This window comes from Chromobacterium sp. FG89 (assembly GCF_057808735.1).
Window position 1 is genome coordinate 1 of record NZ_JBMDIQ010000025.1, and the last position, 55,816, is coordinate 55,816.

Below are 55,816 nucleotides of genomic sequence, written 5' to 3' on the forward strand. Positions count from 1 at the left end.
CTGCGTTTCGTTTCCGTCGCTGCGTTGTCTGCTGAGGAGGCGAACTATACGTCAGCCCCCTAAACCCGTCAACACCTTTCGTGAAAGATTTTTGACAAAAGAGGCCTCTCGCAAGCTATCCCCATGATTTATATTGAATCATCCATATGAAGAATTTCAGCGTAGCCGCCATGCACTGGTAGGGACTGTCGTTTCCGGATTGAAAAAACGATAATTCCCCTCCTCGTCCGCCCTTCTAGAAGCACAATCATGCGCAACAAAACCTGGATTTTCGACCTGGACGACACGCTGCACCACGCCAGCGGCGGCATCTTCGCCCATATCAGCCACGCGATGTCCGCTTATATGATGAAACATCTGCAAGTGGACGCAGTGGAAGCCCGCTTGCTGCGCGAGCGCTATTGGGCGCAATACGGCGCCACCATGCATGGGCTGGTCACCCACCACGGCATCGACCCTCATGACTTCCTATTGGAAACCCATAAGCTGGAAGAACTGGAGCAATGGCTGTTCGCCGAGCACAATCTGGCGGAATCGCTGAGCGCGCTGCCGGGCCGCAAGCTGATCTTCTCCAATGGCCCGCACCATTATGTGCAAGGCATTTTGCAGCGCCTGGCGATAGAGCGGCACTTCCACTCTATATATGGCGTCGAGCAAGTGGACTACGTGCCCAAGCCGCATGTCGGCGCCTTTCGTAAAGTGCTGGCGCAAGAGCGGCTGGATCCGCGACACTGCATCATGGTGGAGGACTCGCTGCCCAATCTGCTGACGGCGAAGAAGCTGGGCATGAAAACGGTCTGGGTCAGCAAGCAGGTGCGGCGGCCTGCGCATGTGGACATCCGCATCGCCTCCATCGGCGAGCTGGCGCGCCGTCGCTGGGACTGAAATAAAAAAAGGCCGGAATCCCGGCCTTTTCCTATATAGAGTATCCCGCTTACTTCAGCTTGATCTCGGACCACACCTTGTTCAGCTCGCGACGGTCCTTGGCGTTCAAGTCCTTCAGCTGTTGCAGGCGCGGCAGTTCGCCGGCGGTCGGGAAGATCGCATGCACCTTGGTCAGTTCCGGTTTGACGAACTTGCCGGCGGCGGCGTTGGGGTTGCCCGAGCCCATCTCGTTGGTCAGACCGGAGGCGTTCTTGCCGTCCAGCATGAAGTTGATGAATTTGTAAGCCAGGTCCTTGCGCGGCGCGTCCTTCAACACCACGAAGTTGTCCAGCGACAGGGTGTTGCCTTCTTTCTGCAAGCCGAAATTGACGCTGAACTTGCGGCCGGCCTTCTTGGCGTCCTGCTGCGCCTGGTACATATCGTTGGAATAGCCCAGCGCGACATAGATGTTGCCTACGGTCAGTTCCTTGATATAGCTCTGGTTGTTGAAGGCGGCCCAGTAGGGCTTGGCCTTCAGGATCACGTCGCGCGCCGCCTTCCAGTCCGCCGGATTGGTGGAGTTGGCCGGCTTGCCCAGATACATCAAGGCGGCGGACACCAGCTCGCGCTGAGAGTCCAGCACGGTGATCTTGCCCTTGAGCTTGGCCAATACGGCCGGATCGAAGATCAGCGCCCAGCTATTGGCCTTGTCCAGCAAGCCCAGTTCTTTCAGCTTGGTTTCGTTGTAGCCCAGCAACGTGGTGGTGAAGGCATAGGGGACCGAGTACTGGTTGCCCTTGTCGAAGAAGCTGTTCAGATAGCCTGCGTTCAGGTTCTTGAAGTTGGGCAGCTGTTTTTTGTCCAGCGGCTGCGCCTTGCCCTGCTTGATTAGCGCTTCCACCGCGAAGCCGGTCGGCACCACGATGTCGTAACCCTTGGCACCGGCGGCCAGCTTGGCCAGCATTTCTTCGTTGTCGCCGTAGAAGTCTTGCACCAGCTTGCACTTGCAATAAGCCTCGAAGCTCTTGGCGGTGCTTTCCGACAGGTAGTTGTTCCAGTTGTAGAGGTGCAATTCTTCCGCTGCGTACGCTTGTGCAGATACGGCCAGGGCAAGCGTCACCAGGACTTTTTTCATTGCGTTTTTCCTTCTATTCGCACGAGTGCGTTGCGACTACATGAAAAACCGGCCGGCTCCCTTGTTGCCCGGCCGGGGCCCTACTACTTAAACAGGCTCTCAGCCATTGGCCCGCAGCGCGCTGGGCGACACGCGCGAAGCAATGACGATCAGCACCAGGGTCAACAGCATCAGCAAGCTGGAAACGGCGTTCACTTCCGGCGTCACCGCGATCTTGATCATCGAGTAAATCTCCAGCGGCAGCATGCTGGCGCCTGCGCCGGCGGTGAAGAAGGTGATCACGAAGTCGTCGATGGACAAGGTAAAGGCCATCAGGGCGCCGGCGATGATGCCCGGCTTGATCACCGGCAGGGTGATCAGGCGGAAGGCCTGGAACGGCGTCGCCCCCAGATCGCGCGCCGCTTCCACCAGGCTGTCGTCCATGCCCTGCATCCGCGCCCGCACCACGATGGCGACGAAGCCGATGCAGAAGGCGACATGGGACAGCAGGATGGTGATCATGCCCAGTTCCAGAATGCCGATCAGCTGGTTGACGATGACGAAGAAGATCACCAGCGACACCCCCATCAGCAATTCCGGGATGGCGATGGGCGTCAGCACCAGGAAGGGCAGCAAGCGCAGCTTGTAGCGATGCATGGCGATGCCGGCCAAGGTGCCCAGCACGGTGGCGCAGGCGCTGGCGATGATGCCTATGATCAGCGAGTTGGCCGCCGCGCTCAGCATCTTCTCGTTGTGGAACAGTTTGTCGTACCACTTGAGGGTGAAGCCCACCCATTCCGCGTTGAGTCTGGAATCGTTGAACGAGTACAGCACCACGATCACCAGCGGCAGATAGAGGAAGAGATAGGTCAGCAGCGCCGACGCCCACAACCAGCGGGATTGTTTCTTAGCCACGTTTCTTGCCTCCTCTGCCCACCATCGCGCCCAGGGCCGCGATCAACAACACTCCGCCGGTCAGCATGATGGACAGCACCGAACCGAACGGCCAGTCGCGGGTGTCCAGTATCTGCTGCTTGATCAGGTTGCCGATCATGATGGAATCGGTGCCGCCCAGGATGTCCGGAATGGCGAACATGCCCAGCGCCGGGATGAACACCAGCGCGGAGCCGGCGAACACGCCGGGCAGGCTCAGCGGCCAGGTCACGCGCCAGAAGCGTTGCCAGGCGTTGGCGCCAAGATCCTGCGCCGCGTCCAGCAAGGCCATGTCGTGTTTTTCCAGATTGGCGTACAAAGGCAACACCATGAAGGGCAAGTGCACATAGACCAGGCCGACGATGACGGCGAACGGGGTGAACAGCAGACGCACCGGTTCAAAACCCAGCGAGGTCACCACCACGTTCAGCATCTTGGTGAACGCCGATTGCGGCCCCAGGATGATCATCCAGGCGTAGATGCGGATCAGGAAGTTGGACCAGAACGGCAGGATCACCAGCAGCAGCATCAGGTCGCGGTGTTTCTTGCCGGAGCGGGCGATCAGCCAGGCCAGCGGATAGGCCATCAACAGGCAAACCACGGTGGTGATCCCCGCGTAGCCGGCGGACTTGATGAACAGCTCGATGTAGAGCGGCTCTTCCACCAAGCGGCGGAAGTTGTCCAGCGTCAGGTCCCAGACCAGCTTGCCTTCCTCGAGGTAGTACATCGGCGCGAGGCCGCCGTAATCGCCCGGATTGCGGAAAGCCGCCACCACCATGATCAGCGACGGCACCAGGAAAAACAGGATCAGGTAGACCAGCGGCGGCCACGACAGCGCCCACTTGCCGAATCGATCTCGAATCGCCATGCGCGTTTACTCCGTCAGGAAGCTGCCGGCGTCGAAGCGCCAGGCCAGTTCCACGATGTCGTTGTCGTCAAAGAATTTGGCGACGCCCGGAATGCTGTTGGGCAGCATCGCCTCCACCATCACGCCCTCGCCCACTTCCACCACGTAGAGCGTAACGTCGCCCAGATACAGGCAATCGTGAACGCGGCCTTTGAAATAGGCTTCGTCGTCATGGGCCGGCAGGCTCTTGTCCAGCTTGACCTTTTCCGGACGCAACGCCAGCCAGCCGGTCTGCCCTTCGCGCACATCCGGCACGGTCAGGCAGCGCACTTCGCCGCAGCCCTTCAAGTCCACCAGCATGGTGTCGCCGTCCACGCGCTTGACCTTGCCTTCCAGCACATTGCACTGGCCGAGGAAGTCCGCGACGAAGCGGTTCTTGGGCTTGCTGTAAATGGTTTCCGGCGCGTCCAATTGCTCCACCTGGCCGTGGCTCATCACCGCGATGCGGTGGCTGAGCGCCAGCGCTTCGCCCTGGTCGTGGGTGACGTAGACGAAGGTGATGCCCACTTCTTTTTGCAGATTGATCAGTTCCAGCTGCATTTCTTCGCGCAGCTTGGCGTCCAGCGCGGACAGCGGTTCGTCCAGCAGCAGCAGCCGCGGACGGTCCACCAGCGCTCGGGCGATGGCCACGCGCTGGCGCTGGCCGCCGGACATCTCGTGCGGGTAGCGGTCGCCGAACTGGGTCAGGCGCACGTCTTCCAGCAATTCGTCCACCTGGGAAGCGATCTTGGCCTTGTCCCACTTGGCCATTTTGAGCGGGAAGGCGATGTTCTCGCGCACCGTCATGTGCGGGAACAAGGCATAGCTTTGAAACACGGTGTGCACCGGACGTTTTTCCGGCTGCACCTGCGACATGTCCTGACCGTCCAGCAGGATCTGACCGGAATCCGGCTGCTCGAAGCCGGCCAGCATGCGCAGCAAGGTGGTCTTGCCGCAACCGGAGGGCCCGAGCAGGGTGAAGAACTCGCCTGCCTCTACCGACAGGCTGACATTGTTGACCGCCGTGTAGTCGCCGAAGCGCTTGACGACATTTTTGATTTCAAGGAGAGCCATTGTCTTCCCCGCCCAAGAAAAAGGGCGCCAGTTTAACAAAAAAGATAAAGCTGGGGCCGTTGAAATCCCTTGAAAATTCAAGACCTCAGCGCATTTTTTCCATTGTGCGAACCGGGCGTTCGGGCCGGGCCGGTAAGTTGCTATTTTCTCAGCAGAAAACCGCGCGCCGCACGCAGGGTTTTCGGTGCGGCGCAACATGGTTCCAATTCAAATAATTGATGCTTTTTGACAACAACTGTCGGCATCTCGCCGTCTACGCGCCGCCAAACAGCGCTTACCACTGCCCTTCATTGAAGAAGCGGCGGTAGCGCTCCACCCAGTTCGAGATATCGAAACCGTTGGCCTGCAGCCAATCGTGGTTGTAATAGCTGCCCTGGTAGCGGTTGCCGTCGTCGCAGATCAAGGTGACGATGGAGCCGCTGCGGCCCTGGCTGCGCATCTGGCCCACCAGTTCGCAAACACCGTAGAAATTGGTGCCGGTGGAACCGCCGCAGCGGCGTCCCAGCACTTCTTCCAGGAAGTGGATGGCGGCGTAGCTGGCGACGTTGGGCACCCGGATCACATTGTCGATGACTGTGGGAATGAAGGAGGGTTCCACCCGAGGCCGGCCTATGCCTTCCACGCCGGAGCCGCCTTCGCAGCGGCAGTCCATGCTGCCGGTATGAAAACAGTCGTAGAACACCGAGTTTTCCGGGTCCACCACGCAGACCTTGGTCGGCAGTTTCTGGTAGCGCACATAGCGGCCGAAAGTGGCCGAGGTGCCGCCGGTGCCGGCGCCGCAGACGATCCAGTCCGGCACCGGATTCGGCTCATAGGCCATTTGGGTGAAAATGGTGTCGGCGATATTATTGTTGCCGCGCCAGTCGGTGGCGCGCTCGGCATAGGTGAACTGGTCCATGTAATGGCCGTTCAACTCTTCCGCCAGGCGTTTGGATTCGTCGTAAATGGTGGCGGGATCGTCCACCAGGTGGCTGCGGCCGCCGTAGAATTCGATGGCGCGGATCTTTTCTTGCGAGGTGCTCTTGGGCATCACCGCGATGAAGGGCAGGCCCAGCAAGCGGGAAAAATAGGCCTCGGACACCGCGGTGCTGCCGCTGGAAGCCTCGATGATGGTGCTGCCTTCGCGTATCCAGCCATTGCACAAGCCGTATAGAAACAGCGAGCGCGCCAGCCGGTGCTTGAGGCTGCCGGTGGGATGGGTGGATTCGTCCTTGAAATAGAGCTGTATCTCCGGCGCGCCGGGGATGGGCAGCGGGATCAAATGGGTGTCGCTGGAGCGATTGAAATCGGCCTCTATCTTGCGCACCGCCTGGGCAACCCAATCAGTCATCTTGCTTCTCCAGTGTCGGAAAGTTCTCAATCGGCCATTCTAACGCGACAAGCAAGAAAAAAACGCCCCGTAGGGCGTTTTGGATTCAAAGCGGCGAGCCGATCAGAACTTGGTGCCGAAGCCGATGCCGAATACCCACGGGTCGATCTTCAGTTCGCCCAGTTTGGCGCCGCCCAGCTGATCCGCGGTCACGTCGGTCTTGATCCAGATTTTCTTGACGTCCAGGTTGACGAACCAGTTCTTGTTGATCGCGTAGTCCGCGCCCAGTTGCAGCGCCGGACCCCAGCTGTTTTTCTTCACGCTCAGATCTGTCGCACTACCTGCTTTCAGGCCTTCATTGTAGAAACGGGTGTAGTTGATGCCGGCGCCCACATAGGGACGGAAGGTGGCGTCAGGAGCGAAGTGGTATTGCAGGGTCAAGGTCGGCGGCAACACCGATACCTTGCCGACGGAACCGAAGGTGTTGGTGGTGACTTCGTGACGGGTGGTGCCCAGAATCAGCTCGGCGCCGATATTGTTGGTGATCATGTAGGTGAAGTCGACCTCAGGCGCCCAGCTGTCCTTGGCGTCGACATTCAAACCCGACACTACGCCAGAGTTGCTCCAGCTGGCGTCGGGGTTGACATTGATCACGCGGAAGCGCGCCAGGATGTCGCCTTGAGCGGCGAAGGCGCTAGCGGAAACCAGGCCGATCATTGCGGCGAGAGCGAGCTTTTTCATATTGGGTTCTCCTGTCATGTTTGGTCGAATGCAGGCCTGGCGCTTGCCGCCATCGTTGACTTTGACTGCGGGCAGCAGTAGCGTTCGGCGTCCGGTGGCAGATTATCCAAGCACCTAATATCAAACTTTGCGCCAGATCATGAGATGGTCATGAAATATGCAGATTTACGGGAGTTTGTCTCCCAATTGGAACAACAAGGCCTGCTGAAACGAATTGCGGCCCCGGTCTCCCCGCATCTGGAGATGACCGAGATCGGCGACAGGGTACTGAAAGCCGGCGGTCCCGCGCTGCTGTTCGAACAGGCAGTCAAGGACGGCAAACGCTTCGATTACCCGGTACTGGCCAATCTGTTCGGCACGCCCGAGCGCGTGGCGCTGGGCATGGGCGCCGCCGATGTGATGCAGTTGCGCGAGATCGGCAAGACCCTGGCCTACCTGAAAGAACCGGAGCCGCCCAAGGGCTTGAAAGACGCCTGGGACAAGCTGCCCTTGCTGAAGCAATTGCTGTCGATGGCGCCTAAGGAGGTCGGCAAAGCGCCGTGCCAGCAAATCGTATGGGAAGGCGCGGAAGTCGATCTGGAGCGCTTGCCTATCCAGCACTGCTGGCCCGGCGACGTGGCGCCGCTGATCACCTGGGGCCTGACCGTGACCCGCGGCCCCAACAAGAAACGCCAGAACCTGGGCATCTATCGCCAACAGTTGATTGGCCGCAACCGCGTCATCATGCGCTGGCTGGCCCACCGCGGCGGCGCGCTGGATTACCGCGAATTCTGCCAACAGCATCCCGGCGAACCTTACCCGGTGGCGGTGGTGCTGGGCTGCGACCCGGCCACTATCCTGGGCGCGGTGACGCCGGTGCCGGACACCCTGTCCGAATACCAGTTCGCCGGCCTGCTGCGCGGCAGCCGCACCGAGCTCACCAAATGCCTGGGTTCGGATCTGCAAGTGCCGGCGCGCGCCGAGATCGTGCTGGAAGGCCATATCCACCCGGACGACTCCGCGATGGAAGGCCCTTACGGCGACCACACCGGCTATTACAACGAGCAGGACCGCTTCCCGGTGCTGACCGTGGACCGCGTCACCCTGCGCGAAAACGCGATCTACCACAGCACCTACACCGGCAAGCCGCCGGACGAGCCGGCGGTGCTGGGCGTGGCGCTGAACGAGGTCTTCGTGCCCATTCTGCAAAAGCAGTTTCCGGAAATCGTCGATTTCTACCTGCCACCGGAAGGCTGCAGCTACCGGATGGCGGTGGTCAGCATCAAGAAGCAATACCCCGGCCACGCCAAGCGGGTGATGATGGGATGCTGGAGCTTCCTGCGCCAGTTCATGTACACCAAGTTCATCGTGGTGGTGGACGACGACGTCAACACCCGGGACTGGAAGGAAGTGATCTGGGCAATCACCACGCGCATGGACCCGGTGCGCGACACCACCTTGATCGAACATACGCCTATAGATTATCTGGACTTCGCCAGCCCGGTGTCCGGCCTGGGCGGCAAGATGGGCCTGGACGCCACCAACAAGATGCCGGGCGAAACCAACCGCGAGTGGGGCGTGCCCATCGTGATGGACCAGGCGGTCAAACAACGCGTAGACGCGATGTGGCGGGATTTGGGTCTGTAGACGCGGAAGACAAGCGCCTGGCTTCTTCGAAGCCAGGCGGTTTTTACGACTCAACGCGTCTCAAGCACTTCCGCCTGCAGCAGCACGGCCTCGCGCCCCAGCAGCGGATGGGCTTTGAACGGCCCGGCCCGATAGCGAATGCGCGAACCGGTCCGCTGCTTCAACGCGGCCACTTCCGCGGCCCCCAGGCCCTGGCCGTCGGCAGCGGGCTGGATGACGAAGGTGCCGCCATCCCCCTTTTCCACCCCCAAGCGCACCAGCGGCGGCGCGCCGACGGCGACCAGGGTGCCCTCCTCCCACGGCGGCAGCGACATCGCGCCGGCGCCGGCGCAAAGGCCGAGCCACAGCAGCAGTCCGCGCATCATGGCTTGAGCAGGATCAGATGGCTGTTGGCCGGCACCGTCACCCGCGCCACGCCGCGCGACAGCGGCAGGCTATGCTTATAGGTTTCCGCCGTCGCCAACGCGCTCCAGCCGATTTCCTGCGCCTGGAAGGGCACCGCCGGCAGCAACAAACTCTTGCCGTTCGGGAAATACTGGTTGGCCGGCAGGCTCAGCGTCTTGGCCGGGAAGCCGTAACCGCTGGCCGGATTGCCGCCCAGCGCCAGCGTGGTGTTGAGACGCAGCATCAGGCTGCTGTAATCGCCGGCGCCCGCCGTGCGCAAACCGTCGTTCAAGGCCGCTTCGCCGGTATTGGCGCCGGTCACCCACGGCTTCATCACACCCGCGCCGAACTGATGCAGCATCTGCATGCCCGCCGCCAGCGCTTTCGGGTAGCAGGTGTAATTCGACGCCGCCACGCTCCAGCCCTTCAAATTGCAAGCCGGCCGGCGCAGAAAGCTTTCGAAATCGCCGCCGCGGCGCAGGTCAGGATGGGAGTTGGCGTCGCTGCCGCGACCGCCGGTGAAGGTGTCCGCCGACACCAGATAGCCCATGGTCTGGGCCGCCAGCTCGTTTTCCCATACCGTAGGCTGACCGGAACCCGGCGGTTTGCGCAGGATCTTGTTGTAGGCGTAGAGCACATGCAGGTATTCGTGCGCCAGCGTGGACAGGGCCAGGCTGGGGCCATTGCCCTTCATATTCCAGTTGCGGCCCGGATCGGCCTGGGCGAAGGTGTCCAGGTCCACGAAGGTGGCCAAGGCCTGATTGCTCTTGCCCACCACGTCGCGGCACTCTTGGTCGCCGCCGCACATGGCCGGCGCGGCCGATGCCAGCAAGGCGTTGGTCCAGCGCACATAGCCGAGCAAGCGGCCGCCGCCGGTCTGATTCGGATCGTTCAGCCGGCTCAGCACCAGGTGCACGTCCTTGGTGTCGCCGGGCAGCGCCAGCGCGCGCCAGCCCGGATCGATGTCATTGCCCCAGGGCTCGCTGACGACCGAGGCTTCCAAGGGATAGACGCTGTTGGCGAAGCGCTCGGCCAGTGCGTCGGCCTGATCGCTGCCCACGCTGACGTCCAACCCGTCCTGCGCCCAGACGTAAACCTTGCCGCCGCCGTTGGGCAAATCGCGCATGGCTTGCAAGCTGGTGGCGCTATCGCCGTCCATATCGTGCCAGACCCGTTTGTCGCCGATCGCGTAGCTGGCCGCCTGCAAGCTCGCCTGCTCCGCCAGTAGCCGGTGCGAACCGGCGCCGCGCAGCGACAAGGCGCCGGAGCGGGCCGACGCGCCAACCGCGGCCATCACCGCCTGGCTCTCCGCCTCCAGGCGTTCCGCGGCGGCGTCCGACCCGCCGCGCAGGCCGGAAGCGGCCAGCTTGGCCTGGCCCGAAGTGTCTCCGGAGCTGATGCGCGACACCACCATCTGCCAGGCGGCGCTCAAAGGGTTGCCGCTGATAGACACCGTTTGCGCCTGCGCGCCGGTATTGGTGTACTGGTAGACGGAGCCGGACTGCGCCCTGCCGGCCGAGGCCGGCAAGCGGCACACATTGCCCGAGCACGTCAGCGCCGCCACTTCCGCGCCGTCCGTCGCCAGCATCCTGCCAGATGCCGACGTTCCGACGCTGGAACCGCCGCTGCCGGCGTTACCGCCGCCGCCACCGCCGCCGCATGCGCTCAGCAACGCGGACATCACGGACACAGCCAATATTGTTTTTGTGCTTTTCATCCCTGTAGTCATCCATTTCATGTATTGAGAATGAGAAAAAATACTAATTCCATTCCAATGGCAATGACTACGGCAAATAATTACCTTTTTATATGATATTTGTTTAGTTAGAGTGACAGAAACCTACGCGCAGCCGGCGGAGCACAAAGCCGGCAAGCCTGCTATCATCGCCAGGTCTTTGAATAAGGAGCAGTCATGTCCCTGCGCAACCCCAATTCCCCGCACCGCCTGAGCCGTCTGAAAACCCGCCAACGCAAGAAAATGCGTGTAGGCGAATTCCGCGAGCTGGGCTTTCATCTGATCTCCATGCTGCACGACGGCGCGGATTCCGAGGCGCTGCTGGACGCCTGGCTAATCCAGGTGGACGAGGCCGGCATCAGCTTCGGCGGCCATTTCGACGGCGCCGGCAAGCTGGAAGGCGTGGCCTTCCCGGTGGGCGAGGTCAAGATCAGCGACGAGCTGCGCCTGCAACTGCTGTCCTGGCTGCAAGCCCGCGCCGAAGTGAAATCGGTGGAAGGCGGCGAATTGATCGATCTGTGGCACAGCCGCTGATCCCTTTCCGTCCGACGTGAAAAAACCGGCTTGTCGCCGGTTTTTTTATGCCTGGACGCTTCGAGCCGCGGACGCGATCAGGACAGCTTGCGGAACACCCGGTAGCCGATATAGAGCCAGGTTTCCCTGGCCAGGAAGCGGGACCAGCTGGACAGCGTGCGGTAGCGGCTGGATTGCGTGGGCGCGGGATAGGCGGTCAGGCCGATGTCGGTGGCCATCAGCACCGAGCGGCGCATATGCAGCGGATCGCTGACCAAGAGGAAGGAGCGGATGCCGAACTGGCTGCTCAATTCGCGCGCGTTTTCCAGGTTTTGCCAAGTGGTGCGCGACTGGTTTTCCGCCAGCATCGCCGTCATCGGCACGCCTTGCTTGGCGGCGAAGTCGCGGCCGACGTCGGCTTCGGACGGATAACCCGGTTCCGGCGTGCCGCCGGTGAACACAATCCAGCGCACCTTGCCGGACTTGTACAATTTGACTGCGTGATTGATGCGCTCGCGGAACACCGGCGACGGGCGCTTGCCCCAGGCCGCCGCCCCCAACACCAGCGCCGCGTCGGCTTGCGGTTCGTTTGCGCTGCCGCCGAAATCGACGATGCTCCAGGCCACGTAGCTGAAGCCCAGCACCACCAGCAAAATCGCCAGCACAAAGCCTTTCAACATCAAACGCAAGTAGAGCATGGGTACCGCAAGTGAAGGGTGGAACGCCGATTGTACCCGCAAACCGGATGCAAGCGGCAAGGCCGCGCGCTCCGCGCCTACTTCTCCAATTCCCAAATCGCCGCCTGCAGGGACTCCATCCGCGCGGCGAGCGCCAGCTGCGCGTCGTCCAGCGCCTTGTTGTAAATGTCTCTGCCGATTTTGTCGGCGACGAAGTCCAACAGGAATTGCGCGTCGAACTGCCCCAGCTCGATGCCGAACTGGTCTTGCGCGTACTGTTGCAATTGCGGAGCCAGCGTTTGCAGTTGAGCGGGGGTCAACAAGGAATGATTGGCCATGGCGTGCCGCCCTGTGCGATGGAAAGCCGCGATTATGGCGGCTATTCGCCGATGCTGGAAGCGGTTTCCCCGCGCACGGCTAAAGGGACAGCGCCCGTCCCCATTGCAACAGGCCCGCCCGCCACTGGCGCTGGCCGTTCAATTGCCAGGCCAGCAGCCGGTCGCCGGCCTCGCCGCGCCAGAGGGGATGCGCCCGCATCTGGCTGAGCAAGGCCTCCGCCGCCTGGCTGTCGTCAAAGCATAGCGCCAGCCAGTCCGCCTCCGCGCGCGTCAACACGCGGCGCAGCTTGTCCGGCCACGGCGCGGCGCCGCGCCACACCGTGGCGCCGTGAAAACAGCCCGAGCGCAGCCATTGCCGCCGGACGCGCCACTGTTCGGCGCCCAGCGCGCACAGGCCGCGCGGAAACTCCAGACCCCACCATAGCGCAGCGTGCATTCGTCGCCCTTTCATTGTGCATTGCACAATTTTTTATACCCGCATTCCGCGCCCGCCGCAAGCGCGGCCGGCCCCGATAAAAAAACAGGCCGCGCAAGGCGGCCTGATCAAGTTGAAACGCTCACAACGATAAGTCAGACAAGGGAAAGCAATTACACGGTCACCCAACGCGGCCGGGTCAGCTCTTCCGGCTTCAGCAGCAAATCCAGCTGCTCGCGGCTCAGCAAGCCTTGCTCCAGCACGATGTCGGCGACGCTGGCGCCGGTGGCGTGGGCCTGGGCCGCCACATTGGTGGCCGCGGCGTAGCCGATGACGGGGTTGAGCGCGGTCACCAGGCCGATGGAGTTCTCCACGCTGGCGTGCAGGCGCTCGCGGTTGGCGGTGATGCCCGTGACGCAGTTGTCGGTCAGCGTGGCGCAGGCGGCCGCCAGGTGGCCCATGCTGCGGAACAGGCTGTAGGCGATCACCGGCTCGAAGGCGTTCAATTGCAGCTGCCCGGCCTCCGCCGCCATGGTGATGGTGACGTCGTTGCCTATCACCTCGTAAGCCACCTGGCTCACCACCTCGGGAATCACCGGATTGACCTTGCCCGGCATGATGGAGGAACCGGCCTGGCGAGCCGGCAGATTGATCTCGCCGAAACCGGCGCGCGGGCCGGAGGACAGCAGGCGCAAATCATTGCAGCTCTTGGACAATTTGACCGCGATGCGCTTAAGCACGCCGGACAACTGCACGAAGGCGCCGCAGTCCTGGGTGGCTTCGATCAGATTGGGCGCGGTCAACAGGGTGTGGCCGCTGAGCTCGGACAGATGCAGACAAGCCAGGCGCGCGTAATCCGGATGCGCGGTAATGCCGGTGCCGATGGCGGTGGCACCCAGATTGATTTCCAGCATCAGCGCGCTGGCTTCCATCAAGCGCTGCTCGTCTTCCTGCAGCATCACCGCGTAAGTCATGAACTCCTGGCCCAGCGTCATCGGCACCGCGTCCTGCAGCTGGGTGCGCCCCATCTTCAGGTAGTCCTTGAACTCGTCGGCCTTGGCGGCGAAGGCCTCGCGCAACGTCGCCATCCGGGTCAGCAGCTTGTTGGCGCCCCAGAACGCCGCCAAGCGCAAGGCGGTCGGGTAAACGTCGTTGGTGCTTTGACACAGATTGACGTGTTCATTGGGATGCAGGTACTGGTACTCGCCCTTGGCGTGGCCCATCAGTTCCAGCGCGCGGTTGGCGATGACCTCGTTGGCGTTCATATTGGTCGAGGTGCCGGCTCCGCCCTGGATCGCATCCACCACGAACTGCTCATGCCAGCGGCCGGCGCGGATTTCCTCGCAGGCGGCGATGATGGCCTGGGCGACAGGCCCCGGCAGCAAGCCCAGATCGCGGTTGGCCTGAGCCGCGGCCTGCTTGATGCAGGCCAGCGCGCGGATCAGATCGCCGTAGCCGGCGATGCTCTGGCCGGTGATGGGAAAGTTTTCGACTGCGCGCAAGGTGTGCACGCCCCAATAAACGTCGGCGGGCACTTCACGATCACCTAGCAGATCATGTTCTATGCGGGTCGTCATGGATGCTTCTCCTGATGCGGATGACGCCACGTGCTCGCGTGGCTTGAAGCTGCGCACTCTATGCCATGCCGCGGCGGCTGGCCAATTCGAAATGCCGATAGGGTCATGCGGGAAATGCATAACCTTGGCGGGGGGCGCGCGTTCCCCTGCGCCCCCGCTCAGCAGGCCGGGTATTGATGCGTCAGATAGTCCCAGAAGGCCTTCAAGGCCGGGCGCTGTCGCTTCTGATCGATGTAGAGCCGGATCTCCATCTCCACCTGCCAGGACTCGTCGCCGGCGGCCGCCAACAAGCCCTCCTGCGCCTCCCGGCGCGCCGAGCTTTCCGGCAGGAAGGCCAGGCCGTGCCCTTCCAGCACCATGTGCTTGAGCCCTTCCGCCATATCGGTTTCATAGCGCAGCGCCAGCTTGGCCGGCTGCGGCGCGGACTCCAGAATCAAGTCGCTCATCAGCCGGAAATAGGCGTTGCTGGCGTAGCCGAGAAAGGGCAAGGGCTGCTGCGCGCTGCCGGGCAGTTGGTAACGCGGCCGGCCGGCTTCCGCGATCGAGAACGGCCTCAGCCGCTCGACGCCCAGCTTCAGCCCCTGATAGCGGGCGTCGGTCAGTTCCACCGGTTGCTTGGGATGGTGGTAGCACATCAATAGATCGCTGCCGCCTTCCACGAAGGCCAGCAGCGCGTCGTGCACATTGCTGGCCTGCAGCCTACAGGGCAAAGCGCCGTAACCGCGCTGCGCCTGGGACAGCCATTTGGGAAAGAAGGAGAAGGACAGGGTGTGCGGCACCGCGAACTCCAGCGTGCCCGCGGCCAAGGGCTGCAAGCCGCGCAGCAAGGCGCGGCTGGTGTTGAGCTGGGACAGCATGGCCACCGCCTGCTCGCGGAACAGCGCGCCGGCCTCGGTCAGCCGCGTCGGATAGGTGGTACGATCAATCAGACCGGCCCCCAACCAGCTCTCCAGCGATTTGATCCGCCGCGAGAACGCCGGCTGGGTCAGGTGGCGCAGTTCCGCCGCGCGGGTAAAGCTGCCGGTTTCCGCCAGCACCAGGAAGTCTTCAAGCCACCGAGTTTCCATCGCGCGCTTCCGCCAGAGTGATCAGGAGCTGGGATAGTAGCCTAAACGCGGCCCAAGAATCTGTTCACGATCCGCCGCGCCGCCTGAAACCCGACACGGAGAGCGCCGTCTCCAAGCCGGCGATGTTGACCTGTTGCAAACCCAAAGTCATAAACCGCGGTAGAATGACGCAACTACCTGGCACCATCCGCATGCATATTACTCACTTCATCTGGCAGAAGCTGCTGGGCATGGCGCCCGGCGAGATCCAGAGCGGCGATACGCTCTGGCTGCTGAGCCCTCGCCAGCACATGCCCTTGCTGGCGCAGCGACGCGCGCTGATGCTGGTCAACCGCTGCCGGCTGTTCGCCATCCTGTTTTCCGCGCTGACGCCGGCCTGGGCCTTGATCGACTTGCTGACCCTGCCCTATCCGCTGTCCCTGCAATTGGCGGCCCTGCGCCTGCTGGTGTCCGTCGCCTTCGTCGCGCTGGCGGTCTGGCAGCCTATGGACGGCCGCCTGCGCTCGGCCTATCGCGGCATCGCGCTCTTGTTCGCCATCCCCACCCTGTTCTACATCGCCTCCCACCTCTTGCTGCGTCGCTACCATCTGGAAGGCTTGTCCGCCGCCATCGGCGCCGGTTACGCCTTCCTGCCCTTCGTGCTGCTGGCCGGGCTGGCCATTTTCCCGCTGACCCTGCTGGAAAGCCTGGCTTTCGCCAGCCCGGCGCTGTTCGGCTTCGTGCTGACCAGCCTGCTGGACCTGAACGGCGACAATCTGCCCGGCTTCGGCGGGGAATTCTGGCTGCTGTCCTTGCTGGCAGGCGTCTCCGCCATTGCCGGCATCAGCCAGCTGGCCTTCATCATCGTGCTGGTCCACCAGGCGATACGCGATCCGTTGACCGGGGTCTTCTCGCGCCGCAGCGGCGAGGAAATGCTGGGCCTGCTGGAGTTGCAGGCTCAGCGCAGCCGGCAGCCGCTGAGCCTGGCCTTCATCGATCTGGACCACTTCAAGGCGATCAACGACCACTACGGCCACCTGGCCGGCGACCAGGTCTTGCGTCATTTCGCCGAGCTGATGGAAGGCAGGCTGCGACGCAGCGACGTGCTGGTGCGCTGGGGCGGCGAGGAGTTCGTGCTGCTGATGCCCGGCGCGCAGTTGGCCCACGCCGCCCAGGTCATCGCCCGGCTGCGCGCCCAGGGCCTGGGCGAGCGGCCGGAAGGCCATGCGCTGACCGCCAGCATCGGCGTGGCGGAGTTGTTTCAAGACGGCAGCGCCGACTGGCGAGCCTTGGTGGATTTGGCCGATACCCGCATGTACCGCGCCAAGCAGACCGGGCGCAATCGGGTAGTGATCTCCGGCTGAAGCTTTACCCGCCGGGCGACTTTCCTTATCGTGGGCGGCATGACCGTTCTGACCGCCCCGCTCCTTCCCCGCTCCCGCGGCGTCGCCGCCGCGCTGCTGCTCAGCCTGTTGGCCCATGGCGCGCTGCTGTGGCTGAGCAAACCCGGCGGCCGCCCGGACGCCGCCGCGGCCCCGCCGCTGCGGATACAACTGCGTCCGCCGGCGCCGGCCGTCGTCCCGCCGCCGACGCGCCTCGCCGCGCCCGAAGCCGCTGCCCGAAAACCGGCCGCAGCCCCGCGGCATTCAAACGCGGCGACGCACATCACGGCCGCCGGCCCCGGCAAACGCAGCGTCCCAAGCGGGCGCGACGCTTCGGCGCCCGCCACGGCCTTGACCTTGGGCGGCCTGCGGCAGCAAGTGCGCGAGCAAGCCGCCGCCGCGCCGGAAAAAATCGCCCCGCTGCCGGCCGACCCCGCCAAAACGAAATTGGCCCGCTCGATCGAGCGGGCCGAAAAACCGGATTGCAAAACGCGTTACGCCGGGCTGGGCCTCTTGGCCATCCCGGTGCTGGCGGTGCAGAGCGCGCGCGAGGACGGCTGCAAATGGTGAGCCGCCCCCGGCTTCCTCAAGAGGCTGCGTTCGCCCGCGTCACCCAGTCCTGAGTGGCGTCGGCGGCGCGGAACTCGCGCACGGCCTGTTGCAGCAAAGCAAACGCCGTCGGCGCGTCCAGCCGCCCGCAGGCCTCTTCCATGCTCGCCAACAAATCCCGCATCTCCGCGTCCGACAAGCAGTATTCCTGAGCGCGCATGATGCGTTCGTGATCGGTGGCCAGCACGTTGTCGCCGATCAGCAACTCCTCGTACAGCTTTTCCCCCGGCCGCAGGCCGGTGATGCGGATTTCGATGTCGCCGCCGGGACGGGCCGCGTCCTTCAGCTCCAGACCGGACAGATGCACCATGCGCCGCGCCAGATCGATGATGCGCACCGGCTGCCCCATGTCCAGCACGAACACGTCGCCGCCGTCGCCCATCGCGCCGGCCTGGATCACCAGTTGCGCCGCCTCCGGAATGGTCATGAAGTAGCGGGTGATGTCGGCGTGGGTCAGCGTGATCGGCCCTCCGGCCTTGATCTGGGCGCGGAACAGCGGCACCACCGAGCCGGAGCTGCCCAGCACATTGCCGAAGCGCACCATCACGAAGCGGGTGGCGCTGCCGCGCGCGTGCCGGGTCTGCAGCGTCAGTTCCGCCATGCGCTTGGTGGCGCCCATCACATTGGTGGGGCGCACCGCCTTGTCGGTGGAGATCAGCACGAAGGTGTCCACGCCGCAATCCTCGGCCGCGCGCGCGGTGGTGTCGGTGCCGAACACATTGTTGACGATGCCGGCCACCGGATTATGCTCCACCATGGGCACATGCTTGTAGGCGGCGGCGTGATAGACGGTGTCCACCTTGAAGGCCCGCATCACCTGGACCAGCCGCTGGTAGTCGGTGACCGAGCCCAGCACCGGGGTGCGCGCCGGCGCCGCGGCGGCGCGGCCCAGTTCCTGGTCTATCGCGTACAGCGCGTATTCGGACTGCTCGAACAGGATGATACGCGCCGGCTGGTTCTTGGCGATCTGGCGCACCAGTTCCGAGCCGATGGAACCGCCGGCGCCGGTGACCATCACCACCTTGCCGCGGATATTGCGCGCCAGCAGTTCGGGCTTGGGCGGCACCGGGTCGCGGCCCAGCAGGTCTTCGATCTCGACCTCTTTCAACTCCTCCACCCGCGCCTCGCCGGACACCAGGTCCGCCATGCCCGGCAGCCGCTTGATCGGCACCCGCAGCAGTTCCAGGGTTTCCAGTATCTCGCGCTGGCGGCTGCGGCTGACCGAGGGCATGGCCAAGAGAATGCATTTGGCCTCCAGGTCCTTGACCAGCTGCGGCAGATCCCGCGGCGGATGCACCGCCACGCCGCGGAAGGTGCGGCGATGCAGTTCGGGGCTGTCGTCGACGAAGGCCATCGGCCGATATTCGCGGCCGGCCTGCAGGGCCAGCATCAGTTGCACGCCGGCATGGCCGGCACCGTAGATGATCACGTGCTCGCGCGGCGCGTCCACCGCGTCGATGCGGCGCACCAGGCCGCGCAGCAGAAAGCGGCTGCCGCCGATATAGGCCATGGCGAACACCCAGAAGATGATCACCGAGGTGCGCGGCATCGCCCAGATGTGGGCCATCTGCAGCACCGCCTGCAACACCAGCACCGACAAGGTCACGCCGGAGAACACGGTCAGGATGATCTTGTCGTCCAGATATTTGAGCACCGCGCGGTACAGGCCGAGCTTGATGAAGATGGGGATGGCCCACAGCGGCGGCACGATGAAGATCCACAAATGCGGGTTGAGCTTGGGATCCCAGTATCCGCCCAGGCGCAGGAAGACCGCGCTCCACAGCGCCAGCGGCAGCAGCAGCGCGTCCATCAGCGCCAGCATCGCCATCTTGTTGTGGCGGGAGAAGGCGAGCAGTTTTTCAAACATGGTCATTCTTTCGCGTCCGACGGCCGTTGATACAGCGCGTCCGGACAACATTCCTCATTATCTTGGCCGTCGCCCAGGCTCAGCAGCGCGAAACCGTGCGCCTCGTAGAAGCGGCGCGCGCCCGCATTGGCCTGGAACACCCACAGCCGGCAGGCCGACGCCGGCGGCGTCAGCACCCGATCCAGCAAAGCCGCGCCCACCCCGACACCGCGATGCTCGGCGCCGACATAAAGCTGATCCAGCCATAACACGCCGTCTTGCAGCGATGCGGCGGCGAAGCCGGCGATATCGCCATGCCGCTCCGCCAGCCAGACATCGCCCGCCGGCAGCAGCGCATTGGCGAACCAGGCCTGCACCGCCGCATCACTATGCGCCAGCGGCGCGTAGCTCATCTCACGGCGGCAGGCCAGATAGATGTCCGTTAAAGCGACGGCATCGGCGGATCCGGCCAAGCGGATGGAAATCGTCATCGGCTGACGATCTTCATCAGCGTGGCGACGATGATGCGGATATCCTCCGCCAGGCTGTGGCTTTCGGCATAGCGCACGTAATAGGCCAGTTTTTCCGGCAACACCTGCTCGATGTAGGCGCGCTCCGGGTCCTCGGCCCGACCCAGGATTTCGTTCTCGTCTATCATCTTGATCGACGCCCAATCGGTGATGCCGGGGCGCACCGACAATACGATGTCGCGGACTTCGTCCGGGTAGTGGGCGACGTATTTGGGCACCTCCGGCCGCGGGCCGACCAAGCTCATATCGCCGAACAACACATCGATCAACTGCGGCAGTTCGTCCAGCTTGGTCTTGCGCAGCAGACGCCCGGCGCCTGTGACGCGCGCGTCCGCGCCCACGGTCAGCTGGCCGTGGCGCTCGGTGTCCACCTGCATGGTGCGGAATTTGTGGATGCGGAACAGCGTGCCGCTCCGCCCTACCCGCACCTGGCGGAAAAATACCGGCCCCGGCGAATCCAGCTTCACCCACAGCGCCACCGCGAGCAGCGGCAGCGCCAGTGCGGCCAGGCCCAGGCCCGCGGCGACGATGTCGAAGCCGCGCTTCAGCAGCCGCGAACCGTGGCGACGCGGACGGCAGCACGGCGGCAGCAAGCCGCCGCTGTCTGAACCCCGCTCGCTCATGCGCTCAGGATCTCGCGCACCGCGGCAATGACCCGGCTCTGGTCATCGTCCGTCATCCGGGTGTATAGCGGCAGGGTCACTTCGGCCTCGAAGGCGGCGTCGGTCACCGGGAACTGTTCGCGCGTCAGCTGATAGCCGTCGCGCCACACCGGCTGACGATGCAGCGGGATGAAGTGCACCGAACAACCGATGCCCTTTTCCGCCATCCGGGCGATGAAGTCGTCGCGGCTGACGCCGGCCTCGGGCTTGATGCGCACCGGATACAGATGCCAGGCGTGGTTGCTGCCCGCGTCCTTCGGCCGCGCCGGCAGGATCAGCGGCAGGTCGGCCAGCTCGCGGTCGAAACGCTGGGCCATCGCCTCGCGCAATTCCTGGAAGCGGCGGATTTTCTTCAACTGGTGGATGCCCATCGCCGCGGCGGTGTCCGGCATATTGTATTTGAAGCCCGGGGCCACCACTTCGTAGAACCAGGCCGGGGTCTTGGACACGTAGCGGTCGAAGGCGTCGCGGCTGATGCCGTGCAGACGCATCACCTTGCAACGCGCGATGATGTCCTTGTTCTTGGACACCACCATGCCGCCCTCGCCGGTGGTCATGGTCTTGTTGGCGTAGAAGCTGAACACAGTGACGTCGGAGTCCAGGGTCCCCACCAGCTTGCCCTTGTAATAAGTGGGCAACGCATGGGCGGCGTCTTCAACGACCTTCAGCCCGTGCTCGCGGGCAATGGCGATGATCTCGTCCATCTCGCAGGCGAGGCCGGCGAAATGCACCGGCATGATCGCCTTGGTCTTGGCGGTGATCGCCGCGCGGATCGCGTCCGGGCTGATGTTGAAGGTGGCCGCGTCCATATCCACGCATACCGGGTCCGCACCCAGGTAGCGCACCACTTCGGCGGTGGCGGTGAAGGTGTAGCTGGGCACGATGACTTCGTCGCCGGGGCCGATGCCTATCGCTTCCAGCGCCAGGTGCAAGCCGGCCGTGGCGGAGTTGACCGCGATCGCCTCGACGCCGTCGCCGATGAACTGCGCGAAGTCGGCCTCGAACTGCTTGGTCTTGGGACCGGTGGTGACCCAGCCGGAGCGCAGCGCGTCGACCACTTCGTTGATTTCGTCCTCGCCGATGTCCGGCAGGGCGAAGGGCAGGAATTTTGTTTCGCTCATAGTATTCTTCGCTATCAGTTAAGCGCGCGGACTCGTCCAGACTTGTCCAAGCGACCTTGCAAACCCGGTAGGATGGACAAGTTCAAGAGCTTGCCCACGCACCATGCTCATTCCCCAAACACACCATCTCTCTCGCCCCCTGCCCAGTCCAACGGCAGACGGCCTTCACACACCCCGCGATGAAAAAACGCTGATCACTCACTCGCGAGCAAGCACCGCCTGCAAAAACCGCCGCGCCAGCACTGCGTAATCATGATGCTCCAGCACATAGGCCTGACCCGCCGCGCCCATGTGCGCGCGTTCCTCGGCCGGCGTCGCCGCCATCCGCCGCGCCGCGTCGGCAATCGCAGCCGGGTCCTCGGCGCCCACGCTGATGCCGGCGCCGGCGTCCTTCACCATATCGTTGCCGGCCTCCACCGAATGGATCACCGGCTTGGCGGCCATCAGGTAGTCGAACAGTTTATTGGGGTTGATGCCAAAGCGGTAGATGGGCAGCTTGCGCCAACCTATGAACAAAGCATCCATTTCGGCGAGGAAGCCCGGCACCGCGCGTTTGGCGATGGATGGCAGGAAGATGACGTTATCCAGCCCTAGCTCGGCCGCGCGCGCCGCCAAAGCCTCCTTGTCCGGACCGTCGCCGACCAGAACGAAAGTCACCGGCGCGTCCCGCATCAGCGCCGCCGCCTCCAGCAGGTAATCCAGCGCATTGGCCAGGCCGTGCCCGCCGGCGTAGCCGATCAGGAAGCGCCCCTGCGCTTTCAGCTCCGCCAGCCGCATCCGGTGCTCGGCCGGCAGTGCCTCGGCCTCGCCGCGCCATTCGGCGACGTCGACGCCGTTGGGGATCACCGCGTACTTGGCCGGATCCATGCCGTGCGCCACCATATAGTCCTTGGCGCAGGGCAACATGGACACCACGGTGTCGGCCTTGCGGTAGCCGAAATCCTCGGCCCATTGCAGCAGGCGGATGAAGGGATGTTTGGGCGACATGCCGCCCACCTCCACCGGCGTCAGCGGCCACAGATCATGCACCTCGTACACCAGCCGCGCGCCGGTCTTGGCGGCGATCCAGGCCGCCGGCACGGTGTCCAGCGGATAAGTGGAGGAGGCGATCACCACATCCGGCTTCCACTGCTTCAGATAGCGGCCGGACAAGCCCATCACCCGGGCCAGAAAGCTGAAGATATTGAGCACGCGGCCGATGCCGTTGCCCTCGTAAGGGCGGGTCTTGCACCAGGTGTAGCGGATGCCGTCTATATCCTCATCCCGGTATTTGCCGTCCAGCTGCGGATGGGTCTGGCGCAGATGGGAGACATCGGCGGCCAGCATATTGACTTCATGACCGGCCTGCGCCCATTCCCGCGCCAGATAGTAGGGACGGAATTCCATGCCGTGCCGGGGGCTGCCGGCATAGTGGTTGATGTAAAGAATTTTCATGGTTTACAAGGTTGCGTACAGCTTGACCAGCTTGTCGGCCTCGGCCGCCCAGCTGTATTTGTTCAATACCGCCTGCTTGCCGGACTCGCCCAACGCGCGCATGCGCGGCTCGTCGGCCATCAGTTCGTTGACGGCGGCGGCGATGGCGGCCGGGTCCTGCGGGTCCACCAGCAGGCCGCAGCCGGCGTCGTCCACGATCTCGCGCCACACCGGAAAGTCCGACGCGATCACCGGCATGCCGGCGGCCATGTATTCGAACAGCTTGATCGGCAAGGCGTCGACGTAGTTCGGCGTAGGGAACAAGGTCACCAGGCCGATCTTGCTCTTGGCCAGCACCTCGGCCACGCCCTTGCGGTCCAGCACGCCCAGGTCGTTGACCCTCGCCCAACCCGGCCGCGCCGACACGCGGGCCTTCAGATCGCTCTCGCTCCACGGCCCGGCCAGGTTCAGCCGCGTCGCGGTGTCCGGCAAGGACTCGACAATGGGTTCGATGCCGCGGATGCGCGAGATGCCGCCGATATAGCACAGCTCGTTGCGGCGCTGCTCCCACGGCGTGTCGCGCACCAGTTCTTCCAGGATGGGGAAGTTGCACACGTCCAAGGCGCGCGCGCCCAGCTTCTCGAAGCGCTTGCGGATGTGCGGCGTCGAGGTCACCACCGCGTCGAAGCGGCGCGCCGCCCAGTCTTCCAGCGTCTCGAAGCCGCTGGACACCAGGGGGCGCACCGCGCCGGGTATCCAGTGCTTGGCCAGGATCTGGCGCGGCACGTCTTCGTGCACGTCGTACACCACCTTGATGCCGGCCTGTTTCAGGCGCAGCGCGGCGGGAATCAGTTCCGGGTCGTGGAAGTGGACCACGTCAGGGCGCAGCTTCAGCGCCGCCTGATACACGCGCTTGACGGTGCCGGTCATCCGCGCCAGACGGCCGCCGGTTTTGGGGCCGACATCGTGGAAACGCACGCCGCGGTTGATCTCCTCGCCCTGACCGTCGGCCACGATCAGCGTCACCTCATGCCCGGCGGCGGCCAGGCTCGCGCACTCCTTGACGAAGATGCGGATGTCGTGACGCGGATGGGCGGAAGTGAGATGGGCAATTTTCATGGGTAAACCTTGTTTACGCCACGCAAACACACAGAAGGGACTTCGGCTTTACATCGCATCCTGCCTGCGGCAAGGCCAGCATGGCCTGGAGATGGCGATGCCGTTTGGTCCCTGTCTTTCCATGTGCTTCCGCGGCTAAATTCATTCCTTAAATCAGCTCCCGGTACAACTGGGCGAAGCCGGCCATATTCGGCTGATGCAAACCCTTGTCCGCCACCAGCCGGCGGTTGAGCGCGGCGATTTCGTCCAGCCGCGCATCCTCGCCGGCCAGTTCCATCGCGCGCAGCAGTTCCTCGCCCAAACGCCCGACGTCCTCGGCGATCACGCCGTTGAGGCCGTCGATCACCCATTCGCCGTTGGCCGGCAGATTGGACAATAGCGGCAGGCAGCCATGGCCCATCGCTTCCAGCAGGCTGACGCTGGTGGCGTCCGAACGCGGCACGCTGACGAAGACCCTGGATTCGGCATACATCCGCCCCAAGGTCGCGCTGTCGACGAAGCCAGCGAAATCCACGCGGCTCAGGCCCAGCTCGGCGGCCAGGCGCTTCAGGGCCTCGGTCTCGCTGCCGCTGGCGGCCACGGTCAAGCGCCAATCGCCGAAACGCTCGCACAGCTCCACGCTCTGCCAGGCGCGCAGAATGGCGTCTATGCGATAGAGCGGCTTGTGCAGCCGGCAGGACAGCACCCTCTTGCCCTTGTCCGCGCTGGCCGCCGCCTCCGGCATGGCGTCCATGCCGTAATTGAGCAGGCGGATGCGGCAGCCCTCGCCGGCCAGCTCGCGGATTTTCGCCGCCATGTGCAGCGAATCCGAGGTGATCGCGTCGGCGGCGGCCAGATTGGCGCGCACCATCGCCCGCATCAGCCGGCTGCGCTCCGGCAGCAAGAGCACGTCGGAGCCCCAGGCGGTCAGCACCATGGGCAAGTCCAGGCTGACCGCGGCGCGGCTGCCGTGCCAGGCCACGCTATTGGCCTGATGGATGTGCAGCAGCTGCGGCCGCGTTTCGCGCAGCCAGGCGCGCAGACGCGACACCGTGCCCAGCGCCGCCAGACGGAAATCCACGCGCAGGCTGCCGGCCAGCAAGGGGGCCACGTCGGCCGGAACCTCGCCGTTGCAGGCCAGGTAGAGCTGGTCCACATGCGGCGCGATGCCGCGCAGGAAACGCCAGGTGTGCACCGAGGCGGAAGCCAGCACCGCGACGCTGGCGATCTTGTCCCTCACCGGCTCAGTCATGCGCCCAGGCCTCGTACAAGGCCAGCAGCTCGGGATGTTCGTCCAGCCACTTGGCGTCCATCTCCCGGGTATCGCCCACCACCCGCGCCGGATTGCCGGACAGGATGGCGAAATCGGGATACACGCCGGCCGGCACATAGCTGTAAGCCGACACCATGCTGCCCTTGCCCAGTTCCACGCCCGGCATCAGCACCGAGTGCGGGCCGACGAAGCTGTACGGGCCCAGCTTGGTGGGCTTTTTCAGATAGCCGACGTGATTGTTGCTCTCCAGGTAGCGGTCGCCGTACAGGCGAATGGCCACATGACTGGAGTGGGTCAGCAGCGACACGTAGTTGGTGATCTGACAACCTTCGCCGATGTAAAGCCCGCCGGAGGCGTCGATCAGATTGAAATGGCCGATGTAGACGTTGTCGTCCACCATCAGCTTGCCGACATGTTCGATTCGGGTCATGTTGGACACCCGGGTGCGTTTGAGGAACACCCCGTCGCCGCGGGTGAATCCATACACCATTCTGGGCTGCACCCACGCCGACAGGCGGAAACGGATGCGGCTGAATAGAGCGTGCCAATTCATCGGGCTGCCTTGTAAAGCCATGCAAAATAAGCCAGGAAATAAGCGGCCATCACCACCGACACCAGTTGGAAGGTGGGCACCGCGTCTTTCCACAGCGAAAAACCCGCCCACATCGTGCCCAGGAACAACAGGGCCTGCAGCAAGGACCACAGGAAGGCCTGACGCTGGCGGTTGATCACCGGCGGCACCATGCCCAACGGCGAGGCGACGAAGTGGAACAGGATGTAGAGCGACATCGCCTCCGCGTAGCGGCCGGCGGTGGCCCAGTTCTGGCCGAATACCAGCGAGAATAGGGGTTCCCCGGCCAGTTGTATCACCAGGAAGGGCAGCAAGGCCATGCCGCTCAAAGTCAGCATCATCTTGCGCAAAATCGGGCGCAGCGGCTGCCCTTGATTACGGGCGTCGGCCAGCTCGCGGTAGGCCACTTGCGCCACGGCCTGGCCGATCAGGGCCGCCGGCAGCTTCAGCACCCGCATCATCAGGCCGTAAAAGCCCACCGAGGCGGTGCCGGCCAGCATGGTCAGCGCCACCAGCGTCGCCGAATCCAGCAAGGCGGTGCTCAAGGCGTGCGGCGCGTTGATCTTGGGAAACTCGATATAGGCGCGCGCCACCTCGCGCATGCCGGCGCGGCTGAGTTCGTGACGCCAGGCGAAGCGGCCCTTGAGGTCCTGCCAGGTTTGCGCCAGCAAAGAGCCGAACTGGCCGGCCAGCTGGCCCAGGATCAGGCCGGCGGCGCCCGCCCCCGCCCAACCCAAGCCGACCTGGGTGGCCGCCATGCTCAGCGACTGCAGCATGCGGCCGTTGGCGTTGGCCTGGTAGCGGCGGTGGCGGTTGTTCCAGTTGGTCCAGGCTTGCATCAAGCCCGCCAGCGCGACGGACAGCGGCAGCAGCAGCAGCCAGGGCTCCAGCTCCGGCGCGCCCAGATGGCGGGCGATATGGGCATGGCCGTCGAAGGCCACCGCCACGCCCACCAACAAGGACAAGGCCAGCGCGCAGGCGATGGACAGGCCCATCAGATTGCCGGCCCGCCTCTCCTCGGCCGGCAGCACGATGGCCATCTCGTAACGGGCGGTGGCCAGCACCGCCAGCGTGGACAGCCAGGATACGTAGACCGCCTGCACCCCCACCTCGTGCGGGTTGTACAGGCGGGTGATCAGGGGCGACACCAACAGCGGAATCACCTGCGCCACCGCCGCCCCGGTGATCAGGGTGACGATGTGGCGGATGAAGCCGCTCTTGGGCAGGCGGGACAGCAACAGGCCCATGCGCTCAGGCCAGAGCCTGCTTGACCGCGGCGACAATGGCGTCTTGCGTCGCCTCGTCCAGGAAGGGGTGCATGGGCAGGCTCATCACGCGGCGGCCGGCGGCCTCGGACAGCGGGAAACTGCCCTCGGGCAGGTTCAGATGCGCGAAGGCCGGCTGCAGATGCAGCGGAATCGGGTAATGCACCGCGGTGGGCACGCCCAGTTCTTTCAGCTTGGCCTGCACCGCCTCGCGATCGTCCACCTCGATGGTGTACTGCGCGTAGACATGGCTGTTGCCCTCGGCGATCACCGGCACCCGCGCCACCTCGCGCAGCAGCGCGCTGTAGCGCGCGCCGATGCGTTCGCGCGCCGCCACTTCGTCGGCGAAGCTCGGCAGCTTGGCCAGCAACACCGCCGCCTGTATCGTGTCCAGCCGGCCGTTGAGGCCGATGACGGGATGGTGATAGCGGCGATCCTGGCCGTGCACGCGGATCTCGCGCATTTTCTTGGCCAGCGCGTCGTCGTTGGTGAAGCAGGCGCCGCCGTCGCCGTAGCAACCCAGGGGCTTGCTCGGGAAGAAGCTGGTGCAGCCTATGGTGGACAGATTGCCGGACTTCTTGCCGCGCTGGCCGGCGCCGAAGCTCTGCGCGCCGTCCTCGATCACCGCGATGCCGTGCTTGGCGGCGATGGCGTTGATGGCGTCGAAATCGGCGCACTGGCCGTACAGGCTCACCGGCATGATGGCGCGGGTGCGCGGCGTGATCGCCGCTTCCAGCAGCGCCGGATCCAGGTTGTAGCTGATCGGGTCGATGTCGACGAACACCGGCTTGGCCCCCAGCAGCGCGATCATCTCGCCGGTGGCGATGAAGGTGAACGGGGTGGTGATCACCTCGTCGCCGGGGCCGATGTCCAAGGCCATCATCGCGATCAGCAGCGCCTTGGTTCCGTCGCAAACGCCGATGGCGTGCTTGGCGCCGGTGTATTCCGCCAGCCCCTGCTCCGCCTCCTTCACTTCCGGCCCCATGATGTACTGGCCATGGTCCAGCACCGCGTGGATGCGGGCGTCGATATCGGCTTTCAGATGCTGGTATTGCGCTTTCAGATCAATGAACTGGATGGACATAAGAGGATCAACCCCAAATCAATTTTTGAAAGATATCGCCCACATAGCGACACGCGGAACGACGGAGAAGCGCCCTGAAGCCAGGCCGCATCAGGGGGCTTGTCAGTCGTTCTTGAGCGGCGAGCAGTGATTGCCGCCCACCTCGTAATGCTTGGCGCAGGCCGGGCAGCTATGGGTGCCGATATCGTTGGCCAGCCGTTCGCCGCAGGAACACATCCAGCCAATGCGCTTGGCCGGCGTGCCCACCATCAGCGCGTAGGCCGGCACATCGCGGGTCACCACGGCGCCGGCGCCGATAAACGCGTACTCGCCTATGGTGTGGCCGCACACCACGGTGGCGTTGGCCCCGATGGACGCGCCTTTTTTCACCAGGGTGCGGCGGTATTCATGCTTGCGCGCAACGTGGCTGCGCGGATTGTTGACATTGGTGAACACCATGGACGGGCCGCAGAACACGTCGTCCTCCAGCGTCACCGCGTCGTAGATGGACACATTGTTCTGCACCTTGACGTTGTCGCCGATCAGCACGTCGTTGCCGACGAACACGTTCTGGCCGAAGGAACAGCCGGCGCCGATCTGCGCGCCGCCGCAAATATGAACCCAGTGCCAGACGCGGGTGTTCTCGCCGATCTGCGCGCCGTCGTCGACGATGGCGCTGGGGTGGATGATAGGATGCATCTTAATTAAAACCTTTAGTTTAGCCACGGAACCACACGGAAAGACACGGAATAGGTCAACTACAAGACAAAGCGTCTGACCTCGGCCTTGGGGTGCCAAAAATTAATCAACAGGCCCAGTCTCAAACCGCTAGCCCTCATATAGTTCAACAATTGAGCCTCATGAATGGCGGCCAGCTTTTCCTGCGCTTTCAACTCCAATACAACGCGCTCTTCAACCAGTAAATCAACACAGTACTCTCCGGCCATCTGCCCCTTATAACGCACCAATAGCGGGACCTGCGACCGGGCAGCCAAACCCGCGCTATTCAACTCCTGCAACAAAGCATTCTCATACACTTTTTCCAGGTAGCCGTGGCCCAGCTGGCGGAAAACCTCAAAAACACAGCCCTGGATACGATACGTCAGATCCTCATCGATTAGAGGCGACATTGCGCGCGTCCCTTCCGTGTTTTTAGCTATGCAGAAGCTGCGTTTTCCGTGTTTTTCCGTGTGCTTCCGTGGCTAAAAATAACTCAATAATCCAGCGGCAGGCTGACGCGGCGGCCATCGCGGGCGGACAGATACATCGCGATCAACAACTCCAGCGACTTCAGTCCTTCGCGGCCGTCGGTCTCCGGCTCGGCTTCGCCGCGCATGGTCTTGATCACATTGTCGTAGTACAGCGGATGACCGAAGCCGTAAACGCTGGTGGTGGCGTAGCTGGCCTGCTTGATGTCCTCGTCCATCGCGTGCGGCTCGGAAAACTCCCAGTGCTGGATTTCGTTGACGGCCATGCCGCCGACGCGCACCGAGCCCTTCTCGCCCAAGATGGTGATGCTGCCTTCCAGGTTCTTCGGATAAGTCAGCATGGTCACGTTCATGCTGCCCAGCGCGCCGCTGCGCCATTTGACGCTGACGGTGCCGGTGTCCTCCACCTCGATATTGCGCGCCAGCGTCGCGGTGTAGGCCTGCACGCTTTCCACCGGACCGATCAGCCAGTCCAGCAGATCCACGTAATGGCTGGCCTGGTTCATGAAGGCGCCGCCGTCGAACTCCCAGGTGCCGCGCCAGCCGGCCGCGTCGTAATACTCCTGCGGACGGGTCCAGAACACATTGACGTTGACCATGTAGACGCGGCCAAAGCGCTTCTCCTGCATCGCCCGCTTCAAGAGCTGCAAGGTGGCGTTGCGGCGGTTTTGCTTGACCACGAACAGATGCTTGTTGGCGCGGTCGGCGGCCTTGACCATTTCCAGGCCGTCTTCCCAGCGGGTGGCCATCGGCTTTTCCGTCATCACGTGGAAACCGGCTTCCGAGCAGGCGATGCTCTGGCTGGGGTGCAGGCCGGACGGAGAAGTCAGGATCACGATGTCGGCGTCGGACTTGGCCAGCATGTCGGCCAGATTGGCGTGGCCGCGCGCGCCGGTGCGCTCCACCGCCGCCTTCAAGGCGGCCGGGTCGATGTCGCAGACATCCACCAGCTCGGCGCGGTCGGCGTGCTTTTCCAGCGCGCCGAAGTGGTTCTGGGCGATGCGGCCGCAGCCCACCAGCGCAAAGCGGATCTTGCGGTCGGTAATCGGGGGAAGGTGCAGAGTGTGCATGAGTTTAAACCCTAAATTCAGTGAGCCACGGAAGCACACGGAACAACACGGAAACCCCCAAATACCCAAGATACGAGAGTGCCCTCAAGTCACCGTGATTTGCAGGTTCCGGCTTTGTCCGTGTTTTTCCGTGTGCTTCCGTGGCTAAAAACAATCAGGCCTTGACGATATTGTCCGCCGACTCCAGATACTTGCCCCGGCTATCCACCACCAGCTGCGCGTGCGCCTTGATCTGCGCGTAGTCGAACTTGTCGTGATCGGTGGCCAGCAGCACGCAGTCGTAGCCGGCGATGGCTTCATTGCTCAGCGCCACGCTGGACAGCTCGAAACGGTGCTCGCGCATCTTGGGGAACACCGGCACGTGCGGATCGCTGTAAGCCACTTCCGCGCCCAGATCGCGCAGCTTTTCCATCAGGAACACCGACGGGCTTTCGCGCATATCGTCGACGTTCTTCTTATAGGCGATGCCCAACACCAGCACGCGGCTGCCGTTGATCGCCTTCTTGCGCAGGTTCAGCGCGGCGGCCACTTTGGACACCACGTAGTCCGGCATATTGCTGTTCACTTCGCCGGCCAGTTCGATGAAGCGGGTATTGACCCCGTATTCGCGCGCCTTCCAGGTCAGGTAGAACGGGTCGATCGGAATGCAATGGCCGCCCAGGCCCGGGCCCGGATAATAGGGCACGAAGCCGAAAGGCTTGGTGGCGGCGGCGCGGATCACTTCGTGGATGTCGATGCCCATCTTGTCGGCGACGATCTTCATCTCATTGACCAGGCCGATGTTCACCGCGCGGTGGATGTTCTCCAGCAGCTTGGTCATTTCCGCGGCGCGGGTGGACGACACCGGCACCACCTTGTCGATCACCGCGCTGTACAACGCCACGCCGATTTCCTGGCAGGCCGGGGTTACGCCGCCACATACCTTGGGAATGGTGCGGGTAGTGAAGTTGGGGTTGCCCGGATCTTCGCGCTCCGGCGAGAACACCAGGAAGGCGTTGTCGCCCGCCTTCAGGCCGCGCGACTCCATGCGCGGCAGCAGTTCTTCATCGGTGGTGCCCGGATAGGTGGTGGACTCCAGCGACACCAGCTGACCTTCGCGCAGATAGGGCACCAGGCTGTCCATGGTGTCCAGCACGAAGGACAGGTCCGGTTCGCGGTATTTGTTCAACGGCGTCGGCACGCACAGGATCAGGGTATCAGCTTCCGGCACGCGGCTGAAGTCGGTGGTGGCCTCGAAACCGCGGCTCAACGCGGTGGCGATGCTGTCGGCGGAGATGTGCTCGATATAGCTTTGACCGGCCATCAAGGCATCCACCTTGGACTGGTCGATGTCGAAGCCCAGCACTTTGTAGCCGACTTCGGCGAAACGCAGCATCAGCGGCAGGCCGACATAGCCCAGGCCCACGATGCCGATGACGGCGGATTTGTCTGCAATCCGATTGAGCAGTTGCTGCTTGATCACGGTGTAAGTCCCAACAGTATGTAAATACGATAGCGGCGGACCGGACATTCAGGACGAGCGGCGCGGAAGCGAAATCGCCCGCGCCGCGCCTGTCCTAAACTGTCCGGTCCACCGCCATAAAGTTCATTCAACGGCAAGCCAGCTTGCCGTTTTCCGTTTCTGTCCGTACTGATCTGCCTCAGAGCTCTCTGCATCCGAACTCGTTTCGCGCAGCGCGCCATCCGTCCCAAGCCGGCGTGGCCGTAATGCCGGCATTATACGCCTCTTCCCGCGCGTCATTGGGTAAGCAAATGTACGCCGACGCCCCGCTTCAGACCAGTAAATGCCCCGCCGTGTGCTGATTGGTCATTTTCAAACGGCTGACGAAATCGACGAACTCCAGACCGAAGCGCCCCTCCAGTTCGTCGGCCCGTTTTTTCAAGGCCTCCCACTGCGTCAGCGTCGGGCTCTGGCGGAAAGCCATCACCGCCACATTGCCGTGGCTGGCCGCCGGCAGTTCCAGCACCCGGCCCTCGAACACGTTCAACAGGCGCTCGATGAAGGACTGATAACGCTTGTCCCCGCTCCACCAATTGGTGACGAACACGCCCTTGGGGCTGAGCGCGCGCTTGCAGTCCTCGAAGAAGTCCTCGGTGGTCAGCGCGTCGACGATCTGCAGGCCGTCGAAGCCGTCCACCAGGATGGCGTCGGTGGAGCCGCGGAAGATCTTCACGTAATCGGCGCCGTCGGCCTCGACGATCTCGAAGAAATCGCCCTCCTCCGGCAGCTGGAAAAAGGCGCGCGCCACCGCGATCACCTGCGGATTGATGTCCACCGCCACGCTGACCGCGTCCGGCAGGTATTCATCGATGAAGCGGGCGAAGGAGCCGCCGCCCAGGCCGATCTGCAAAATATGCTGCGGCGCGTCGTTCCACAGTAGAAAACCCATCATCGCCCGGCTGTAACTGAGCACCAGGTCAGCCGGGTCGTCCAGATCCATGGAACTCTGTATCGTTTCCGAGCCCAGGTGCAAAGAACGGATATTGTCCGCCTCCGAGATCTCCACCTCCGGCATTTCCTCCACCGCGGGGCGCACGCGGCGGCGGAACGGATGCAAGGCCCTACGCGCCACAGCCCGAGTCCTCTCCCGCCGGTTTGCGCGAATCCAGAATGCTGATGGTGCGTTTCTTCGGCGCCGCATCGGCCTCGTCGTCCTGCGGCGGCGGCGGGTCGCGGAATTCTTCCTTGTCGAAAGCGGTGTCGCCGTCCTCGAACGGCGCGTCGCCGGTCTTCAGGCCGGCGAAGTCGAACAGGCCGGTGTCGGCCAGATGGGACGGCACCACGTTCTGCAGCGCGCGGAACATGCTCTCCAAACGGCCGGGGAAGCGGCGGTCCCAGTCATTGACCATGTCCTTGACCACCTGGCGCTGCAAATTGGGTTGCGAGCCGCACAGATTGCAAGGAATGATGGGGAATTCGCGCAGCGCGGCGTAGCGCTCGATATCCTTTTCGCGGCAGTAAGCCAGCGGGCGTATCACCATGTGGCGGCCGTCGTCGGACACCAGCTTGGGCGGCATGGACTTCAGCTTGCCGCCGTAGAACATATTCAGGAACAGGGTGTGCAGAATGTCGTCGCGGTGGTGGCCCAGCGCGATCTTGGTCGCGCCCAGTTCGTCGGCCACGCGGTAGAGAATGCCGCGGCGCAGCCGCGAACACAGGCTGCAAGTGGTCTTGCCTTCCGGCACCAGGCGCTTGACGATGGAATAGGTGTCTTCTTCGACGATGCGGTATTCGACGCCGATGGAATCCAGGTATTCCGGCAGCACGTGCTCGGGGAAGCCCGGCTGTTTCTGGTCCAGATTGACCGCCACGATGGAGAAGTCGATAGGCGCGGACTTCTGCAAGCCGCGCAGAATGTCCAGCAAGGTGTAGCTGTCCTTGCCGCCGGACAGGCAGACCATCACGCGGTCGCCCTCTTCTATCATATTGAAGTCATTGATGGCGTCACCCACATGGTGGCGCAGGCGCTTGGCCAGTTTATTGCCTTCAAACACGGCCTTTTTGGCCTTGTCGTCGAGGACGCTGCTTGCTTCGGACATGGAGTACGGCTAAGAAATTGAAAAACAGGCGATTTTACTTTTTTTCCGCGGCGAAATCCACGACGGCGAACAAGGCGCACGCGCGGCCCGCCCGCGCAGCGGCTACAACACCACGCTGCGGCCGCCGTCCACCGCCAGAATCTGACCGGTGACGTAGCCGGCGTCCAGCAGCAGAAAGGCCACCGCCCGGGCGATGTCTTCCGGCACTCCGGTGCGGCGCAAGGGAATGCTGGCCTCTATCGCCGCGCGCTCCGCCGCGTCGAAGGACGCGTCGTCCTCCGGCCACAGATTCACTCCGGGCGAGACCCCGTTGACCCGCACCGCCGGCGCCAGCTCTATCGCCAGGCTGCGGATCAGCTGCGCGTGGCCGGCCTTGGCCAGGTTGTACACCACATGGCGGGCCATCGGCCGCTCCACGTGGATGTCGGCGATGCCGACAATGGCGCCGCGACGCTTGGCCAGCTCAGGCGCCAGCGCCTGGGACAGGAATAGCGGCGCCTTCAGATTGCTGCCCATCAGATCGTGCCAGGCCGCCTCGTCGATCCGGCCCACCTCGGTGGGGAAGAAGCTGGACGCGTTGTTGACCAGGCCGTCCAGCCGGCCGAACGCCGCCACCGCCCGCGCCGCCAGCGCCGGCAACGCCGCCGTGTCCAGCAAATCGCCCTGCAGCAAGCGCGCGGAATCCGGCCGCGCCGCGTTCAGTTCCGCCGCCAAGGCCTCCGCCTCGCCGCGCGAACCGCGATAGTGCAACACCACCCGCAGGCCGCGCGCGTGCAAATGCCGGGCGATGCCCGCGCCCACGCGCCGCGCCGCGCCGCTGATCAGCGCCACCCGCTGCTCTCCTGTCGTCCCCTGATCCGCCATTTCTGCTCCTCTGAATCTTCGCCCGCCGCCGCAGGCTCCCACACGCGCCTTACGCCGCGATGACGCCGGACGCGCGCTCTATTTCTTGCCCATGCACGGCTGGGCCGCCGCCAAGGCCGCCTGGCTGGACGGCGGCAAGACGAAACGCGCCACCAGCTTGCCGTGCTTGCGGCTGGCGCCGTCTATCGTCACCAGCAGTTCCTTGTGCGCGGCGGACTGCCAGGCGAAGAACTCGCCCCGCGACGGCCACTCGAACACAAAGCGGCCGCTCGCCTCGTACCAGCCGGCGAAATGACTGTCCACGCCGCGGCGCAAACCGGCCAGGTTCAGCTTGAGCTTGCGCCGCTCACCCAGGCCGCCCGGCCCCTCGTACGGACGCACGTCCCAGCCGCCTAACTGATCCGACACGTGCAAGGACAGCCGCAAGGGCGGGCTGTCCGCGCGGCAAGCCACGTCCAAACGCGCCGGAAAGCGGCTGCGTCCCACCGTCGCCTCGCCGTCCAGGCTGGCCACTTGCAAAGGATTGTCCGGATACGGCTTCGACACCGCCCACTGCGGCGCCGCCAGCGCCGGCCCCAGCAACAGGCCGCCCGCGCAGCCGGCCATCCAACGGTAAAATCCGCTCACCCTCTTCTCCTGTCCCTCAGTTTCCACCACAATCGCGGCACATTGTAGCAGGATGACCGCCATGACCACCTTACCCGCCGCCAGCGCCGACGCGCTGGCCACAAGCCAAAGCCTTGTCCACGCCATTCAGGCGGAAATCCGCCAGCAGGGCGGCTGGATGCCGTTCTCCCGCTACATGGAGCTGGCGCTGTACGCGCCCGGCCTGGGCTATTACGCCGCCGGCAGCCGCAAACTGGGCGCGGCCGGCGACTTCACCACCGCGCCGGAAATGAGCGCCTTGTTCGGCCGCGCGCTGGCGCGCCAGTTGGCGGAGCTGCTGCCGCAAACCGCCAATGTGGTCTATGAGTTCGGCGCCGGCACCGGCAAGCTGGCCATCGACATTCTCAGCGAACTGCAAGCGCTGGACGCGCTGCCGGAACGCTATTGCATCGTCGATCTGTCGCCAGACCTGATCGAACGCCAGCAAAGCAATATCCGCCAGGCGCTGCCGCAACTGGCCGAGCGCGTGCAGTGGCTGAGCCATCTGCCGGAGCGGCTGGACGGCGTGATCATCGGCAACGAAGTGCTGGACGCCATGCCTTGCGAGCTGATCCGCTGGACCCCCGAAGCCCAACGGCGCGGCGTGGCGCTGGACGGCGAGCGCTTCGTCTGGGAAGACCGCGCCATTCAGGACCCGCGGCTGCTGCAACTGGCCCAGGCCATCCAGCCGCGGCACGACGACTATGTTTCCGAAATCAGCCCGGCCAATATCGGCTTCCTCCACACCCTGGCGCAAAAACTGGATCGCGGCGCCGTGCTGCTGCTGGACTACGGCTTCCCCGCCGCCGAGTACTATCACCCGCAGCGCCATATGGGCACGCTGATAGGCCATTACCGCCACCACACCGTGGACGATCCCTTCTTCCTGCCCGGCCTGATGGACTTGACCTGCCACGTCGATTTCAGCGCGGTGGCCCAGGCCGGCATAGACGCCGGCCTGGACCTGATCGGCTACACCACCCAGGCTCAATTCCTGATCAACGCCGGCATCACCCAGTTGCTGGAACAGCTGGACCCGGCCGACGCCGCCGGCTATCTGCCACAGGCCGCCGCGGTGCAGAAGCTGCTGTCGCCGTCGGAAATGGGCGAGTTGTTCAAGGCCATAGGCTTCGGCAAGGGGGTAAGCATAGACTGGAGCGGTTTCCTGCGCGGCGACCGCTGCTACACCCTGTAAGCCGGCGGCCGCGAGAATCTTGTTGACAGCCGGCTTTCGGCTGCGTATATTTCGCGTCTCGGTGCACTCGTGCATCGAAAAACGTGGCGAATTAGCTCAGTCGGTTAGAGCGACGGAATCATAATCCGCAGGTCCGGGGTTCGAGTCCCTGATTCGCCACCAAAATGAAAAGGGTCAGCGCAAGCTGACCCTTTTCGCATTCCCGCCGCCTTCGGCCCCTTCCCGTTTATCCACAGACCCGCACGGCTACGCGAAGTTATCCCCAGCCTCCGCCCGGCTATAGTAAAGCATCCCCCGCCGGAGCCTCGCCATGCGCCGACTTTTCCGCCTCGCCGTCCACGGCCTGGCCTCTGCCGCGGCGCTATGCGCCGGACCGGTCCCGGCCGCGCCTCAGCCGGCCGTCAGCGCCTGCGTCCGGGAATTAAGCGTCGGCTGGGACAGTTGGCCTCCTTACCACTATCTATCCGCGCGCCAGCAACTGGACGGCTACGCCGTCGCCGTGCTCAACGAAGCCGCGCGCCGGACCGGCTGCCGGCTCCACTACCAGCAAATGCCCTGGCCGCGGACCTTGCTGAGCCTGAAAAACGGTCTGGTGGACGTGGCGATGGAGGCGCTGAAAACGCCGGAGCGCGAGCCCTTCGCCCACTTCGTCTGGGCCTACAGCCCCACCACCGTGCGCTTGTGGAGCTTGCGCGGCCGCGCGGCGCAATGGCCGACGCACCGGCTGGAAGATTTGGGCAAGCACGGCAAGCTCATCCTGGGCGTCACCCGCGGTGACAGCTACGGGGCCAGCCTGGACGCCTGGCTGAAACTCCCGCCGCCAAGCGTCGCCGTGGACATCGGGCCGACGCTGGACATCAATATCCAAAAGCTGCGAGCCAGGCGGCTGGACCTGTTGCTGGCCAACAGCGCCACCCTGCGCGCGGCGCTGCAGGCCGAACCGACGGGAGCGGAGATCGTGCCGCTCGCGCCGGTCTGGAATATCGGCGGCGCGTATTTCATCTTCAGCAAAAGCAGCGTGCCGCAGCCGGTGGCGGACGCTTTCCGGCAGGCCCTGACCGGCATGCGGCGCGACGGCTCGATCCAGACGCTGTATCAGCGCTACTTCGAAGCGCCGTATCCGGAGGAATGAGCCGGCGCCGGCCGCCTCACTCCGCGCCGCCGCCCTGCAGCCGCTCCGCCAGCGGCGACAGCAGGGTTTCCGCCAGCTGCGCGAACAGAGGATCGTCCAGGGGCTGTTGATTGCGGAAGGCCAGCGCGATCGCCGCCTCGTCCTTTTGCGCCATGCCGCCTTCGCGGACAAAGCCGGGGTCCCATTTTTCCAGCGCTTTCCGCATCGCCTTGTCGCGCCGCTCCGGCTCCGCCGCCAAAGCTTCGGCATACGCCCAGCTGGTGCGGCCGAACCAGGGCAAGGCTTGATCCTGGCCCTGACGCCAGCGCGCCAGCCACGGCTCCAGCAAGGCCAAGGCCTCCGGCTCGTCCTCCAGCAGCAGGCTGCCCGTGTCGTCGTAGCAGGCGGTGCGGCAGACCACGCCCGGCGGCCGCGCCGCGCACAGAATCAGATGGCTCAGCCACAGGGCCACGCGCTGGGCGGCGTTGATCTTGCCGACGACGAAATCCAGCTGGCCTTCGGGGCGCAGCCCGGTGAGCTCGCCCACCAGGGTGAGGCCGGCCGCATGCAGATGGACCGGCTGCGGCGGCAGAACGTCCCGGCTCAGCGCGGCCGGCAGCCGCGCCGCCAGCTTGACGCTGGAACGCGCCTCCTCCACCAGCCAGGCCCGGCCCAGCGCGGCCGGCGGCAGCAGACCGGCGGCGGCGACGCGCTCGCGCACCGGCGCTTGCGGACGGCGATGCAACATGGCGTCCACCAACTGCCTGCGCACCGCCTGGCTGGCGTCGCCGTCCACGGCGAAAGGCTCGCGCACCGGCAGCTCCTCGTCGCCGCCGAACAGGCGGATGGCGAGCCGGTCCGCCAGCCAGGCGCGCACCGGATTGCGCCAGAAACGGATGAAGTCGTGCAAATTGACCACGCCGCTGAGCGCCGCCGGCGGCAAGGCTTCGGCGAACGGCCGCGGCGCGGCCTCCGGCTGCGACAGGGCGGTGGCGAAAGTGGGCTCGAAGCTGGCCAGCCGCGGGTCCGCGCCGTCGTAGGCGGCGGGCGAGAACGGCTGCAGTGGATGGCGCACCGTCAAGGTCCGGCCAAGATCCTGGCCGCACATGGCGGAGAAGCAATCCAGCAATTCGGCTATCAGCGGCGAGGGCGGCAGGGTTTCGCCGCTGCGGGCGGACTGGCCCACATAGGACAGATAGAGCTTTTCCCGCGCGGAGAGAATGGCCTCCAGGAAAAGGTAGCGGTCGTCGAAACGGCGCGAGCGGTCGCCGCGGCGCGGATGGCGCGCCACCAGGTCGAAGCTGACCGGGCGTTCGTCGCGCGGATAAGCACCGTCGTTCATGCCGATCAGGCACAACACGCGGAAGGGAATGGAGCGCATCGGCACCATCGCGCAGAAGGTGACGCCGCCGGACAGAAAGCCCAGCGGCGAGGCCAGGGTCAGTTTGCGTTTGAGCCAATCCCGCACCGCCGGCAGGCCCACCTCTTGCTCGAAGCCGGCCAGCTCGGCGTCCTCCGCCAGTTCCGCCAACGCGGCGCGCAATACCTCCAGCGCTTTCTCGTCGTCGGCGTCCGCGTCGAACAGCCGCTCGCAAGCCTGTTGCAAGCGCTCCGCCCACAGGGCCGGAGCGGCCGGACGCGCCCACTCCTCCGCCACGCGCTCCAGTTCGCGATAGCAGGCGGAAAAGCGCCCCAGCGCTTCCGCCAACTGGCCCTGAGCGCTGCTGTGCGGCAGCAGGCCGGCGTACAGGCCGCTGTCGTCGCCGGCCAGGGCCGGCGGCAGCACCGCGCCCAGCAACAGCCGGTCCAGGCCCCAGCGCCAGGTGAACAGCGGGTCCGCCGGCAAACCCAGCGCCGCCTTGTGCGCGGCGTCCCGTCCCCAGCGGATGCCGGCCTCGCGCACCCATTGCTGCACAAAGGGCACATCCGCGTCGTCCAGGCCGAAGCGGCGCAACAAGGCCGGCGCGTCCAGCAAGGCCAGCACCTGATCGGCGGCGAAGCGGGAGTCGGCCAGGTCCAGCAAGGCCGCGTAGCTGGCCAGCAGCGGTTCTTCGCGCGCGATGCGGCGGTCGGCGATGCTGTAGGGAATGTCCGGCGCCGCGTCCTCCTGCGGACGAGCGCCGAACACCGCGTCGATATAAGGCGCGTAGCTATTGATGTCCGGGGTCAGCACGGCCACGTCGGCGGGATTGAGGCCGGGGTCCTCGCGGAACATCGTCAGCAAGCGGTCTTTCAATACTTCCAGTTCGCGCATCGGCCCGTGGGCGGCGTGGATCTGCACCGAATCGTCGTCCGCCGCCAGCGGACGCGGCGCGTCCTTGGGATCATTCAATTGCAGGATGTCGCGCTGCAAGCGCGCCAGCAGCGCGTCGCCGCGGGGAATGTCGAATAGGGGCCGCGCGTCCAGCTCGCTGTCTTCGGCGATCAGTTCGAAGAAATCGCGGCCCTGCTTGCCCAGCGAGGCCAACAAGGGATGGCCCTCGGTGGCGAACAAATCCCCCTTCTGCTGCAGCTTGAGCTTGCGGCGGGCGTCGACGATGTCGCCCCAGTAAGCTTCGCAGGGATTGAGGGTGAACAGGCAGACGTCGGTAAGCTGGGACAGGCGCTTGACCAGGGCCAGATACATCGGCGCCAGGCTGGCGATGCCGAACAGCGTCACCCGCTCCGGCAGATGCTCGGCCCTGAGTTCGGCGAAGAACTCGTCCAGCATGCGCACGCGGTGGCGGCTGGGATCGCTGTCGGCCAGCCGCCGCCACAAGGCGGCCTGCCAGGCCTCGTCGTCGCCCAGGCCCAGCAACTGGCCGGCCTCCCAGGCGCGGATCCAATCCGGCCGGAACACCAGATATTGGTCGAAGATGTCGGCCACCTTGCCGGCCAGCTCGAAACAGGCGGCCTCGCCGCCCTCCAGATAGCGCGACAAAGCGAGAAAAGGCTCGCCCTCCAGCGTGGGCAGCAGCTCCATCAGCCGCCAGCTCAGCACTTCCGGCGCGAACGAGGATTTGCGCGGCAGATCCGGCATCACCCGCTGCATCAGCCGCCAGGCGAAGGCGGCCGGCAGCACGAAGTCCAGATTGGCGGCCACGCCGTTGCTGCGGGCCAGGTCCAGCGTGATCCAGCGCCCCATGCCGCGGCTCTGCACGATCACGGTTTCCGGCGCGAACGAGTCGGACAGCGGCAGGCTCTGGCTCATGCCGCAAAACAGCTGACCCAATTGCTCCAAGCGGTTGGACTGGTAAAGAAGCAGCATGCGGGGATAGGCGGTAGGTGAAATCAGCCCAAGTGTAGCATCCGCGGCCCGGATCGGCCGCATACGCCGCGCGCGGCAGATTATGCCGCTAGGCGGCGCTCAGACGGCGGCTTGCTTCTCGCCAAGATATTTACAAAGCATATTGATGCCAATCAATACCAATGTGAGTCCAATAACGCTAAAATATGACGTTTATTTAGCAAGGCGATGTCGTGAGCGCATCCGTCCGGCCGCAAGGCCATTCCGGCTTCACCCTGATCGAGATGATGGTGGTGGCCGCCATCGTCGGCATCCTGCTCTTGGTGGCGGTGCCGTCTTATCAGCGCCATGTACAGGCGGCCAAGGCCAATACCGCCAAGAGCGATCTGATGGCCCTGAGCCTGGCGCTGGAAAACCACAAACTGCTGCACCTGGCCTATCCCGCCGCCAGCGCGGACAACGCCAGCGCCATCCGCGCCGCTTTGGGCAATAACAGCTGGCAGCCGGCGCAGCCTGAATTCAACTATCGCTACCAGCCGCAAGGCGGCAGCTTCCTGCTCACCGCCAGCGGCGTCAGCCCGCAGCTGTCCGGCTGCGTGCTGAAGCTCGACGGCGCGGATCAAAGCGCCAACACCAGCAGCGCCGACTGCCGGACCCAATGGTGACCCCGCCCCGCCGCCAGCGCGGCCTGACCCTGATGGAGCTGTTCGCGACGCTGGCGCTGATCGGCCTGTTGGCGCTGCTCAGCGTGCCGCTGGCGCAAGGCTGGAGCGACGCCCACAAACTGGCGCTGGGCCGCAGCCAACTGGCGCGGGCCTACGCCCAAACCCAGGCCGCGGCGCTGAGCAATCCGCTGGCGGCCGCGCCGGACCAGCCCGCCGCGGTGCTGATGTCCAGCGCTGAAGGCCAGCTGTGCGTCTTCGCCGGCGCGCCGGCCAGCGGCAGCCAGGGCGAGCGTTGCCACGGCGCGGCGCTGTGGCGCGCCGCCGCGCCGCGCCCGGTGAGCCTGGGAAAAAGCTGCCTGGCGACCCCGGCCGCGCAATGCCTGGCCCTGAACAACCAGGGCCAGCCGCTGGCGGCGCAGGCGGCCGGCGTCGCCTGCGGCACGCGGCCGGCCTACTGCATCCGCGGCGCGCAGCAGGAGCTCAGCGGTGATTTGTAAAACGCAAAGCGGCGTCAGCCTGCTGGAAAGCCTGATCGCCATGTTGCTGCTGATGCTGACCGGCCTCGGCATTGTTTTCGTCAACGCGCGCAGCCTGGGCAGTCAACAGCAGCTGCAACAGCACGCGCTGGCCCTGAGCAAGGCGCGGGAACAACTGCAACAGGGCGGCCTGCCCTGCGACAGCGCCAACGACTGGCCGCTGGCCAGCGGCGTCAGCGCCACCGCGCGGCTGAGCTGCAGTTCCGCGCCCGCGGTGACCCTGCGCGGACAGCCGCAGAACGGCGGCGCGGACATCAGCGCCAAGGCCGCGCTGAGCGGCCGGACCTTGCAGCTGCGGGACGCGGCCTCCTCCACCCTCAGTCTGAGCAATCATGAATAAGCGCGCCGCCGGCTTCAGTCTGCTGGAGCTCTTGATCGGCATGCTGCTGGCGCTGATCACCACGCTGGCGATGCTGACCCTCTACCGCCAGACCGCGCGCAGCGTGTTCGATCCGGACCAGGGCAGCGCCAAGCTGGCGCAGCGGGACGGCCAATTGATGGCGGCGCTGCTCAGCGTGCAGCAGCAGGCGCAGGAAGCCGGTTTCGGCGCCGCCGGCGGCCGCGAACAAAACCTGCAACTGCTGTCGATAAGCGATTTGAGCGTCGACGCCGACGGCGCCGTCTCCGCGCTTAGCGCCGCGCCGGCGGCTTCCGGCGCCGCCAACGCGGCGGTCTGGCGTTACCGTCCGCAATTGGACGCCGGCGCTTACGCCTGCCGCGGCGTGGCCAGCCTGGACGGCGCCGGCCAGAGCAGCGTGTTGTACCAGTTGCAGGCGGACGACTGCGCGGCCATCGCCGACACGCTGACCCAGCCCTCGCAATGGCGGGCGCGGGCGCTGACCGGCCCGCTGCCGCCGCGGCACAAGCTCGGCATGGCCTTGCGGCTGGAACAAGCCTGCTGGCCCTACGCCGTCGCCGCGGCGGCGAGCCAGACCTTTCCGCAGCTGCTGCTCAACTACGACAACACGCTGCAAGGCGAGAGCCGCAGCTTCGCCAGCTGTCTGACCAATCTGGCGGCCCCCGCATGAAGGCCCGTTCCCTCCCGCCGCGCCGGCAGCGCGGCGTCGCCGCGGTGCTGATGGTGCTGCTCACCGGCATGGCCCTGACCGCGCTGGCGCTGGGCGGCATGCATCATCTGCGTGGCCAGCAGGAACTGACCCGCTCGCTGCGCGGCAATAGCGAGGCGCAATGGCGCGCCTGGACCGGCGCGGAACTGGCGCGGCAATACCTGTCGGCGCTGACACCGGCGCAAATCAAGGCGCTGGAGCTGGACGGCGCGGCGCTGAGTCTGGAGCGCGCCAGCTTGCCGCCGGAAAGCCAGGCGCTGGCCGACGCCCTCCAGATCAAGCTGCTGCCGGCGCCGCGCGCCGCCGGCGCCGTGATCGAGGACGACAAGGTCGCCGCCTGGATCACCGCCCGCAGCGGCGACGCCACGGTGACGCTGGAGGTGGTCTACCAATTGAACGGCGCGCCGACGCCGCCGGCCGCCAACGCCGCGGCGCAAATCCGCGGCGGCCTGTCCACCAGCGGCAATATTGTGGTCACCGGCGCCAAGGACGCGCTCTTGCAAGTGGAAGGCGCGGTGGACACCAGCGGCAGCCTGAGCGGCGTCAGCGCGATCCAGGCCACCGGCGACATCCTGTTCCAGGGCAATCCGGCCCGCGGCGACGGCCAGGCTCCGCTCAGCCTGTGGAGCAACGGCGACATCCGCGTCAACAGCGGCCAGTTCCTGACGCTGAAAGCGCGCGGCAACATCGTCATGGGCAGCGGCAGCGACGTGGAGACCGCCGCCGCCAACGGCTCGGTCGGCAGCAGCGGCGAGCGGGTGGGCCGGCTGTCCGCCATCGGCGACGTGACCCTGGCCGGCAACGTCGCCGTTTCCGCGCAATTGCTGAGCCAGGGCGATGTGCGCACCAGCAGCAGCAACCGGCTGAACGCCTTGCGCGCTCAGGGCCTGCTGGACAGCCGCGGCAACGCCAATATCGACGACGGCCTCATCGGCGGCGCCTTCACCCACAACGGCGCGCAGATCTTCGACGCCGCCGGCCAAGCGCGCCAGCCGCCGCCGAACACCGTGCGGGTGCGCCATCAGGCAGGTCTGAGAGTGCCGCTGGAGCCGGTGCCGGAGTTCCGCCTGGGCGCGACCCGCGTCAACGCCAACGATTACCGCGACGCCGCCAACCTCATCGTCTACTGGGATGCGGCGGACCGTTCCGCCGACGCGCTGCAGCGCATCCGCGTCCGGCTGCAACATGTGGCCGGCGTGCCGGACGGCGCGGTCTACCGGCTGGGCCGGCAGCGGGCCGACGACTGGCAGCGCAACGATCTGTGCCCGGCCTTGCAGGCCGACGGCAGGCGCTGCGCCCCGGTGGCCGGCCAGCCGGCCTTGCGGCTGTGCGAGAGCGACGCGGAGAGCTGCTTGTCCGGCAGCACCGCGCAGCAATGGCTGCTGCGCCTCAAGCCGCCGCAAGGCATGCTGCCCGGCGTGGCGCTGTTCGAAGGCAATCTGTCGCTGTACGGCCGGCTGGACAACGCCATTCTCGCCACCGGCCACATCGAAACCAGCAGCAATGTGGAACTGTGGAGCCTGCGCCAGGCCGGCGCGGCGCGCGTGTGCCGCAGCCCGGACTTCCCGGACGTCTATCCGCTGAACCACTGCGCCGCGGACCGGAACTCGCTGCGCGAATCCCCGCTGCTCGGCATCGCCCTGCTGGCCGGCGGCTACGACGCCGCCCAGGCCTTCGGCGGCGGCAAGATCCGGCTGGGCGCCAGCAACCGCATCCACGGCGCGGTACTGGCCGGCGACACCCTGGACACCGCCGGCAGCACCCATATCTTCGGCCCGGTCAGCGCGGGGCTGCAAAGCCGCCCGCCCGGCGTGCCGCCGCCCTCCCGGCCGCTGAACAGCCTGGGCGCGGAAACCGTGATCGACATCAGCGGTCAGAACGGATTGCCGGGCGAAGGCGGCGGCGGCACGCCGAACCCGCAAACGGGCGCGGCCCGGGTATTATGGGCGCGCTATCGTTAAGCGCCGTCTAAGAGCCTGTTTACGATCCGCCATGCCTTGCCAGAGCGTAAACCCGTTCTCACTCCTCAACTTTGGACGCCTATGTACCCTTATCTGATCGTCAAACACGCCCATATGGGCTTCGCCTATCTATCGATCCTGCTGTTCGCCGTGCGCGGCGGCCTGATGCTGGGCGGCAAGCAGCACATCCTGGCGCTGAAACCGGTGCGCATCCTGCCCCACGTCGTCGACACCCTGCTGCTGGGCTGTGCCATCGCCCTGGTGGTCATGGGCGGCTGGCCCATTCTGCAAAGCCCCTGGCTGCTGGCCAAGATCGTCGGCCTGGTGCTGTACGTGGCGCTGGGCACCATCGCGCTGCGCCGCGGCAAAACCCCGCAAACCCGCTTGATCGCCTTCCTCTGCGCGCTGGCGACGGTGTTCTACATTGTGCTGGTGGCCAAGACCAAGCTGGTCTTCCCTTTCTTCTAGGCCCTCCGCCTGCGCTTGACCCAGAACAAGGCCCCGCGACGCGGGGCTTGTTATCGTCGGCGGGTTTTGAACCGGACCGACCAAGATGGCTCTGCACACATTCCTGCCCGAGCTGGTCTGCCCCGCCGGCAGCCTGCCGGCGCTCAAGGCCGCGGTGGACAACGGCGCCGACACCGTTTACCTGGGCCTTAAAAACCAGACCAACGCCCGCAACTTCGCCGGGCTGAATTTCGACGACGCCAGCGCGCGCGAAGGCATCGCCTACGCGCACCGCCACGGCCGCAAAGTGCTGATGGCGATCAATACCTTCGCCCAGGGCGGCGACTCCAGCCGCTGGCGCGCGGCGGTGGACCAGGGCGCGGCGCTGGGCGCCGACGCGCTGATCCTGGCCGACCTGGGCCTGATGGCCTACGCCGCCGAGCGCCATCCGCAGCTGCGCCTGCACATGTCGGTGCAAAGCTCGGCCACCAATTACGAAGCCATCAACCTGGCGCGCGACATGTTCGGCATCCGCCGCGCGGTGCTGCCGCGGGTGCTGACCCTGGACCAGGTGCGCCATGTGATCGAGCACACCGACGTCGAGATCGAAGTCTTCGGCTTCGGCAGCCTGTGCGTGATGGTGGAAGGCCGATGCCAGCTGTCCAGCTACGCCACCGGCGAATCGCCCAACACCCACGGCGTGTGCTCGCCGGCCAAATTCGTGCGCTGGGAACCGGGCGAGCGGAGCATGAACGCCCGCCTCAACCACATCCTGATCGACAGCTACCGCGACGACGAACCCGCCGGCTACCCGACGCTGTGCAAGGGCCGCTTCCAGGTGCGCGACGAAACCTATTACGCGCTGGAAGAACCCACCAGCCTCAATGTGCTGGACATGCTGCCGCAAATCATCGCCAGCGGCGTGGCCGCGATCAAGGTGGAAGGCCGCCAGCGCAGCCCGGCCTACGTGGCCCAGGTGACGCGGGCGCTGCGCGAAGCGCTGGATGCCGCCGCCCGCGACGGCGCGCGCTTCCAGCCGCGTCCGGCCTGGCACCAGGCGCTGAACAAAGTGTCGGAAGGGCAGCAGCAGACGCTGGGCGCCTACAACCGGCCGTGGAAATGAGCGCCGCCCCCGATGGAAAACCGCCAATGACAAGCCTTAATCTGCAATTGACGCTGGGCCCGGTGCTGTTCTTCTGGCCGCGCGACACCCTGCTGGACTTCTACGCCGCCGCCGCCGACTGGCCGCTGGACCGGATCTATCTGGGCGAGGTGGTGTGCTCCCGCCGCCAGCAAATGCGGCCGCAAGACTGGATTTCGCTGGCGCGCGATCTGGCCGCCGCCGGCAAGCGCGTCACGCTCAGCTGCCAGGCGCTGCTGGAGAGCGAATCCGATCTGCGCCGCGCGCGCCAGTTGGCCGCCAACGGCGACATCGCGCTGGAAGCCAACGACCTGGGCGCGATCAAGCTGGCGCGGGAACACGGCCTGCCCTTCGTCGCCGGCCCGCATCTGAACATCTACAACGCCGACACCCTGAAGCTGATCCGCGACTGGGGCGCCGAACGCTGGGTGCCCCCGGTGGAAATGGACCGCGCCACGCTGGCCGAGCTCTTGGCGCGCTACGCCGAGATCGGCGCGCCCATCGCCACCGAGCTGTTCGCCTGGGGCAAGCTGCCCCTGGCCCTGTCCGCGCGCTGCTTCACCGCCCGTCATTACAATCTGAGCAAGGACGATTGCCAGTTCCGCTGCCTGGAACACCCGGACGGCCTCGCCATGCGCACCCAGGACCAGCAGGACTTCCTCACCCTCAACGGCATCCAGACCCTGTCCGCCGGCTGCCACAGCCTGCTGCCGCATTTGCGCGAGCTGGCCGCCATCGGCGTCGACGCCGTGCGCCTCAGTCCGCAGTCCCGCGCCACCGGCGATATCGTCGCCCTGTTCCGCCAAGCGCTGGACGGCGCCGACCCGGCGGCGCTGCAAGCCGCCAGCGGCCGGCACGCCGACGCCGAACTGGTGGACGGCTATTGGCGCGGCCAGGCCGGCAACCAAGCCATAGGAGCCCCCCATGCGCATTCCTGATCTCGCCCTGCCCGCCGCCGCCGCCGCGCTGCTGTCCCGGCTGCCCGCCGCGCCGCCGGCCTGGCTGCTGGTCGCCAGCCTCAATCAATTGGCGCGGCGCGGCGTGCTGCCGGCCGACATGGCGCTGCTGGCCGGCCGCCGCTTCGCCATCCGCGTGCTGGACGCCGGCCTGACCCTGCGCTTCCGCGCCGACGAACAAGGCTTCCACCGCGACCGGGACGACGGCGCCGCCGATTTGCAGCTCTCCGCCACGCTGGCCGACTTCGCCCGGATGATGCTGCGCGAGGAAGACCCGGACACGCTGTTTTTCCACCGCAAGCTGCTGATTGAAGGCGACACCGAGCTGGGGCTCATCGTCAAGAACCTGCTGGACAGCGTGGACTGGAGCGCCACGCCGCTGGCGCGCTTCATGGCCGTTTAATCCCCTGTTCAAGCTTTCGCGGCCGGGGACGAGGCAAGGCCGAAACCGCCGAGCAAGCGGGAGGCGCGGATGGCGCGCAAGCCTTTCCAAGGCGTTTTCAAGGCCCTTTTCCATCCATCCCGCCGGCGCGCGGCGGACTTTGAAGCGCTGCTTGGAGCGCCTCGTCGGCGCTCGCCCCTTGTGGCTGAGCCAAGTTTGGGCTAATCCGAAAAGAATCAACGCAATCAAGCCGCCTCCCCGCGGCCTGCACTCATCGGAAACGGCCCAAGCCCCATGAAGCCACGCCTGTTCAGCCTGCGGCAGATCTTGTTCGACTTGGCCATCCTGCTCATGGCCAATCTGCTGCTGCTCTGGCTGGCCCAGCGCTACCAACTGCTGTCCGCGCTGGGGACGGGGCCCGGCGACGGCAATGCGCAAACCATGGCGCTGGCGTTGCTGCTATGCGTGAACCTGGCCGTGTCGCTGGCGCTGTTCGCCTACCGCCGAGCCCGCGAATCCCACGCCATGCTGCAAGAGCTCAACACCATCGCCGGCCAGGACGCGGTCACCGGTCTGGCCAACCGCCGCCAGGCCAACACCATACTGGAGCGCGAAACCGAGCGCTCTTACCGTACCCGGCGACCGTTTTCGGTGCTGCTGCTGGACATCGACCACTTCAAGGACGTCAACGACAACTACGGCCATCTGGCCGGCGACCAGGTGCTGGCCGCTTTTGGCCAGTTGCTGCAAAAACGCGCGCGCCAGCTGGACACGGTGGCGCGCTGGGGCGGCGACGAATTCCTGGTGATTTGCCCTGAGACCGAGCAAAGCGGCGCGCTGGCGCTGGCCGACGATATCCGCCAGCGGCTGGCTCAGACCGAGCTGCCGGCGGTGAAACGCCTGAGCGCCAGCATAGGCGTGGCCACCCAGACCGTGGACGACATGCCGGAAACCTTGCTGCACCGCGCCGACATGTATCTGTACGCGGCCAAGAACGCGGGCCGCAACCGGGCGGTGGGCGAAGCCGGCAGCGCCAGCCGCGAACGCCGCCTCGCCCCCGACGAATAACTCACAGCCCCAGACGGTCCCGGAGCCCGTACCACCACGCCCCCATGCTCAGCATCGGCACGCGGAGCGCGCGTCCGCCGGGGAAGGGATAGTGCGGCAGACCGGCGAATTGATCGAAGCGCCGGCTGTCGCCGTGGATGGCCTCCGCCAGCAGGCGACCGGCCAAATGGGTATACGTGACGCCGTGGCCGCTGCAACCCTGAGAGTAATAGACATTGTCGCCGATGCGCCCGGCCTGCGGCAGCCGCGACAGGGTCAGCGAGAAATTGCCGGTCCAGCCGAACTCGATCTTGTAATCCGCCAACTGCGGAAAGGTTTTCAGCATCTTGGGGCGAATCAGCCGCTCCACCTCGCCCGGATCGCGCGCGCCGTACACGGTGCCGCCGCCGTACAACAGCCGGTTGTCGGCGGTCAGCCGGTAATAATCCAGCAGGAAGTTGCAATCCTCGACGCAGTGATCGCCCGGCAGCAAGCTCTTGGCCAGCGCCTCCGGCAAACGCTCGGTGGTCACCACCTGAGTGCCGCAGGGCAGGCTCTTCTCCGCCAGCGCCGGCAGCAACTCGCCCAGATAAGCGTTGCCGGCCACCACCAGGAAGCGGCAACTGACCTCGCCGCCGGCGGTCTCCACCCGCACCCGGCCGCCCGGATGAATCTTCAAGACCGCCGACTGCTCGAAAATCCGCCCGCCCAGCGACTCCAGCGCCGCCGCCTCGCCCAAGACCAGGTTCAGCGGATGGATATGCCCCCCCCAATTGTCCAACAAGGCGCCGGCGTACTGGTCCGACGCCACGATGCCGCGCATGCCCTCTCGGTCCACCAGTTGCAGGCCGGTATGGCCGTAGCCCTCCCACAGCCGCTTCTTGGCCGCCAGCTCGTCCAGCTGCTTCTGAGTGAAGGCGGCGAACACATTGCCGGTTTTCAGATCGCACTGAATGCCGTATTGCGCAATGCGCTCGCGGATGATGCGGCCGCCTTCGAAAGCCATCGCGCCCAGCGCCTCGGCCGCCGCCCTGCCGTGCCGCCGCTCGATCACGTCCATGTCGCGGCTATAGCTGTTGACGATCTGCCCGCCGTTGCGGCCCGACGCGCCCCAGCCCACCCGCGCCGCCTCCAGCACCGCCACCTGATAACCGCGCTCCGCCAGATGCAGCGCCGCGGACACCCCGGTGTAGCCGGCGCCGATCACACAGACGTCCACCTGCTCCGCCCCTTGCAAGGATGGACGCTCCGGCGATGGATGGGCGGATGCGGCGTAATAAGAGCTCGTGTGTTCCAGTCTGGCCGGCGCGTTCATGGCTGTCTCCTTGGCGAAGCGAACGCGGAGCGTCCGTTCATGATTGGTATAAAAATACAATACACGTGCTCATTATATTTAACAACACCTGGGAGAAAGGATGGGTCGCGGCGACAAAAAGACATGAAAAAAGCCAGCGCAAGCGCTGGCTTCGGGTTCAGACGGAGACGGGATCAGATCGCGTTTTTCTGGGCCGCCTTGCGCTTGGCGCTCAAATCCAGGCCCGGCAGGTCCGCCATGATGTCCGGATGGTCGGCCAACTTCTCCACCACGAAATCAACGAAGACCCGGGTACGCGGCGCGATGTGGTCGCGATGCGGGAAACAGATGTAGATAGAACGCTCCAGCGACACCATATCGGTCAGCACCGGCTCCAGTTCGCCGGAGCGGATCAGATGCACCACCTCATGGCCCGGCAACTGGGCCACGCCCATGCCCAGCCGCGCCAGCTCGGCCACCGCCTCCATCTCGTTCAGCGTATACGTGCCGTTGACCTCCAGCGGAATCCGCTCGCCCTTGCGGTCGAACTCCCACTTGAACAGACGGCCGGACGTGGGAAACTGGAAGTTGATGCAATCGTGGTTGCTCAACTCCTCCGGCGCGCTCGGGCGGCCGTGCAAATCCCAGTAGCCGGGCGAAGCCACCACATAGAGCGGCATCTGCGCCAGATTGCGCGCCACCATGCGGCTGTCCGGCATCATGCCGGAACGCACGCCCACATCGTAACCGTCCTCGATCAGATCGCTGAAATGATCGTCCAGGCCGAAGAAGACCCGCACCTTGGGATAGCGCTCGCAGAACTCGCCCATGATGGGCAGGATGAAACGCCGGCCAAAGGAGTTGGGCATGCTGACCCGCAGATGGCCGGCCGGCTCGTCGCGGCTGGCTTTCAACTGATTGATCGCCGAATCCAGATTGTTCACCGGTCCGCGGCACTGGGCGTAGAAACGGCGCCCGTCCTCGGTCAGCGTCAATTGGCGCGTGGTGCGGTTGAACAGGCGAACCTCCAGTTCCTGCTCCAGCCGGGCGATGCTCTGGCTGATAGCGGCCGGCGATACGCCCAGCTTGCGCGCGGCGTCGGAGAAACTGCCGTTTTCCGCCGTGGTCATGAAGACCATCAATGCTTTTAAGGTGTCCATAATCAGGGATGTTCCAGGCTCGGCATCGCCTACCCTTCACGCCCGGACGGACGCCCTGGATTTGACAATGCTGATAACATTATTAAGTAGTATCTCTTTAAAAAGGGTACACCATACCCTTTGATGATTAAAGAAGAACTTGCAAATTGTTGTGAATGCATCTTCATGGACAAATCCACGCCAGGAACAGAACCGACCGCAGCTTCCCCACTGCACCGCTCGCGGAGCGCACTTTGTCATATAGTTTTACAGCTTAGTTGAAAATACATTGCCCTATTTTCTATGCAATCCAAGTATGCACCTGATTCGGTCTGAATGCCATGAGTTTGTTGCAACAGACTCAATGAAACAGCATCAAGTTGGCAACAATATGCCGCAGCCCCGCCCACGTCGCCCTTGAGCGCCACAGCCGGCCCCAATCCAGCATAAGTCATGCGCTGTCGCAAACAACATGACATTGCGCTCCCAATGGCCAGGTTTTCGCCCCGGAATCCAGCCTCCGCCGTCGTCAAAAGCGCCTCGCTTGATCCGCGTCAAGTTATCGCCACCTCAGCCACACAGCGCACAAAACACAATTTATAGTGGCGCTCATTCGATAACTTCACTAGATATAGAAATGAGCACAGCCTCCGCGCCCACCGCCATGGTGGATGCCATCTCCGCGATCGACGAATATCTGGACCGGGCCGACTGGCGGGTCAACGCCAATGCCAATCAGGGCTACAGCCTGGGCGGCCTGATTCTCAACATCGCCGGCAAACTCACCGCCAATTACTGGCTGGAGCGGGTGCTGGCGCCGGAAGCCGCCCTCGCCCACCGCCAGGGCGATCTGCACATCCACGATCTGGACATGCTGTCCGGCTACTGCGCCGGCTGGTCGCTGCGCACCCTGTTGCAAAATGGCTTCAACGGCATTCCCGGCAAGGTGGAATCCGCTCCGCCGCGTCACTTGTCCTCCGCCTGCGGCCAGATCGTCAACTTCCTCGGCACCTTGCAAAACGAGTGGGCCGGCGCCCAGGCCTTCAGCTCCTTCGACACCTATCTGGCCCCCTTCGTCAAAAAAGACGGGCTGAGCTACGCGGACGTGCGCCAGTGCGTCCAGGAACTGATCTACAACCTCAACGTGCCCAGCCGCTGGGGCACCCAGACCCCGTTCACCAATCTGACCTTCGACTGGACCTGCCCGGACGACATCGCCGAGCAGATTCCAGTGATAGGCGGCGAGGAAATGAGCTTCCGCTACGGCGATTGCGCGCGCGAAATGGCGATGATCAACCGCGCCTACATCGAAGTGATGCTGGCCGGCGACGCCAAGGGCCGCTCCTTCACCTTCCCGATACCCACCTACAACATCACCCGCGACTTCGACTGGCACGGCGAAAACACCGATCTCTTGTTCGAAATGACCGCCAAATACGGTCTGCCCTATTTCCAGAACTTCGTGAACTCCGACCTGGAGCCGCAGATGGTGCGCAGTATGTGCTGCCGGCTGCAATTGGACTTGCGGGAACTGCTCAAGCGCGGCAACGGCCTGTTCGGCAGCGCCGAACAAACCGGCTCCGTCGGCGTGATCACCGTCAATTGCGCGCGTCTGGGCCACCGCTTCGCCGGCGACTACGCCGCGCTGCTGACCGAAACCGACCGCTTGCTGGAATTGTCCCGCGACGCGCTGGAGAAAAAACGCGGCGAAGTGCAAGCGCGGATAGACGACGGCCTCTACCCCTACACCCGTCACTTCCTGGGCTCGCTGCGCAATCATTTCAGCACCATAGGCGTCAACGGCATCAATGAAATGATCCGCAACTTCAGCGGCGACCGCATCGACATCACCAGCGAGGAAGGCCACCAACTGGCCTGCGACTACCTGGATCACATCCGCCAGCGCATGGTGGAGTTCCAGGAAAGCACCGGCCACCTGTACAACCTGGAAGCCACCCCGGCGGAAGGCACCACCTACCGCTTCGCCAAGGAAGACCGCAAACGCTACCCCGGCATCCTGCAGGCCGGCAGCGACGCCCATCCTTATTACACCAACTCCAGCCAATTGCCGGTGGGCTTCACCGACGACCCCTTCGAGGCCCTCCAGCGCCAGGAACAGCTGCAGCGCAAATACACCGGCGGCACCGTGCTGCACCTTTATATGACCGAGGCGGTCAGCAGCGCCGACGCCTGCCGCGAACTGGTGCGCCGCTCGCTATCCCGCTTCCGCCTGCCCTATATCACGGTCACCCCGACCTTCTCGATCTGCCCCAAGCACGGCTATCTGTCCGGTCACCACGAATTCTGCCCGCGCTGCGACGCGGAACTGCTGGCGCGCCAGCCTTCATAAGCCCTTAAGAAAGGAAAGCTCATGACTCCCCCCACCCACCTCCCCGGCCAAGACGCCGCCCCGCTCAACGACGAACAGCGCACCCGCTGCGAAGTCTGGACCCGCGTAATGGGTTATCACCGCCCGGTGCAGTCTTTCAATATCGGCAAACGCGGAGAATTCGACGAACGGATCTGCTTCAGTGAACACGCCGCCCGCTGACCCCGCAGCAGCCCGCATCGGCGGGCTGACGCCGTTCTCCAGCTGCGACTGGCCGGGCAAACTGTGCGCCGTGGTCTTTCTCGCCGGCTGCCCCTGGCGTTGCGGCTATTGCCACAATCCCCACCTGCTGCGGCGCCAAAACGGCGAAACCCGCTGGCCGGACACCCTGCGCTGGCTGCAAAGCCGGGTCGGCCTGCTCGACGGCGTGGTGTTCTCCGGCGGCGAACCGCTGCAGGAGCCGGCGCTGCCGGCGCTGCTGGAACAGACCCGGGCGCTGGGCTTCGCCACCGGCCTGCATACCGGCGGCGCGTACCCGCAGCGCTTGCGGCGGGTGCTGCCGTTGCTGGATTGGGTCGGCCTGGACATCAAGACCGATTTCAGCGCCTATCCGGCGCTGACCGGCTTGCCCCGCAGCGGCGAGCAGACCGAGGCCTCGCTGCACTGTTTGTTGCAAAACAACAGCAATTTTGAATGTCGCAGCAGCATACATCCGCACTGGCACAATGAGTCCCAACTGACCGCGCTGGCGCGGCGGCTGGCGGCGCTGGGCGTCGCCGACTATCACTGGCAGCAACTGCGTCCCCCGCCCTCCTTCGCCCTGCCTCCGGCCCCGGCCGGCTGGCCCGCGCCGCAACTGATAGAAGAGATCGCGCCTTTGTTCCAGCGCTTCAGTTATCGGGAACACTGACAGAAGGTCCAGTTTTCCAAGCTTGTCCCGGCGCCATCCTTATGACGCCCCAACTTCCCGCCTAGTTTGTCCTCCGCCAAATAGCACCAAATAAGTCATTGATCAATATAATTATTTCTACTTACGGATTTTTGGACAGGCAATTTGTTATAATGTCGGCGACGAATGCAACAGTCGCTGTTCTTGGCACCAGAACAAGGAGTTAGCGCTTCCCATGCCTTTTGCATGTGGGCTACTATCCAGCAGCGTAAAACCACAAGATCAAGAAAGATTTGCTCATGGTCATCTCAAATTCCGCGATAGCACGGCCGCTGCCCAGCGGCTTGTCCGCGAGTCAGCAATGGACGTTGCTGGAATGGATTCACCTTGCAGGACAAATCGAAACCGAAGCCGAGCTCAGGGCTTTCCTTGACGTCATCATCAGCCAGGCGCCTTCCGAGCACATTGTTCTGGCTTTGGGTCGAGTCAACCAACAACAGCAGATCCAACGCTTGGAACGCGTGGTGAACGTTAGTTATCCGGTTGAGTGGACCGAGCAATACATGAAGGAAAACTACTCCCAATGCGACCCCATTCTGCGCATTCACTTGGGTCAGGGCCCGGTCTCGTGGAACGACAGGTTTAGCCGCGCAAAGGGCAAGGATGAGAAGAAATTCATTGCCGAGGCCTCGTCCGTCGGCTTAGGCGATGGTTTGAGTTTTAGCGCGGTGTCGCAACGCAACAACCTCGGCTGCATTTTCTCGCTGAGCGGCAGCGAAACGATTAATGACAGCAATCTGGTGGCCATGCTGGATTGCCTGACTCCGCACTTGCATCAGGCCGCGGTTCGCGTAGCGAATTTACCGCCGGCAACTCCCAGCTCCATGCCCCTGTCCCAGCGGGAATACGATATTTTCCACTGGATGAGCCGCGGCAAGACCAACTGGGAGATCGCCACCATTCTGGATATCAGCGAACGTACGGTGAAGTTCCACGTCGCCAACGTCATCCGCAAGCTGAACGCCAACAATCGCACCCA

At 64.7% G+C, this 55,816-nt stretch carries 53 protein-coding genes, 1 tRNA gene and 1 pseudogene (1 of these 55 cut by a window edge); 21 read left to right on the top strand and 34 right to left on the bottom strand.

What is annotated here, in order from left to right; genetic code table 11:
- The first annotated feature begins 249 nt into the window (after positions 1-249).
- Positions 250-885 carry a pyrimidine 5'-nucleotidase gene (locus tag ACODRW_RS20035; protein ID WP_107798019.1) on the top strand — a complete coding sequence of 212 codons (636 nt, stop codon included), beginning with the start codon at positions 250-252 and terminating at the stop codon, positions 883-885.
- 49 nt (positions 886-934) lie between these two features.
- On the opposite strand, the gene ACODRW_RS20040 is transcribed toward ACODRW_RS20035, so the two are convergent.
- The 6 genes from ACODRW_RS20040 to ACODRW_RS20065 all read right to left on the bottom strand — a co-directional run bounded on the left by ACODRW_RS20040 (position 935) and on the right by ACODRW_RS20065 (position 6,921).
- A complete protein-coding gene (locus tag ACODRW_RS20040; RefSeq protein WP_488906534.1) occupies positions 935-1,999 on the bottom strand; it encodes an ABC transporter substrate-binding protein in 1,065 nt (354 codons plus the stop codon).
- Between the two features lie 99 nt (positions 2,000-2,098).
- Positions 2,099-2,893 carry an ABC transporter permease gene (locus ACODRW_RS20045; protein ID WP_227106685.1) on the bottom strand — a complete coding sequence of 265 codons (795 nt, stop codon included), beginning with the start codon at positions 2,891-2,893 and terminating at the stop codon, positions 2,099-2,101.
- Positions 2,886-3,779, bottom strand: a complete 894-nt coding sequence (locus ACODRW_RS20050) for an ABC transporter permease (RefSeq protein WP_488906535.1) — start codon at positions 3,777-3,779, stop codon at positions 2,886-2,888. Before ACODRW_RS20050 ends, ACODRW_RS20045 begins: the two co-directional genes overlap by 8 nt.
- 6 nt (positions 3,780-3,785) lie before the next feature.
- Positions 3,786-4,871, bottom strand: coding sequence for an ABC transporter ATP-binding protein (locus ACODRW_RS20055; protein ID WP_107798016.1), 1,086 nt, complete (start codon positions 4,869-4,871; stop codon positions 3,786-3,788).
- Between the two features lie 274 nt (positions 4,872-5,145).
- Positions 5,146-6,201 carry a PLP-dependent cysteine synthase family protein gene (locus ACODRW_RS20060; RefSeq protein ID WP_227106682.1) on the bottom strand — a complete coding sequence of 352 codons (1,056 nt, stop codon included), beginning with the start codon at positions 6,199-6,201 and terminating at the stop codon, positions 5,146-5,148.
- Positions 6,202-6,303: 102 nt separating this feature from the next.
- Complete coding sequence (locus ACODRW_RS20065) at positions 6,304-6,921, bottom strand: OmpW/AlkL family protein (protein ID WP_107798014.1); 618 nt, start codon at positions 6,919-6,921, stop codon at positions 6,304-6,306.
- A gap of 150 nt (positions 6,922-7,071) precedes the next feature.
- Here ACODRW_RS20065 and ubiD point away from each other — a divergent pair, with 150 nt between their 5' ends.
- Complete coding sequence (ubiD, locus tag ACODRW_RS20070; protein WP_488906536.1) at positions 7,072-8,547, top strand: 4-hydroxy-3-polyprenylbenzoate decarboxylase; 1,476 nt, start codon at positions 7,072-7,074, stop codon at positions 8,545-8,547.
- Positions 8,548-8,597: 50 nt separating this feature from the next.
- On the opposite strand, the gene ACODRW_RS20075 is transcribed toward ubiD, so the two are convergent.
- On the bottom strand, positions 8,598-8,909 hold the full coding sequence (locus tag ACODRW_RS20075; protein ID WP_486636468.1) for a hypothetical protein: 312 nt from the start codon (positions 8,907-8,909) through the stop codon (positions 8,598-8,600).
- Positions 8,909-10,612 carry a M30 family metallopeptidase gene (locus tag ACODRW_RS20080; protein WP_488906537.1) on the bottom strand — a complete coding sequence of 568 codons (1,704 nt, stop codon included), beginning with the start codon at positions 10,610-10,612 and terminating at the stop codon, positions 8,909-8,911. The genes ACODRW_RS20075 and ACODRW_RS20080 overlap by 1 nt, the downstream gene beginning before the upstream one ends.
- A gap of 231 nt (positions 10,613-10,843) precedes the next feature.
- On the opposite strand from ACODRW_RS20080, the gene ACODRW_RS20085 reads away from it, so the two are divergent.
- Positions 10,844-11,200: a 50S ribosome-binding protein YggL gene (locus ACODRW_RS20085; RefSeq protein WP_107798008.1), complete on the top strand. Its 357-nt coding sequence runs from the start codon at positions 10,844-10,846 to the stop codon at positions 11,198-11,200.
- Positions 11,201-11,277: 77 nt separating this feature from the next.
- Here ACODRW_RS20085 and ACODRW_RS20090 read toward each other — a convergent pair whose 3' ends face one another.
- The 5 genes from ACODRW_RS20090 to ACODRW_RS20110 all read right to left on the bottom strand — a co-directional run bounded on the left by ACODRW_RS20090 (position 11,278) and on the right by ACODRW_RS20110 (position 15,253).
- Entirely contained in the window at positions 11,278-11,877 is a 600-nt protein-coding gene (locus ACODRW_RS20090) for a YdcF family protein (RefSeq protein ID WP_019103655.1), read from the bottom strand.
- A gap of 77 nt (positions 11,878-11,954) precedes the next feature.
- Positions 11,955-12,194 carry a DUF2164 domain-containing protein gene (locus ACODRW_RS20095; RefSeq protein WP_107798007.1) on the bottom strand — a complete coding sequence of 80 codons (240 nt, stop codon included), beginning with the start codon at positions 12,192-12,194 and terminating at the stop codon, positions 11,955-11,957.
- Positions 12,195-12,273: 79 nt separating this feature from the next.
- Entirely contained in the window at positions 12,274-12,630 is a 357-nt protein-coding gene (locus tag ACODRW_RS20100; RefSeq protein WP_107798006.1) for a hypothetical protein, read from the bottom strand.
- A 152-nt stretch (positions 12,631-12,782) separates the two neighbouring features.
- Positions 12,783-14,186 carry an aspartate ammonia-lyase gene (gene aspA, locus ACODRW_RS20105; protein WP_107798005.1) on the bottom strand — a complete coding sequence of 468 codons (1,404 nt, stop codon included), beginning with the start codon at positions 14,184-14,186 and terminating at the stop codon, positions 12,783-12,785.
- A 158-nt stretch (positions 14,187-14,344) separates the two neighbouring features.
- Positions 14,345-15,253: a LysR family transcriptional regulator gene (locus ACODRW_RS20110; RefSeq protein WP_107798004.1), complete on the bottom strand. Its 909-nt coding sequence runs from the start codon at positions 15,251-15,253 to the stop codon at positions 14,345-14,347.
- Positions 15,254-15,417: 164 nt separating this feature from the next.
- Between ACODRW_RS20110 and ACODRW_RS20115 the strand changes: the two genes are divergently transcribed.
- Together ACODRW_RS20115 and ACODRW_RS20120 are read left to right on the top strand one after the other, a co-directional pair.
- Positions 15,418-16,596, top strand: coding sequence for a GGDEF domain-containing protein (locus ACODRW_RS20115; RefSeq protein ID WP_227106673.1), 1,179 nt, complete (start codon positions 15,418-15,420; stop codon positions 16,594-16,596).
- A gap of 39 nt (positions 16,597-16,635) precedes the next feature.
- A complete protein-coding gene (locus tag ACODRW_RS20120; protein WP_488906538.1) occupies positions 16,636-17,184 on the top strand; it encodes a hypothetical protein in 549 nt (182 codons plus the stop codon).
- A gap of 16 nt (positions 17,185-17,200) precedes the next feature.
- Here ACODRW_RS20120 and ACODRW_RS20125 read toward each other — a convergent pair whose 3' ends face one another.
- From ACODRW_RS20125 to ACODRW_RS20210, 18 genes are all read right to left on the bottom strand, one after another.
- A complete protein-coding gene (locus ACODRW_RS20125) occupies positions 17,201-19,090 on the bottom strand; it encodes a polysaccharide biosynthesis protein (protein ID WP_488906539.1) in 1,890 nt (629 codons plus the stop codon).
- Between the two features lie 2 nt (positions 19,091-19,092).
- Positions 19,093-19,560 (bottom strand): GNAT family N-acetyltransferase, encoded by a 468-nt coding sequence (locus ACODRW_RS20130; RefSeq protein ID WP_488906540.1) that lies wholly within the window; start codon positions 19,558-19,560, stop codon positions 19,093-19,095.
- Entirely contained in the window at positions 19,557-20,222 is a 666-nt protein-coding gene (locus ACODRW_RS20135) for a sugar transferase (protein WP_486636464.1), read from the bottom strand. Before ACODRW_RS20135 ends, ACODRW_RS20130 begins: the two co-directional genes overlap by 4 nt.
- Positions 20,219-21,382: a DegT/DnrJ/EryC1/StrS family aminotransferase gene (locus tag ACODRW_RS20140; RefSeq protein ID WP_227106665.1), complete on the bottom strand. Its 1,164-nt coding sequence runs from the start codon at positions 21,380-21,382 to the stop codon at positions 20,219-20,221. The genes ACODRW_RS20135 and ACODRW_RS20140 overlap by 4 nt, the downstream gene beginning before the upstream one ends.
- A gap of 198 nt (positions 21,383-21,580) precedes the next feature.
- A complete protein-coding gene (locus ACODRW_RS20145; RefSeq protein WP_488906541.1) occupies positions 21,581-22,816 on the bottom strand; it encodes a glycosyltransferase family 4 protein in 1,236 nt (411 codons plus the stop codon).
- Between the two features lie 3 nt (positions 22,817-22,819).
- Positions 22,820-23,914 carry a glycosyltransferase family 4 protein gene (locus ACODRW_RS20150; protein ID WP_107797997.1) on the bottom strand — a complete coding sequence of 365 codons (1,095 nt, stop codon included), beginning with the start codon at positions 23,912-23,914 and terminating at the stop codon, positions 22,820-22,822.
- A gap of 148 nt (positions 23,915-24,062) precedes the next feature.
- Entirely contained in the window at positions 24,063-25,145 is a 1,083-nt protein-coding gene (locus ACODRW_RS20155) for a glycosyltransferase family 4 protein (protein ID WP_488906542.1), read from the bottom strand.
- Positions 25,138-25,719 (bottom strand): acyltransferase, encoded by a 582-nt coding sequence (locus ACODRW_RS20160; RefSeq protein ID WP_107797995.1) that lies wholly within the window; start codon positions 25,717-25,719, stop codon positions 25,138-25,140. Before ACODRW_RS20160 ends, ACODRW_RS20155 begins: the two co-directional genes overlap by 8 nt.
- The gene (locus ACODRW_RS20165; RefSeq protein WP_488906543.1) at positions 25,716-26,984 is read right to left on the bottom strand and encodes a lipopolysaccharide biosynthesis protein; all 1,269 of its coding nucleotides are present in this window, start codon (positions 26,982-26,984) and stop codon (positions 25,716-25,718) included. Before ACODRW_RS20165 ends, ACODRW_RS20160 begins: the two co-directional genes overlap by 4 nt.
- Before the next feature lie 4 nt (positions 26,985-26,988).
- Positions 26,989-28,086, bottom strand: a complete 1,098-nt coding sequence (locus ACODRW_RS20170) for a DegT/DnrJ/EryC1/StrS family aminotransferase (protein WP_488906544.1) — start codon at positions 28,084-28,086, stop codon at positions 26,989-26,991.
- A gap of 102 nt (positions 28,087-28,188) precedes the next feature.
- Positions 28,189-28,764: an acyltransferase gene (locus ACODRW_RS20175; RefSeq protein ID WP_235084728.1), complete on the bottom strand. Its 576-nt coding sequence runs from the start codon at positions 28,762-28,764 to the stop codon at positions 28,189-28,191.
- Positions 28,765-28,823: 59 nt separating this feature from the next.
- Complete coding sequence (locus tag ACODRW_RS20180; RefSeq protein WP_488906545.1) at positions 28,824-29,195, bottom strand: GxxExxY protein; 372 nt, start codon at positions 29,193-29,195, stop codon at positions 28,824-28,826.
- Positions 29,196-29,278: 83 nt separating this feature from the next.
- The gene (locus tag ACODRW_RS20185; protein ID WP_107797990.1) at positions 29,279-30,343 is read right to left on the bottom strand and encodes a Gfo/Idh/MocA family protein; all 1,065 of its coding nucleotides are present in this window, start codon (positions 30,341-30,343) and stop codon (positions 29,279-29,281) included.
- Positions 30,344-30,497: 154 nt separating this feature from the next.
- A complete protein-coding gene (locus ACODRW_RS20190) occupies positions 30,498-31,802 on the bottom strand; it encodes a nucleotide sugar dehydrogenase (protein ID WP_488906560.1) in 1,305 nt (434 codons plus the stop codon).
- A gap of 313 nt (positions 31,803-32,115) precedes the next feature.
- Positions 32,116-32,859: a polyamine aminopropyltransferase gene (locus ACODRW_RS20195; protein WP_233246777.1), complete on the bottom strand. Its 744-nt coding sequence runs from the start codon at positions 32,857-32,859 to the stop codon at positions 32,116-32,118.
- A gap of 46 nt (positions 32,860-32,905) precedes the next feature.
- Entirely contained in the window at positions 32,906-33,883 is a 978-nt protein-coding gene (gene ttcA, locus ACODRW_RS20200) for a tRNA 2-thiocytidine(32) synthetase TtcA (protein ID WP_227106653.1), read from the bottom strand.
- A 102-nt stretch (positions 33,884-33,985) separates the two neighbouring features.
- Positions 33,986-34,747: a pteridine reductase gene (locus ACODRW_RS20205; RefSeq protein WP_227106652.1), complete on the bottom strand. Its 762-nt coding sequence runs from the start codon at positions 34,745-34,747 to the stop codon at positions 33,986-33,988.
- Between the two features lie 78 nt (positions 34,748-34,825).
- A complete protein-coding gene (locus ACODRW_RS20210; protein ID WP_146176552.1) occupies positions 34,826-35,374 on the bottom strand; it encodes a hypothetical protein in 549 nt (182 codons plus the stop codon).
- A 61-nt stretch (positions 35,375-35,435) separates the two neighbouring features.
- On the opposite strand from ACODRW_RS20210, the gene ACODRW_RS20215 reads away from it, so the two are divergent.
- The 3 genes from ACODRW_RS20215 to ACODRW_RS20225 all read left to right on the top strand — a co-directional run bounded on the left by ACODRW_RS20215 (position 35,436) and on the right by ACODRW_RS20225 (position 37,719).
- On the top strand, positions 35,436-36,587 hold the full coding sequence (locus tag ACODRW_RS20215; protein ID WP_488906546.1) for a class I SAM-dependent methyltransferase: 1,152 nt from the start codon (positions 35,436-35,438) through the stop codon (positions 36,585-36,587).
- A gap of 85 nt (positions 36,588-36,672) precedes the next feature.
- Positions 36,673-36,749 (top strand) — tRNA-Met (locus tag ACODRW_RS20220).
- A gap of 148 nt (positions 36,750-36,897) precedes the next feature.
- Positions 36,898-37,719, top strand: a complete 822-nt coding sequence (locus ACODRW_RS20225) for a substrate-binding periplasmic protein (protein WP_486636459.1) — start codon at positions 36,898-36,900, stop codon at positions 37,717-37,719.
- Between the two features lie 16 nt (positions 37,720-37,735).
- Here ACODRW_RS20225 and recC read toward each other — a convergent pair whose 3' ends face one another.
- A complete protein-coding gene (gene recC / locus ACODRW_RS20230) occupies positions 37,736-40,945 on the bottom strand; it encodes an exodeoxyribonuclease V subunit gamma (RefSeq protein ID WP_488906547.1) in 3,210 nt (1,069 codons plus the stop codon).
- 212 nt (positions 40,946-41,157) lie between these two features.
- Between recC and ACODRW_RS20235 the strand changes: the two genes are divergently transcribed.
- The 10 genes from ACODRW_RS20235 (at position 41,158) to ACODRW_RS20280 (ending at position 49,147) form a co-directional block, all read left to right on the top strand.
- Positions 41,158-41,589, top strand: coding sequence for a type IV pilin protein (locus ACODRW_RS20235; RefSeq protein ID WP_227106644.1), 432 nt, complete (start codon positions 41,158-41,160; stop codon positions 41,587-41,589).
- The gene (locus ACODRW_RS20240) at positions 41,583-42,086 is read left to right on the top strand and encodes a prepilin-type N-terminal cleavage/methylation domain-containing protein (RefSeq protein ID WP_488906548.1); all 504 of its coding nucleotides are present in this window, start codon (positions 41,583-41,585) and stop codon (positions 42,084-42,086) included. Before ACODRW_RS20235 ends, ACODRW_RS20240 begins: the two co-directional genes overlap by 7 nt.
- Positions 42,076-42,465 (top strand): hypothetical protein, encoded by a 390-nt coding sequence (locus tag ACODRW_RS20245; RefSeq protein WP_227106640.1) that lies wholly within the window; start codon positions 42,076-42,078, stop codon positions 42,463-42,465. The genes ACODRW_RS20240 and ACODRW_RS20245 overlap by 11 nt, the downstream gene beginning before the upstream one ends.
- Positions 42,458-43,153: a hypothetical protein gene (locus ACODRW_RS20250; protein WP_488906549.1), complete on the top strand. Its 696-nt coding sequence runs from the start codon at positions 42,458-42,460 to the stop codon at positions 43,151-43,153. The genes ACODRW_RS20245 and ACODRW_RS20250 overlap by 8 nt, the downstream gene beginning before the upstream one ends.
- Positions 43,150-45,153: a DUF4097 family beta strand repeat-containing protein gene (locus ACODRW_RS20255; protein WP_488906550.1), complete on the top strand. Its 2,004-nt coding sequence runs from the start codon at positions 43,150-43,152 to the stop codon at positions 45,151-45,153. The genes ACODRW_RS20250 and ACODRW_RS20255 overlap by 4 nt, the downstream gene beginning before the upstream one ends.
- A gap of 81 nt (positions 45,154-45,234) precedes the next feature.
- Entirely contained in the window at positions 45,235-45,621 is a 387-nt protein-coding gene (locus ACODRW_RS20260) for a SirB2 family protein (RefSeq protein ID WP_107797977.1), read from the top strand.
- Between the two features lie 85 nt (positions 45,622-45,706).
- The gene (ubiU, locus tag ACODRW_RS20265; RefSeq protein WP_488906551.1) at positions 45,707-46,723 is read left to right on the top strand and encodes a ubiquinone anaerobic biosynthesis protein UbiU; all 1,017 of its coding nucleotides are present in this window, start codon (positions 45,707-45,709) and stop codon (positions 46,721-46,723) included.
- A gap of 26 nt (positions 46,724-46,749) precedes the next feature.
- Entirely contained in the window at positions 46,750-47,679 is a 930-nt protein-coding gene (locus ACODRW_RS20270) for a U32 family peptidase (RefSeq protein ID WP_488906552.1), read from the top strand.
- Complete coding sequence (ubiT, locus tag ACODRW_RS20275) at positions 47,666-48,100, top strand: ubiquinone anaerobic biosynthesis accessory factor UbiT (protein WP_227106632.1); 435 nt, start codon at positions 47,666-47,668, stop codon at positions 48,098-48,100. Before ACODRW_RS20270 ends, ubiT begins: the two co-directional genes overlap by 14 nt.
- A 273-nt stretch (positions 48,101-48,373) precedes the next feature.
- Complete coding sequence (locus tag ACODRW_RS20280) at positions 48,374-49,147, top strand: GGDEF domain-containing protein (protein WP_107797973.1); 774 nt, start codon at positions 48,374-48,376, stop codon at positions 49,145-49,147.
- Position 49,148: 1 nt separating this feature from the next.
- On the opposite strand, the gene ACODRW_RS20285 is transcribed toward ACODRW_RS20280, so the two are convergent.
- Both ACODRW_RS20285 and ACODRW_RS20290 read right to left on the bottom strand, forming a co-directional pair.
- Entirely contained in the window at positions 49,149-50,441 is a 1,293-nt protein-coding gene (locus ACODRW_RS20285; protein WP_488906553.1) for an NAD(P)/FAD-dependent oxidoreductase, read from the bottom strand.
- A 173-nt stretch (positions 50,442-50,614) separates the two neighbouring features.
- Positions 50,615-51,580, bottom strand: a complete 966-nt coding sequence (locus ACODRW_RS20290; protein ID WP_048413744.1) for a LysR family transcriptional regulator — start codon at positions 51,578-51,580, stop codon at positions 50,615-50,617.
- Positions 51,581-52,196: 616 nt separating this feature from the next.
- Here ACODRW_RS20290 and ACODRW_RS20295 point away from each other — a divergent pair.
- The 3 genes and pseudogenes from ACODRW_RS20295 to ACODRW_RS20305 form a co-directional block, all read left to right on the top strand.
- Positions 52,197-54,110: pseudogene (locus ACODRW_RS20295) on the top strand (ribonucleoside triphosphate reductase).
- The gene (locus tag ACODRW_RS20300) at positions 54,091-54,798 is read left to right on the top strand and encodes an anaerobic ribonucleoside-triphosphate reductase activating protein (RefSeq protein ID WP_488906554.1); all 708 of its coding nucleotides are present in this window, start codon (positions 54,091-54,093) and stop codon (positions 54,796-54,798) included. Before ACODRW_RS20295 ends, ACODRW_RS20300 begins: the two are co-directional and overlap by 20 nt.
- 278 nt (positions 54,799-55,076) lie before the next feature.
- A protein-coding gene (locus tag ACODRW_RS20305; RefSeq protein ID WP_043594052.1) for a helix-turn-helix transcriptional regulator crosses the window boundary here: on the top strand, positions 55,077-55,816 show its 5' portion. The gene runs 61 nt beyond the window's last position; the window shows 740 of its 801 coding nt (coding positions 1-740); its start codon is at positions 55,077-55,079; its stop codon lies beyond the right edge, outside the window.

Excerpts from the sequence above, each read along its gene's own strand:
- ttcA (WP_227106653.1), bottom strand. The coding sequence starts at position 33,883 with ATGTCCGAAGCAAGCAGCGTCCTCGACGACAAGGCCAAAAAGGCCGTG.
- ACODRW_RS20180 (WP_488906545.1), bottom strand. The coding sequence starts at position 29,195 with ATGTCGCCTCTAATCGATGAGGATCTGACGTATCGTATCCAGGGCTGT.
- ACODRW_RS20170 (WP_488906544.1), bottom strand. The coding sequence starts at position 28,086 with ATGTCCATCCAGTTCATTGATCTGAAAGCGCAATACCAGCATCTGAAA.
- ubiT (WP_227106632.1), top strand. The coding sequence starts at position 47,666 with ATGCGCATTCCTGATCTCGCCCTGCCCGCCGCCGCCGCCGCGCTGCTG.
- ACODRW_RS20260 (WP_107797977.1), top strand. The coding sequence starts at position 45,235 with ATGTACCCTTATCTGATCGTCAAACACGCCCATATGGGCTTCGCCTAT.
- ACODRW_RS20290 (WP_048413744.1), bottom strand. The coding sequence starts at position 51,580 with ATGGACACCTTAAAAGCATTGATGGTCTTCATGACCACGGCGGAAAAC.
- ACODRW_RS20135 (WP_486636464.1), bottom strand. The coding sequence starts at position 20,222 with ATGAGCGAGCGGGGTTCAGACAGCGGCGGCTTGCTGCCGCCGTGCTGC.
- ACODRW_RS20195 (WP_233246777.1), bottom strand. The coding sequence starts at position 32,859 with ATGCCGGAGGTGGAGATCTCGGAGGCGGACAATATCCGTTCTTTGCAC.
- ACODRW_RS20285 (WP_488906553.1), bottom strand. The coding sequence starts at position 50,441 with ATGAACGCGCCGGCCAGACTGGAACACACGAGCTCTTATTACGCCGCA.
- ACODRW_RS20100 (WP_107798006.1), bottom strand. The coding sequence starts at position 12,630 with ATGCACGCTGCGCTATGGTGGGGTCTGGAGTTTCCGCGCGGCCTGTGC.
- ACODRW_RS20205 (WP_227106652.1), bottom strand. The coding sequence starts at position 34,747 with ATGGCGGATCAGGGGACGACAGGAGAGCAGCGGGTGGCGCTGATCAGC.
- ACODRW_RS20075 (WP_486636468.1), bottom strand. The coding sequence starts at position 8,909 with ATGCGCGGACTGCTGCTGTGGCTCGGCCTTTGCGCCGGCGCCGGCGCG.
- ACODRW_RS20225 (WP_486636459.1), top strand. The coding sequence starts at position 36,898 with ATGCGCCGACTTTTCCGCCTCGCCGTCCACGGCCTGGCCTCTGCCGCG.
- ACODRW_RS20130 (WP_488906540.1), bottom strand. The coding sequence starts at position 19,560 with ATGACGATTTCCATCCGCTTGGCCGGATCCGCCGATGCCGTCGCTTTA.
- aspA (WP_107798005.1), bottom strand. The coding sequence starts at position 14,186 with ATGACGACCCGCATAGAACATGATCTGCTAGGTGATCGTGAAGTGCCC.
- ACODRW_RS20155 (WP_488906542.1), bottom strand. The coding sequence starts at position 25,145 with ATGACTGAGCCGGTGAGGGACAAGATCGCCAGCGTCGCGGTGCTGGCT.
- ACODRW_RS20255 (WP_488906550.1), top strand. The coding sequence starts at position 43,150 with ATGAAGGCCCGTTCCCTCCCGCCGCGCCGGCAGCGCGGCGTCGCCGCG.
- ACODRW_RS20040 (WP_488906534.1), bottom strand. The coding sequence starts at position 1,999 with ATGAAAAAAGTCCTGGTGACGCTTGCCCTGGCCGTATCTGCACAAGCG.
- ACODRW_RS20035 (WP_107798019.1), top strand. The coding sequence starts at position 250 with ATGCGCAACAAAACCTGGATTTTCGACCTGGACGACACGCTGCACCAC.
- ubiD (WP_488906536.1), top strand. The coding sequence starts at position 7,072 with ATGAAATATGCAGATTTACGGGAGTTTGTCTCCCAATTGGAACAACAA.
- ACODRW_RS20050 (WP_488906535.1), bottom strand. The coding sequence starts at position 3,779 with ATGGCGATTCGAGATCGATTCGGCAAGTGGGCGCTGTCGTGGCCGCCG.
- ACODRW_RS20250 (WP_488906549.1), top strand. The coding sequence starts at position 42,458 with ATGAATAAGCGCGCCGCCGGCTTCAGTCTGCTGGAGCTCTTGATCGGC.
- ACODRW_RS20165 (WP_488906543.1), bottom strand. The coding sequence starts at position 26,984 with ATGGGCCTGTTGCTGTCCCGCCTGCCCAAGAGCGGCTTCATCCGCCAC.
- ACODRW_RS20125 (WP_488906539.1), bottom strand. The coding sequence starts at position 19,090 with ATGTTTGAAAAACTGCTCGCCTTCTCCCGCCACAACAAGATGGCGATG.
- ACODRW_RS20175 (WP_235084728.1), bottom strand. The coding sequence starts at position 28,764 with ATGCATCCTATCATCCACCCCAGCGCCATCGTCGACGACGGCGCGCAG.
- ACODRW_RS20145 (WP_488906541.1), bottom strand. The coding sequence starts at position 22,816 with ATGAAAATTCTTTACATCAACCACTATGCCGGCAGCCCCCGGCACGGC.
- ACODRW_RS20080 (WP_488906537.1), bottom strand. The coding sequence starts at position 10,612 with ATGTCCGCGTTGCTGAGCGCATGCGGCGGCGGTGGCGGCGGCGGTAAC.
- ACODRW_RS20110 (WP_107798004.1), bottom strand. The coding sequence starts at position 15,253 with ATGGAAACTCGGTGGCTTGAAGACTTCCTGGTGCTGGCGGAAACCGGC.
- ACODRW_RS20140 (WP_227106665.1), bottom strand. The coding sequence starts at position 21,382 with ATGAGCGAAACAAAATTCCTGCCCTTCGCCCTGCCGGACATCGGCGAG.
- recC (WP_488906547.1), bottom strand. The coding sequence starts at position 40,945 with ATGCTGCTTCTTTACCAGTCCAACCGCTTGGAGCAATTGGGTCAGCTG.
- ACODRW_RS20215 (WP_488906546.1), top strand. The coding sequence starts at position 35,436 with ATGACCACCTTACCCGCCGCCAGCGCCGACGCGCTGGCCACAAGCCAA.
- ACODRW_RS20280 (WP_107797973.1), top strand. The coding sequence starts at position 48,374 with ATGAAGCCACGCCTGTTCAGCCTGCGGCAGATCTTGTTCGACTTGGCC.
- ACODRW_RS20090 (WP_019103655.1), bottom strand. The coding sequence starts at position 11,877 with ATGCTCTACTTGCGTTTGATGTTGAAAGGCTTTGTGCTGGCGATTTTG.
- ACODRW_RS20115 (WP_227106673.1), top strand. The coding sequence starts at position 15,418 with ATGACGCAACTACCTGGCACCATCCGCATGCATATTACTCACTTCATC.
- ACODRW_RS20055 (WP_107798016.1), bottom strand. The coding sequence starts at position 4,871 with ATGGCTCTCCTTGAAATCAAAAATGTCGTCAAGCGCTTCGGCGACTAC.
- ACODRW_RS20185 (WP_107797990.1), bottom strand. The coding sequence starts at position 30,343 with ATGCACACTCTGCACCTTCCCCCGATTACCGACCGCAAGATCCGCTTT.
- ACODRW_RS20150 (WP_107797997.1), bottom strand. The coding sequence starts at position 23,914 with ATGAAAATTGCCCATCTCACTTCCGCCCATCCGCGTCACGACATCCGC.
- ACODRW_RS20095 (WP_107798007.1), bottom strand. The coding sequence starts at position 12,194 with ATGGCCAATCATTCCTTGTTGACCCCCGCTCAACTGCAAACGCTGGCT.
- ACODRW_RS20240 (WP_488906548.1), top strand. The coding sequence starts at position 41,583 with ATGGTGACCCCGCCCCGCCGCCAGCGCGGCCTGACCCTGATGGAGCTG.
- ACODRW_RS20120 (WP_488906538.1), top strand. The coding sequence starts at position 16,636 with ATGACCGTTCTGACCGCCCCGCTCCTTCCCCGCTCCCGCGGCGTCGCC.
- ACODRW_RS20065 (WP_107798014.1), bottom strand. The coding sequence starts at position 6,921 with ATGAAAAAGCTCGCTCTCGCCGCAATGATCGGCCTGGTTTCCGCTAGC.
- ACODRW_RS20270 (WP_488906552.1), top strand. The coding sequence starts at position 46,750 with ATGACAAGCCTTAATCTGCAATTGACGCTGGGCCCGGTGCTGTTCTTC.
- ubiU (WP_488906551.1), top strand. The coding sequence starts at position 45,707 with ATGGCTCTGCACACATTCCTGCCCGAGCTGGTCTGCCCCGCCGGCAGC.
- ACODRW_RS20085 (WP_107798008.1), top strand. The coding sequence starts at position 10,844 with ATGTCCCTGCGCAACCCCAATTCCCCGCACCGCCTGAGCCGTCTGAAA.
- ACODRW_RS20160 (WP_107797995.1), bottom strand. The coding sequence starts at position 25,719 with ATGAATTGGCACGCTCTATTCAGCCGCATCCGTTTCCGCCTGTCGGCG.
- ACODRW_RS20060 (WP_227106682.1), bottom strand. The coding sequence starts at position 6,201 with ATGACTGATTGGGTTGCCCAGGCGGTGCGCAAGATAGAGGCCGATTTC.